44 protein-coding genes, 1 other RNA gene, 1 pseudogene and 1 CRISPR repeat array (1 of these 47 running past the window's edge) are annotated in these 57,671 nt (G+C 58.2%); of the genes and pseudogenes, 21 read left to right on the top strand and 25 right to left on the bottom strand.

The genetic code is table 11. The features are described from left to right. The 3 genes from IT444_12590 to asnB all read right to left on the bottom strand — a co-directional run. Positions 1-389 carry the 5' portion of a GDP-mannose 4,6-dehydratase gene (locus tag IT444_12590; GenBank protein ID MCC7193606.1) on the bottom strand. It extends 574 nt beyond the left edge of the window, so only the first 389 of its 963 coding nucleotides appear in the window; its start codon is at positions 387-389; its stop codon lies off the left edge, out of view. 65 nt (positions 390-454) lie between these two features. Next, entirely contained in the window at positions 455-1,774 is a 1,320-nt protein-coding gene (locus IT444_12585; GenBank protein MCC7193605.1) for a glycosyltransferase family 4 protein, read from the bottom strand. Further along, a complete protein-coding gene (asnB, locus tag IT444_12580) occupies positions 1,740-5,033 on the bottom strand; it encodes an asparagine synthase (glutamine-hydrolyzing) (protein ID MCC7193604.1) in 3,294 nt (1,097 codons plus the stop codon). Before asnB ends, IT444_12585 begins: the two co-directional genes overlap by 35 nt. A gap of 121 nt (positions 5,034-5,154) precedes the next feature. On the opposite strand from asnB, the gene IT444_12575 reads away from it, so the two are divergent. Beyond that, positions 5,155-6,348, top strand: a complete 1,194-nt coding sequence (locus tag IT444_12575; protein MCC7193603.1) for a glycosyltransferase — start codon at positions 5,155-5,157, stop codon at positions 6,346-6,348. Between the two features lie 26 nt (positions 6,349-6,374). Here IT444_12575 and IT444_12570 read toward each other — a convergent pair whose 3' ends face one another. After that, positions 6,375-7,526: a glycosyltransferase gene (locus IT444_12570; protein MCC7193602.1), complete on the bottom strand. Its 1,152-nt coding sequence runs from the start codon at positions 7,524-7,526 to the stop codon at positions 6,375-6,377. A gap of 200 nt (positions 7,527-7,726) precedes the next feature. On the opposite strand from IT444_12570, the gene IT444_12565 reads away from it, so the two are divergent. Together IT444_12565 and IT444_12560 are read left to right on the top strand one after the other, a co-directional pair. Next, positions 7,727-9,412, top strand: a complete 1,686-nt coding sequence (locus IT444_12565; protein MCC7193601.1) for a hypothetical protein — start codon at positions 7,727-7,729, stop codon at positions 9,410-9,412. A gap of 159 nt (positions 9,413-9,571) precedes the next feature. Next, a complete protein-coding gene (locus tag IT444_12560) occupies positions 9,572-10,813 on the top strand; it encodes a hypothetical protein (GenBank protein MCC7193600.1) in 1,242 nt (413 codons plus the stop codon). A 177-nt stretch (positions 10,814-10,990) separates the two neighbouring features. Here the strand turns inward: IT444_12560 and IT444_12555 are convergent, their stop codons facing one another. Together IT444_12555 and IT444_12550 are read right to left on the bottom strand one after the other, a co-directional pair. Further along, entirely contained in the window at positions 10,991-11,851 is an 861-nt protein-coding gene (locus tag IT444_12555) for a PEP-CTERM sorting domain-containing protein (GenBank protein ID MCC7193599.1), read from the bottom strand. A 723-nt stretch (positions 11,852-12,574) separates the two neighbouring features. Further along, a complete protein-coding gene (locus IT444_12550; protein MCC7193598.1) occupies positions 12,575-12,937 on the bottom strand; it encodes a hypothetical protein in 363 nt (120 codons plus the stop codon). Between the two features lie 46 nt (positions 12,938-12,983). Between IT444_12550 and IT444_12545 the strand changes: the two genes are divergently transcribed. From IT444_12545 to IT444_12525, 5 genes are all read left to right on the top strand, one after another. Beyond that, positions 12,984-14,120, top strand: a complete 1,137-nt coding sequence (locus IT444_12545; GenBank protein ID MCC7193597.1) for a PEP-CTERM sorting domain-containing protein — start codon at positions 12,984-12,986, stop codon at positions 14,118-14,120. A 105-nt stretch (positions 14,121-14,225) separates the two neighbouring features. Beyond that, a complete protein-coding gene (locus IT444_12540) occupies positions 14,226-15,989 on the top strand; it encodes a PEP-CTERM sorting domain-containing protein (GenBank protein ID MCC7193596.1) in 1,764 nt (587 codons plus the stop codon). Between the two features lie 118 nt (positions 15,990-16,107). After that, positions 16,108-17,595: a PEP-CTERM sorting domain-containing protein gene (locus IT444_12535; protein MCC7193595.1), complete on the top strand. Its 1,488-nt coding sequence runs from the start codon at positions 16,108-16,110 to the stop codon at positions 17,593-17,595. Between the two features lie 96 nt (positions 17,596-17,691). Beyond that, on the top strand, positions 17,692-18,999 hold the full coding sequence (gene hemL / locus IT444_12530; protein MCC7193594.1) for a glutamate-1-semialdehyde 2,1-aminomutase: 1,308 nt from the start codon (positions 17,692-17,694) through the stop codon (positions 18,997-18,999). A 53-nt stretch (positions 19,000-19,052) separates the two neighbouring features. Beyond that, positions 19,053-20,696 carry a phosphoglycerate dehydrogenase gene (locus tag IT444_12525; GenBank protein ID MCC7193593.1) on the top strand — a complete coding sequence of 548 codons (1,644 nt, stop codon included), beginning with the start codon at positions 19,053-19,055 and terminating at the stop codon, positions 20,694-20,696. A gap of 150 nt (positions 20,697-20,846) precedes the next feature. On the opposite strand, the gene IT444_12520 is transcribed toward IT444_12525, so the two are convergent. Further along, a complete protein-coding gene (locus tag IT444_12520) occupies positions 20,847-21,239 on the bottom strand; it encodes a RidA family protein (GenBank protein ID MCC7193592.1) in 393 nt (130 codons plus the stop codon). 285 nt (positions 21,240-21,524) lie between these two features. On the opposite strand from IT444_12520, the gene IT444_12515 reads away from it, so the two are divergent. Next, a complete protein-coding gene (locus tag IT444_12515) occupies positions 21,525-22,946 on the top strand; it encodes an adenylosuccinate synthase (GenBank protein ID MCC7193591.1) in 1,422 nt (473 codons plus the stop codon). A gap of 168 nt (positions 22,947-23,114) precedes the next feature. Next, the gene (locus IT444_12510) at positions 23,115-23,909 is read left to right on the top strand and encodes an isoprenyl transferase (GenBank protein ID MCC7193590.1); all 795 of its coding nucleotides are present in this window, start codon (positions 23,115-23,117) and stop codon (positions 23,907-23,909) included. A 49-nt stretch (positions 23,910-23,958) separates the two neighbouring features. Here IT444_12510 and IT444_12505 read toward each other — a convergent pair whose 3' ends face one another. From IT444_12505 to IT444_12495, 3 genes are all read right to left on the bottom strand, one after another. Next, a complete protein-coding gene (locus IT444_12505; protein ID MCC7193589.1) occupies positions 23,959-24,798 on the bottom strand; it encodes an FkbM family methyltransferase in 840 nt (279 codons plus the stop codon). Between the two features lie 85 nt (positions 24,799-24,883). Then, the gene (gene fusA, locus IT444_12500; GenBank protein ID MCC7193588.1) at positions 24,884-27,016 is read right to left on the bottom strand and encodes an elongation factor G; all 2,133 of its coding nucleotides are present in this window, start codon (positions 27,014-27,016) and stop codon (positions 24,884-24,886) included. Positions 27,017-27,545: 529 nt separating this feature from the next. Further along, positions 27,546-27,968 (bottom strand): hypothetical protein, encoded by a 423-nt coding sequence (locus tag IT444_12495; GenBank protein MCC7193587.1) that lies wholly within the window; start codon positions 27,966-27,968, stop codon positions 27,546-27,548. Between the two features lie 303 nt (positions 27,969-28,271). Between IT444_12495 and IT444_12490 the strand changes: the two genes are divergently transcribed. From IT444_12490 to IT444_12480, 3 genes are all read left to right on the top strand, one after another. Then, the gene (locus IT444_12490; protein MCC7193586.1) at positions 28,272-28,886 is read left to right on the top strand and encodes a hypothetical protein; all 615 of its coding nucleotides are present in this window, start codon (positions 28,272-28,274) and stop codon (positions 28,884-28,886) included. A 253-nt stretch (positions 28,887-29,139) separates the two neighbouring features. Next, positions 29,140-30,138, top strand: a complete 999-nt coding sequence (locus tag IT444_12485; protein ID MCC7193585.1) for a VanZ family protein — start codon at positions 29,140-29,142, stop codon at positions 30,136-30,138. A gap of 189 nt (positions 30,139-30,327) precedes the next feature. Then, complete coding sequence (locus IT444_12480; GenBank protein MCC7193584.1) at positions 30,328-31,119, top strand: phytanoyl-CoA dioxygenase family protein; 792 nt, start codon at positions 30,328-30,330, stop codon at positions 31,117-31,119. A gap of 122 nt (positions 31,120-31,241) precedes the next feature. Here IT444_12480 and IT444_12475 read toward each other — a convergent pair whose 3' ends face one another. From IT444_12475 to lptB, 3 genes are all read right to left on the bottom strand, one after another. Further along, positions 31,242-32,426 (bottom strand): hypothetical protein, encoded by a 1,185-nt coding sequence (locus tag IT444_12475; protein ID MCC7193583.1) that lies wholly within the window; start codon positions 32,424-32,426, stop codon positions 31,242-31,244. Positions 32,427-32,511: 85 nt separating this feature from the next. Continuing rightward, positions 32,512-33,441, bottom strand: a complete 930-nt coding sequence (locus IT444_12470) for an rRNA pseudouridine synthase (protein ID MCC7193582.1) — start codon at positions 33,439-33,441, stop codon at positions 32,512-32,514. A 129-nt stretch (positions 33,442-33,570) separates the two neighbouring features. Continuing rightward, a complete protein-coding gene (gene lptB, locus IT444_12465; protein ID MCC7193581.1) occupies positions 33,571-34,308 on the bottom strand; it encodes an LPS export ABC transporter ATP-binding protein in 738 nt (245 codons plus the stop codon). Between the two features lie 197 nt (positions 34,309-34,505). On the opposite strand from lptB, the gene IT444_12460 reads away from it, so the two are divergent. Then, the gene (locus IT444_12460) at positions 34,506-36,356 is read left to right on the top strand and encodes an ABC transporter permease subunit (protein ID MCC7193580.1); all 1,851 of its coding nucleotides are present in this window, start codon (positions 34,506-34,508) and stop codon (positions 36,354-36,356) included. A gap of 30 nt (positions 36,357-36,386) precedes the next feature. Here the strand turns inward: IT444_12460 and IT444_12455 are convergent, their stop codons facing one another. Then, entirely contained in the window at positions 36,387-37,586 is a 1,200-nt protein-coding gene (locus IT444_12455) for an RnfABCDGE type electron transport complex subunit D (protein ID MCC7193579.1), read from the bottom strand. A gap of 39 nt (positions 37,587-37,625) precedes the next feature. Next, positions 37,626-39,023 (bottom strand): 4Fe-4S dicluster domain-containing protein, encoded by a 1,398-nt coding sequence (locus tag IT444_12450; GenBank protein ID MCC7193578.1) that lies wholly within the window; start codon positions 39,021-39,023, stop codon positions 37,626-37,628. Between the two features lie 227 nt (positions 39,024-39,250). On the opposite strand from IT444_12450, the gene nadA reads away from it, so the two are divergent. Continuing rightward, positions 39,251-40,456 carry a quinolinate synthase NadA gene (gene nadA, locus IT444_12445; GenBank protein ID MCC7193577.1) on the top strand — a complete coding sequence of 402 codons (1,206 nt, stop codon included), beginning with the start codon at positions 39,251-39,253 and terminating at the stop codon, positions 40,454-40,456. 37 nt (positions 40,457-40,493) lie between these two features. On the opposite strand, the gene IT444_12440 is transcribed toward nadA, so the two are convergent. After that, the gene (locus tag IT444_12440; protein MCC7193576.1) at positions 40,494-41,921 is read right to left on the bottom strand and encodes an MATE family efflux transporter; all 1,428 of its coding nucleotides are present in this window, start codon (positions 41,919-41,921) and stop codon (positions 40,494-40,496) included. 309 nt (positions 41,922-42,230) lie between these two features. Between IT444_12440 and IT444_12435 the strand changes: the two genes are divergently transcribed. The 3 genes from IT444_12435 (at position 42,231) to IT444_12425 (ending at position 46,044) form a co-directional block, all read left to right on the top strand. Continuing rightward, positions 42,231-45,110, top strand: coding sequence for a DUF1854 domain-containing protein (locus IT444_12435; GenBank protein MCC7193575.1), 2,880 nt, complete (start codon positions 42,231-42,233; stop codon positions 45,108-45,110). A gap of 114 nt (positions 45,111-45,224) precedes the next feature. Beyond that, positions 45,225-45,606, top strand: a transfer-messenger RNA (tmRNA) gene (ssrA, locus tag IT444_12430). Between the two features lie 114 nt (positions 45,607-45,720). Then, the gene (locus IT444_12425; protein MCC7193574.1) at positions 45,721-46,044 is read left to right on the top strand and encodes a hypothetical protein; all 324 of its coding nucleotides are present in this window, start codon (positions 45,721-45,723) and stop codon (positions 46,042-46,044) included. A gap of 273 nt (positions 46,045-46,317) precedes the next feature. Here IT444_12425 and IT444_12420 read toward each other — a convergent pair. The 9 genes and pseudogenes from IT444_12420 to IT444_12380 form a co-directional block, all read right to left on the bottom strand. After that, positions 46,318-46,857 (bottom strand): annotated as a pseudogene (locus IT444_12420) (phage integrase SAM-like domain-containing protein). Between the two features lie 25 nt (positions 46,858-46,882). Continuing rightward, a complete protein-coding gene (locus IT444_12415) occupies positions 46,883-47,107 on the bottom strand; it encodes a helix-turn-helix transcriptional regulator (GenBank protein MCC7193573.1) in 225 nt (74 codons plus the stop codon). Positions 47,108-47,171: 64 nt separating this feature from the next. Next, entirely contained in the window at positions 47,172-47,477 is a 306-nt protein-coding gene (locus tag IT444_12410) for a hypothetical protein (protein ID MCC7193572.1), read from the bottom strand. Then, the gene (locus IT444_12405) at positions 47,474-49,897 is read right to left on the bottom strand and encodes a DUF3987 domain-containing protein (GenBank protein MCC7193571.1); all 2,424 of its coding nucleotides are present in this window, start codon (positions 49,895-49,897) and stop codon (positions 47,474-47,476) included. The genes IT444_12410 and IT444_12405 overlap by 4 nt, the downstream gene beginning before the upstream one ends. Further along, entirely contained in the window at positions 49,894-50,115 is a 222-nt protein-coding gene (locus IT444_12400; GenBank protein MCC7193570.1) for a helix-turn-helix domain-containing protein, read from the bottom strand. The genes IT444_12405 and IT444_12400 overlap by 4 nt, the downstream gene beginning before the upstream one ends. Then, positions 50,108-50,311, bottom strand: a complete 204-nt coding sequence (locus IT444_12395; GenBank protein MCC7193569.1) for a hypothetical protein — start codon at positions 50,309-50,311, stop codon at positions 50,108-50,110. Before IT444_12395 ends, IT444_12400 begins: the two co-directional genes overlap by 8 nt. 142 nt (positions 50,312-50,453) lie before the next feature. Then, positions 50,454-51,317 carry a hypothetical protein gene (locus IT444_12390; protein ID MCC7193568.1) on the bottom strand — a complete coding sequence of 288 codons (864 nt, stop codon included), beginning with the start codon at positions 51,315-51,317 and terminating at the stop codon, positions 50,454-50,456. A 118-nt stretch (positions 51,318-51,435) separates the two neighbouring features. Beyond that, positions 51,436-51,642, bottom strand: a complete 207-nt coding sequence (locus IT444_12385) for a hypothetical protein (protein ID MCC7193567.1) — start codon at positions 51,640-51,642, stop codon at positions 51,436-51,438. Between the two features lie 22 nt (positions 51,643-51,664). Beyond that, positions 51,665-51,952: a helix-turn-helix domain-containing protein gene (locus IT444_12380; GenBank protein ID MCC7193566.1), complete on the bottom strand. Its 288-nt coding sequence runs from the start codon at positions 51,950-51,952 to the stop codon at positions 51,665-51,667. A gap of 169 nt (positions 51,953-52,121) precedes the next feature. On the opposite strand from IT444_12380, the gene cas9 reads away from it, so the two are divergent. The 3 genes from cas9 to cas2 all read left to right on the top strand — a co-directional run bounded on the left by cas9 (position 52,122) and on the right by cas2 (position 56,792). Further along, positions 52,122-55,397, top strand: a complete 3,276-nt coding sequence (gene cas9, locus IT444_12375; protein ID MCC7193565.1) for a type II CRISPR RNA-guided endonuclease Cas9 — start codon at positions 52,122-52,124, stop codon at positions 55,395-55,397. 76 nt (positions 55,398-55,473) lie between these two features. Further along, a complete protein-coding gene (gene cas1, locus IT444_12370; protein MCC7193564.1) occupies positions 55,474-56,472 on the top strand; it encodes a type II CRISPR-associated endonuclease Cas1 in 999 nt (332 codons plus the stop codon). Further along, on the top strand, positions 56,463-56,792 hold the full coding sequence (gene cas2 / locus IT444_12365; protein MCC7193563.1) for a CRISPR-associated endonuclease Cas2: 330 nt from the start codon (positions 56,463-56,465) through the stop codon (positions 56,790-56,792). The genes cas1 and cas2 overlap by 10 nt, the downstream gene beginning before the upstream one ends. Positions 56,793-56,842: 50 nt before the next feature. Continuing rightward, positions 56,843-57,669: a CRISPR direct-repeat array (repeat unit 36 nt; unit sequence CATCCATTCAACCTCAGCCCGTGGCCAACCCGCAAC). Positions 57,670-57,671: the final 2 nt, after the last annotated feature.

Raw genomic sequence — 57,671 nt, 5'->3', positions numbered from 1 at the left:
CTCGATGCGAAGACGAAGCGTTGTGTCCCGGAGGCGACGGCGGCATCGAGCAGGCTGACCGTGCCATCGACGTTGACGCTGGTGTAGTAATCCGGCCGTTCGATGCTCGGTCGGACGCCCGCCATTGCGGCCAGATGGACGACAGCCGTCGGCTTGTGACGGGTAAACGCCTCGCCGACCGCGCCGCGGTCGCGGATGTCGGTCTCGACGAGCATGAAATTTTTATGCGTCATCGCGCCTTCGAGATTTTTCCGTTTGATGGATGCGTCGTAGAAGTCGCAGAAGTTATCGAGTCCGATGACTCGCATCCCTTCGCGCAGCAGACGGTCGGTCAGGTGAGAGCCGATGAAGCCTGCTGCGCCGGTGATCAGTGTTGTGGAGTCGGGCATGGCGGAATGATAAATGATCCGAGGTTGTATCGGCGAAATGACACGAGAGATTCACGAGGACGCTGTTACGGGATCAATTTGAAATGGCGCAACGCATGCCTCACTCCGTCAACGGGATCAGCGGCACGACGCCACTGCGCCAGAATGTCGGGTGCTGCGGCACGCATCCGGGCGCATGGCTGGGGTGTGGTGACTTCCAACAGGGCGTCTGTCATGGCCTGGACATTCCTGGCCTGCACGATCAGGCCATTGGTCCGGTGGCGGACCAACTCCACCGCGGCTCCGACCACATCCGTCGTCACCACCGCAAGCCCGGCAGACACCGCTTCATTGATGACCAGTGCCCAAGGCTCAAAGTGACTGGGCAGCACCAGCACTTCACAGGAGTGATAGCAGAGGACGGTCTCATCGAATTGCAGAAAGCCAAGCCACTTGACGCGCGACGACAGGGCCTGCGGCACCCGCGCCTTGAGCGCGTCACGCAGCGCACCGTCGCCGGCAATGACCAGATCCCAGTCAGGACGACGATCAGCGATGCGCACAAACGCATCGATCAACACATCCACGCATTTGACGCTCACGAGCCGCCCGCAGTAGAGCAGCCGGTGCCGCTCTTCCGATAAATCACGCCCGGCACGGAAAGCACGCTCCTTTTCCTCATCACGACGCTGAATCGTCTCGTAATCCGGTTCATAGGGAAAGAGGAACGTGGGCAACTCGTGATCGGCATAGAGGCGATAGAAAGCGCGCCCGGCTGTGCCCATCGGCATCAGGCCCGCGATCGAACGCAGGCTCCATCGCACATAAACACGCTTGACGAGCCGCTTCAGCGGCGACAGACGCCCTTCCGCAAAGACGTTCGAGTCTCCCGTCACCAGCAGCGGTATCCCTGCTTTCCTGGCCCAGCGGATCAACCGCATTCGCGCCAGGTCGTTGTACCCCAGCAGGATGATGATCCGCACACGGTGGCGGATCAGATAATCGCGCATGACGTTAAAGAGCCGCAGCGTTCTGAGCGTCGCATGTTCATTGGGACTCAGCGCGACCTCGTTGAAAAATACCGGATTGATCGCTGGATCGAGCTGCATGTCCCATTGCACCGCGCTCCTGTCGCTGGCGTGGGTAAAAAGGCTGTGCAGTTTCACCTCGCGCAGCTCGCTCGCAATGCGTTTGAGCACGTGGACCCGGTAGGGCGTGGGTACGTCGGAGATGATCGCAAGCTCCACCGGTCCCTGCGACGACATCGCAGCCGGCACATCGACAACGTGCGGTTCGGCGGATGGCGGGACTTGGCGCGGATGGCTTTCCACTGACTTTCCTGTTGCGCTGCGTGCAGGACTCGTGATCCGTTCAGGCTTTCGGCGGCGTTTTGGTCCGTTCGTCAATCATCCATCGTCGCTTGCCGGCACGGTTGGTGGTCAGGTCGTTTACGAATTCCAGTTTTGTTTCCGTCAGATCGGGGTGGACCTGTCTTAGTCGGTGCAGCACGCGATTTTCAAACTCAGCGTCAGGCGTGCTCGACACGACCAGACGCAGGATGGGGCCGGCATCGCGCAGGTAAAGCTGGATGTTGAGCACGATGGGTTCCTGATGAACGCAGTGGAAAACCGCCACCGAATGTACGCTGCGTCCGTCGGACATCAGGATCGCTTCGTTGATTCTTCCGCCGAGGTCCTGAAACTCATAAACGTGATCGTTTGCCAGTCGCATTGGCCCGCGCAGTAGATCACCTTGCTTGTAACGGATCAGCGGCGTGTACCGCAGGTAGAGGGTGGACACCAGGATGCTTTCACCGTCGCCTTCATCCGCCTCCTTCTGAGATTCGACGATATTCAAATCCGGAAAGACGGACCACGGACCTTTTCGCGGTCTCATCGCGACATGCCCGAAGTCAACGCCGCCAAACTCCTCGATCACCGGGCATCCGAACAAATCCTCAAGCATTGAGAACGTGTCTTGTCGAGGGGGCATTTCCGAAGTCGAAAGGATGAACCTGATGCCTGTCGCACGAAATTCCTTGCGGAACTCCTGCGTGTATCGACCCAGTAAATCCAACGCGGAGGCGTAACCGATCATGCCGACGGGTCGAGCCCGAATGATCTGCTTTGCGATTTTGCGGCAATCGCTGGGCCCCATCACATAGGCCCGCGCCCGTCGATAGTTGAGTAACGCATCTTTACCCATGCGTATGGCATGGTTGAGATAGCGCCTCCAGCCCGTGCCGAGTAAATGAGAATGTCCCCAGACCAGAAAAACCGGGTCACCCAGGTGATATCCGTTGATGATCCAGGGGACGAGCTTGGCGACGCGAATGTGGACGTTTTCCTTTTTCCAGACTCCAAGCTTCACCGGCAGGCCTGATGAGCCGGCAGTCTGCATGAACTTGTCGGGCGGGCCGGAGATGCGGATGAACTCAGGCAGGTTCGCGCGGAGGTACTGTTTGGTCAGTACCGGGATTTTTTTGAAGTCGGCCCAGATGGTGATCTCTCTGGGGGCCGCAGCCGACTCGACAAGCTTCCGGTAGTAGGGCACGTCGTTGATCGCATCAGCCCAGATGGCGGCGAGCTTGGCGAGCTGCATGGGGGGAATGTCGTCAGCCTTCCACGCATTCAGCTTCGTGTGATATTCCAACGCGGATTGATAGTCACTCGTCAGCGAACTGGGAGTGGGAAGCCATCGCTTTGGCTGTTTTGATGAAGGTGTGGATCGCAACGTGACTGGCTTCCTTTGGCTGACGATATCTTCAGCTTTATCGCTGAGTTGTGTTAAATATACTCCCGTTACACAGAGCGTCCACGCCCGCGACCAGATCGGGCTTTGGGGATGGCTGCGGAAGCTCTGCCAGATGTCGTCCACGCCATCTTCGGCCACGAGTCCCGACTGCTTGAGGCGATCGAGGCCCGCTTCCGCCATCTCACGCAGAGGCCCGGCGAGCCAGCGGTTGATCGGTAACTGAAACCCGCGCTTGCTCTGCCGCAGTAACTCCGGTCTGAGGTGCTCCGCAAAGGCAACGCGGAGCAGGTGCTTGTTTGCGATTTTTTCAGGCAGTCTGACGTTGCCGGGAATTCCCTGCGCAAAGTCGATCACGCGCCGATCCAGAAAGGGAACCCGCAGTTCCAGGCTGTGAGCCATACTGTTGGCGTCGCTGTCACGCAGCAGGACGTTTTGCTGGTAGATGCGTGATTCGAGTTCCGAGATGCTCCAGACCGGATCGGAGTTATCGATCTCAAGCGAGTCCACCGCATCGTGCGGCTGGTAGTCGCGGCTTAGTCCTAAATCATCCGTGTTGAAGCCCAGGCTCTGAAGCTGACCGTTGGATATCGCCCGTCGTCTGAGGAGATAGAGCGTCCGCAGCGAGCCATCGGAGGTGGAGATGTCCAGCATTTTCTGCTGGACCGCGGGAGAGCGATTCATGGTCAACGTCCGCGCTACGGCCTTCGTGACTCTGCGCGGGAGCCAGCGGAGGATGCGCATCATGTTTCGCAATCTGGGAATGTCGGAGAAACTCGGATACCCGCCGAAAAGCTCGTCGCCTCCCTGACCGGAGAGGATCACTTTGATCTGTGCTTCACGGACAGCCCGGCAGATCATGTAAACATTCAGGCCATCCATTGACGGCTGGTCGAGATTGGTCAGCCACTGACGTACGCGAGGCAGGGCGTCCGATCCCTGGATGTTGAGTGTGGTATGTCGCACGCCCAGCAGCCGCGCCGTTTCCGACGCCATCGGTGCCTCGCTCATGTCCGGCTCATCCGCGAAACCGACGGTGAAGGTGCGGAGGTCAGCCGTGTGTTTGGCGGCAAGGCCGGCGATGATCGTGCTGTCGAGGCCGGAGGAGAGAAAGACTCCGACCGGCACATCGGCGACCAGGTGATCGCGGACCGATGTTTCGAGTAACTCCTTGATGCCGTGAACGGCATCGGCGGACGTGATCGGCTGCGGCTGGGGAAAGTTCCAGTGTTTCTGACGCCGCTGTGAAACAGGGCTGCGCAGATCGTTGACTTCGATCTGTTGCCAATGACCAGCCGGGAACATCCGCACATCTTTGATGATCGTCAGCGGTTCCTGCGGCGCGCCGTACGCCAGAATCGTCGCAATACCCGCGCGATCCACCTCCGGCTTTACCAGCCCTGAAGCGAGCAGCCCGCGAACCTCGCTGGCGAAGACCAGGGAATGGTCGGTCTGGTGGATGTAGAGCGGCTTGATCCCCAGCGGGTCGCGGGCGATCAGCAGCGTCTGGTGTCGCGGATCGTAGTAGGCAAAGGCGTACATCCCCGCCAGACGCTCGAGGGCTTTGGGGCCGTCGCGAGCCAGCAGGTGCAGCAGCACTTCCGTATCGCTGTGACCGCGAAAGGGAACTCCAGCGTCGCTCAGCTCCCGGCGCAGTTGTGCGTAGTTGTAGATTTCACCGTTGAAAACCAGCACCCCGCCGAACTGAGGATGAGTCATCGGCTGGTGCCCCTGCGGCGAGAGGTCGAGGATGGACAGCCGCCGATGCCCCAGCCCGACGCAGGTGCGCGAGGCATCAAAAAACGCGGAACCCGAATCGTCCGGGCCGCGGTGTTGTTGTGCCCGGATCATCGAGCCGACGGCACGTTCAACAATTTGACGTTCTCGCAGGATGACGCCTGCAATGCCGCACATTGTGGCGGGTACTCCCAGAAAGGCGACAACAGCATACCCTTGAACGTGTTGATGGAGGTGTCACCATGCCGCGGGTCGAACGAATGCTTGCCTCAATCCCTTATTGACCGATGATGACAGCGTGACCTCAGGTTCATCGACCAGATTGCAAATCCTGCACTACCTGCCTCGAATCCTGCTGGCCGAGGGCGGATTGGTGCGTGCGGTGTGGGATCTGTCGTCCGCCATGGCCTCGCGTGGCCACGCAGTGACCCTGCTTTCCTATGACGTTCAGGATGCGCCTGACTCATGGATGCGCGGCGAGGCTGGGTTTCCGCGCGTGGTCCGGCTCGACTGGCCTCGACTGCCTCGTCAGATCCTTTCCCGCCGCTCTCTGAACATCGTGTCGGATGAGGTCCGTCGCGCGGACATCGTGCATTGTCACGGCCCGTTCATGATCGGCAGCCTGCAAACGGCAAGGGTCGCGCGTCGCCTCGGCTGCCCCTGTATTTTCACTCTCCACGGAATGTTGGACGACTGGTCCATGTCGAAAGGAGCGTTGCGAAAGAGAGCGTTCCTCGCGCTGGGGGTGCGTCGTTGTCTGGAGCAGGCGTCACGAGTTCACTGCACCGCGCAAGCGGAGCTGGATCAGGCTCGGAAATGGTTTCCGCAAGGTCGCGGCGTGGTGCTGCCATACCTCGTGGATACGCAACCCTACGCGGAGTTACCCGGCCCGGCTGCGGCGCAGGATGCGTTCGTATCGCTGCGAAACGACGAGCCGCGCATCCTGTTTATGGGTCGGCTTCATCCCAAGAAAGGCATCGAGCTTTTGCTGGGTGCGGCAGGGGGGCTTCGTGATGCCGGCCTGCGTGCGCGACTCATCATCGCTGGGCCTGGTGAGGAGACGTACATCAAGGCATTGCGACTTCAGGCGCAGAAGCTGGGAATTGCGGACCGTGTTGATTTTCTCGGATTGGTCACCGGCCGACAGAAACTTTCGCTCTATCAGGCCTGTGACGTGCTGGTGTTGCCGACGAGTCAGGAAAACTTCGGCTTGGTTCTCATCGAAGCGATGGCATGCGGCACACCCGTGGTGACTACGCGGGGTGTTGATATCTGGCGTGAGATCAGCCAAGCAGGCGCCACCATCATCGAGCGGACAGAGGCAGCACTGACGGAGGCATTGCGGATACTGCTGGCCGATCCGCAGGCTTTATCAGCGCGGGGTACTGTCGGGCGGCAGTGGGTTTTGAGTACGTTTGCACCGGCGGAAGCTGTGGGAAAATACGAAGCCCTTTACCGTGAAGTCATCGCGGAACACCAGGCACGCCGGTAGTGACCGGGCTAAGTGCTCGTGATCTTTTACGACTGGGCTGCCAGTCGCGCGTAATGGCTGGCCCATTCCCCGGCGATCTTGTTCCAGTCGAAGCGACTCTGAACAAATGAACGTGCTTTGGACGCAGCCGCTTGTCGCAACGGGTCTTCATCGAGCCATCGCTGCATCTGAGCGGTTAAGGCAACGATGTTCAGCGGAACGGATGCGCCGACGCCCGCCGCTTCGATCTCCTCACGGATGTTGACGTTTTCCGACACGATCACGGGACAGCCGGCCGCCAGTGCTTCGACCACCGCGATGCCGAAGTTTTCCTGATAGCTGGGCAGGACGAACAAGTCCGCCGCCGCGAGAGCTTCGACTCGATCCCGACCGCGCAACATGCCGGTGAAGATGACGCGCTGACTCAAGCCGGCACGATCGACCATGGCGCGAACTTGCGCTTCGTAACCTTCGAGGTCCGGGCCGACGATCGCGAGCATTGCGTCCTGTGTCTGGAGCTTGGCAAAGGCGGGGATGAGCAGGTCGAAGCCCTTTTTGGCGTCGATCCTTCCCAGAATGATGATGAGCTTGCGTCGGCCGATGGCTGGATGCTTGTCACGAAAAAGTTGACGATCCGGCAGGTTGTCGAATTCCGTCAGATCGAGTCCGTTAGGTACGACCAGAGCCGGAGCAGCCAGCTTCAGTGGAGAGGCCAGATCGCGCTCGGCATTGGCGGTGTAATGGATGGCCGCAGCGTGGTTGAGGTCGTTTCTTAGCCGCAGCGTCAGGTACAGCCGCTTTTTTAACGCACCCTGCGAAAGCGACCAGGGGTCGAGCATTCCGCATGGCCGCATGATGTAAGGCAGGCCGCGTTGTCGCGCCTGTTTCGCCGCTGCATGCTGGATGGATTCCCATAACGTGTGGATGTGAACGATGTCGGCGTCGGCGATCAGCGGTCGCAGGGCGGGTTTGATGGCGGGTGACCAGATGAGCGGGCCGCGACCGGGACCGATAAAGTCCGCTTTGATCCCCGAAGCGGCGAAAACGTCCGACAATCCTCGATCCGGCTCGCCGCGATACGTCCCCGCGACGCTGACGGTCAACCCGGCACGAGCCTGCGCCGCAGCCAGACCTACCAAGGCGTTGATCGGCCCGCCGAAGCGCCGGTCGATGTTTGAGATGACGTGGAGCACCCGCATCAGCGGCGATCATAGCAATCGCACGGCCATTGCAGAGGATGGGCGACGCGCCGGCCTGCTGTCCGGGGAATTGCCCATTTCACAAGGCAGGGATAGAGTTAACTCTTTCCCATCGAAGGCATAAGGGTATGGCTCGACTTTGACGATGAACTGAAGCGGCCTCGGCTGGATTTTTCTCATTAGCGGCGAAATCTGACTTTATGATCACCCTGGCGATTCACGACGGTCACGACTCAGGCATCTGTCTCCTCCGCGATGGCAAGATCATCTTCGCCGGTTCCGAGGAGCGGCGACGAAATATCAAGAACTATGCGGGCACCCCCGATCGCTCCATCGCTGAAGCGTTCAAGCGTACGGGGATCGATCCCAAGGATGTGGACCTGATCGCGCTGTCAGGACGCATCCGTAACACGACTCCCACTCTCGGTGCCAAAAAGAAAATCTATTCCGTTCTGACCTTGATGACCTGGCTGGGCCGCACGCACTGGGGAACCAATCTCGGCCGGGCAGTGATGTCCCGCATGCGCAAAACACAGCACCTGCTCGAAGGGCTGGCGCAGTTTGGTCTGGCGGACAAACCCTTGCAGACCTACGACCACCACCTGACGCACGCAGCCTGTGCCTATTACCACCGGCCGTGGACTCAGGACACGATCGTGCTCACGCTCGACGGCGCAGGTGACGGCCTGTGCGCGACTGTGAATGTCGGCAGCGGTCACGACCTCCGCGTCATCGCGCAGACGCCGAAGTTTCACAGCCCCGCCAACTGGATGTTCTCCTCCATCACCCGTCACATGGGCCTCAAGCCCTGGGAGCACGAGTACAAGGTGATGGGCATGGCTCCGTATGGTCAGGCGGAATACGTCGCGCCGATTCTCCGGGGCATGTTTCAGGTTGAGGGTCTGGAGTTCCGTAACCGCACGGGTCGGATCGCCGAACCGCTGCAACGCTATATTTCCAAACGTCTCTACTGTCAGCGCTTTGATAACACTGCGGCTGGTTGTCAGCAGGTGTTCGAGGAGTTGATGATCCAGTGGGTGACCAACGCCCGCAAAGCGACGGGTCTCAACCGCATCGCCTGTGCAGGCGGAGCGTTTCTGAACGTCAAAGCCAACAAGCTCATCCGCGAGATGCCCGGAGTCGAGGCGTTTTACGCCTATCCCGCCAGTGACGATGGCGGCTCGCCGGTCGGTGCGGCGATTCTGGGTTATCTCGATCTGTGCAAACAGCGCAACATCCCGCCGCAATTCGACCTGCCCCGCGACATGTATCTAGGCGTCGAGTTCACTGAGGCGGAGATGGAGCAGGCGGCGCGTGAGTCGGGCCTGCCGTTTGAGCGCATGACTCAGCCCGCCAAACAGGTTGCGCAACTGCTCGCGTCAGGGAAGATCGTGGCGCGTTTCAATGGCCGCGAAGAGCTTGGCCCTCGCGCACTGGGAAATCGCTCCATCCTGGCGGACCCGCGCGATCTGCGGCAGATCCGCAAGCTCAACTTCGCCATCAAATACCGCGACTTCTGGATGCCCTTTGCCACCTCCATGCTTCAGGAGGAGGCGGACAAATACATCAAAAACCTCAAGGGCTGGCCGTATTGGATGATCGAGGCTTTCGACACGCGCAACAATGCGGAGAACGCGTTCATCGCCGGCATGCACCCATTCGATCTGACGGTACGGCCGCAGATCGTCAACGAGCTTAACCCGTCCTATCGCGAAATCATTCAGGAGTTCAAGGCCATCACCGGACTTGGTGCAGTGCTCAACACGAGCTTCAACCTGCACGGGTTCCCCATCGTGGGCACGCCGCAGATCGCGATTGACACACTGGTCAAAAGCGATCTTGACGCGCTGGCGCTTGGGCCGTTCCTCGTCACCAAACCCGCCTGAGGTTCGCGTCTGCGTGCGGATTTTGATCAATCTCCGGACACACGTCCCGCAAGCAAATAATTATTAAAAAACCCAACTAAAACGGTTGGATTTTGTGGTGTTTGGGCTTAAACTTGGTGAGCCATGCTTTGCCATATTCATGGGAAGGGAAGGAAAAAGATGAAGGCAGAGACCCGATCGAGTCACCTCCGCGGCTTGGTGCCGTTACTGGCTGCCGCGGCGATGGCGGCAGTTCCGTCTGTGGTCAGTGCCGCCCCGGTTTACAACTATGGTGACAGCGGCGTGTTCGGCCACCCTGAGACCTGGGACTCCTATTCACCCGCGGTGGCGATCAACTCGCTCGACGACGCCTACTCCGCACGCTTTACTGCTCTGGAGAGCTTCACCGCCGACAACGCCTACCTCTATTACAGCGGCTTGGTCGGAACCCCCACCGCCCGTATCGGCATCCAGACCGATGCGTCAGGCGTCCCCAGCGGCACCTGGCTCAATACTCCCGGCGTTTTTAACCCGACAGCTGGACGCCCCAGTGCCTCGTTCACTGCCGTCAGCCTCACCGCCAACACGGTCTATCACCTCGTCGTCGAGCCGGTGGACCTCGGCGGGCCTTCCTCCTTTGCGATCTACGGCAGCAGTACCAACAACGCCATCCGCCCCTACGACCGCGCCGGCGACACCAGCCTCAACAGTCTGGCGAAGGTCAACGGCGGCGCGTGGACCACAGGCAAGGATCCCTTCTTCGTCCTGGCTGACGGCTCGAACATCATCGTCGGCCCCGGTCAACCCTACACCAGTTGGGGGGCGCCAGCTAACGGTTTCCTCAGCAGCACGGCCACGAGTTTCAACGGCGAACAGTTTGTGATCACGGACAAGGAAGTTCCTGCAGGCGCCAAGGTGGAAATTACGGAGGTGACGTTCGCCGCCGCCCTCAGTGCAACACCGCCTACGAACAACCTTCTCCTCCGCCTGCGGGATTCGGTCGGTACCGTCCTGGCGACGGCGACCATGACTCCCGCCGATGCCGATGGCGCCGTTCATACCTTTTCGTTTGACCAGACAGCCACGCTGACGCAGGGCCAGACCTATCTCTTTACTACCGAGTTCAGCGGCACGGGCAGTCAGGCTTACAAGTTCAGGGCTGACCGCTCGGATGGCGTAGCCGGAGCGTCGGTCACCAACTGGGGCGGGACGACAGTTTCATTTCCCATCGTGAGTACCGCTGCCAATAACTGGTCGGTCTGGTCGCCGCGGGGTGATCGCTCGGCATTCGACCTGGTCTTCGGCCTCTATGGTTCGGTGGTTGTGCCTGAGCCGGCATCCGTGGCGCTCCTGGCACTGGGCACCCTTGTGCTGGTCTGCCCAGCCGCTACTCGACGCACTGGCCGGAAAGAATCGCGATAAACCGTCTGCGTCCTCTCCTCCGAACGCGATGCGGCAATGCCCTCCGCGCTGTCGCAGGAATGCGGCGGTCCGCGCGGTCGTGATCTGCGCGGCGAATCAGCAGATTCACACCATGAAAAAAGCCGACCCGTTGCGGGGTCGGCTTTGGAGGAATCGTGTTGCTCGTAACCTGCTGACTCAGGCGCGACGGCGACGGAGCATGAGCAGGCCGCCTGCAGCCAGGAGCGAGAGGCTCGCCGGCTCAGGGATGAAGAGCGTGACATCATCTACGTAGCCGACGCCAACCGGGGCACCGCTGCCGACGGAGAACGTGACGCCATAGACGTACCTGTCAACGCTGACCGTTGGCCAGGTCGGGTTGAGGAAGCGAACGCTCGTCGGATCGGTGACGGGCGCGAGCCACTGCGCCAGGGTGAAGCCGCTGGAGTCACCGTAATTCTGCCTTGGAGACGCACCAGCTCCATCCGGATCAGCTCGCAGATAAAACCGACCTGCGGAGGAGCCGTTCGTAACACCCTGATCGACGATATCGTAATTGTTGACCCAGGTGTCGTCGGCAGCGGTGAACTCGTAGGACTCGTTGTAGGCGTTTTCCCAGATCAGCTCGCCGGTCGGGCTGGCGGGGCTGTCAATGCCGACATAAATACGAATAGCCGCAGAGTACCAGGCGTTTGTCTTGGGGATGGAATCCGGGCTTTCACGGTACCAGTCGTAAGTCAGGGCTTTCAGATCACCAATGAAGCCGATCGGTACTGGTGCAGCGGGATTGTAGGAAGCGCTTTGGTAAAAGAACGGCCCGACTTTGGAGGTTCCCAAGCCACCCGTGGTGACTTCCATTTTGGTGGAGAGCGTCTGATCAAAGTCGTTTACAAAGGCTACTTCGGAGGTCGCGCCGTCTGCACGGGTGTCGCCCGGGTAAAGGGTGTTGTCCGTGGTGTGGTTGGTCAGTTCGATGGGGACGGTGGCGGGGAACACGACGGAAGGACTAACCCCCGCCAGCAGAAGTGTTGCGAAACCGCCTAGAAGCTTGAGTGACATACGCATACTGATGATTCTCCTTTCCCTTGGCCCTACGCAGGGCTGTATTGTTGGTGCGATAACTCCAACTAGCTTGATCCGTATTGATGGCGGTGTCAAGAGGAATTTCGAAAAAATGTATTATTTTGATACTGAATTAAGTGCAAGTGACTTGTGACAATTTGCGGCAATCTCACCGACAGACGGCTGCCGTCGAGGCGTGGCCGACCCAAGCTGAGCAAAACATATCAAAGGTAGTCCGATATTTTCAAGTGGTGTTCCGGACTGGTTGCCTTTGGGCATCAACTTTGCATTAAAGCCATTTCAAGCTGCGCTTGAAGGCGCATCCCGCTAAGAGCTGCAGCACCTTGTCGGTGCTGCCTGGTTTGCGTGAAGCGTTAGCTGCCGGCAGCGAGCTGGCAGCGGATCGACAGGCTGGATTTCCAGCTTCTGAACCAGATTTCAATGAAAGAAAGGAGTTTTGATGGCCTGAACCAATTATTTGATTAAACAACACTTAGAGTCGTTTCGGTCTTTCGTTGAACTGGTCCGAGGTCGTTTTGCCGACCTGAGCGTGTGTCGTTTAGCTCGTTGATTGAGCGGGCGATGCAGCTTCGTTTGAAGCGAATAACTTTGGAAATCAGTTCCATCCCGGCCAGCCAGGAATCGTTCGCCAAGCGACGTTTCTGGTGCTGGTTTGAGGTTTCGGAACACGACGCCTGTATCGAAACGACACGACTCTCTTCAAAGCTCTATGAGCGTTGAAGATATATTGTTTGCAAACAAAATAAGTGTTATTATGATACATTTTTCGGATTTATGAGGTAATATTCCGTTGGTCTGATTGGCGGGGAGATTGAGCCAAATGCTAAGAGACGTTTCTCTCGAATTAGTCGAAAAAATCGTTTTAAGTCCAAGCTGCGTGGTCAGCTCCGAAAAATTCGCTTCGGATGCTGGCTGTGGCATGGCGTTCGTATTACCTGATCCCGTCAGGATGCGTGTTGCACCCTGAGTCAGATCGGCCGGCAACCAATAAGCACGGTTGATCTGATCCGGAATAAAACATGGCTGCCGCACTCGTGGTGTGGTCAGCAGTTGAAAAAGCATTCAGGTCTGGAGCACCTCGAAACCCTTAACGGATGGAGAACTCATCATGCGTCGCACTGGAAAACTCATTGTCGCCTCACTCGCACTGGCCGCTTCCACATCACTTGCAGGAGCTGGAATCACGATTGATCTCAACGGTTACCCAGCCCACGCAGGCTTACAGATCGGCGACGGGGTAAACCCGTTGGTCTATCAAAGCTTCAGCAGCCCCGGCGCATCGATCAACCTAGGTACGTTGCTGCCCAACACGACCTATGGCATGGACTGGTATCACAACAGCGGTGCAGGGAGCAGCGATAGCTACTTCATCACCGGTGCCACGGGCGATGAAGTCGTCTTTGTCTCGAATAACCAGTACAACACCGGCCCGGCTTCGATGGCCACCGGTTTTACTCCGGGTGATTCCACGATCTACATGAACACCCAGACGGTCACCTACAACGCCAATAACGTAGCGAACGTGAGCGGTCAGACGGGGGTGTATTACATCTACGGTTCCTTCCCTCCCTATTCCATCGGTGCGAATGCAGGGCCGCAGATAATCAAGGCACTGCCTGGCTACGTCTCGGTGGACAATCTTTACAACCCCGGACAGAGCACTGAGGACTATGCGTTCTTCGTAGGCGATGGCACGACATCAGCGATGCCCGGATATGAGCAGTACGCGGGTTTCTCCGGCCTGTCGGTTTCGCCCAAGAGCATCATTGCCCACTTCAAGGTCGAGTCCGATCATTCCTTGGGTGCGATTTATGTCTCCTACCAGCAGCCGGTGTTCAACGCCGTAACGGTACAGAGCGGGCCGACCACCTGGGAATACACGTTCGACATCGTCCTGACGCCGGGCAACGCGGGACAACTCCTGGCGGATTTTGAAAACCTCCAGAATCAGACCTTTGGTGCGACCGGCGATGCGGTCAAGGGTGACGGATCTCCCTGGGCTGGATCCGTGGTTGTCGGCGACGTGAACTGGGCGCCGAAGCTGGCGCAGGCGGGCGACCTGTACTGGTTCGTCACCACCGGCGGGCCGAGCAACTCAACCTTCAGCACGATTTCAGGAACACTCGACGGCGGTGGCGATCCGGTCAATCTGACGATCACCGCGACCCTGATCCCTGAGCCGGCGAGCCTTGCTCTGCTGGCGGCAGGCGGCCTGCTCATGCTCCGCCGTCGCTCGGTCCGGTGACTTAAACAATGCTCCATCCGCACCTCCTGCGGGAAACCGCGGGAGGTGTTTTGCAGAGAACTCATGTAACAGTAGTTGACTGATACCAAACAAGGGAGAACCAGCATGTCTCGCAAGATTCACCTCTCGACTCGAACGTTGCTCGCCAGCCTCATGACAGCTGCCGCGGTCGGAACGCCGGCCCTGGCACTCGATCACAACTGGCTCGCCAATCCGTCGCTCAATGGCACGGTCAACAGCCTCACCAACTGGGATAGCGACGGCAACTCTATTCCCGGCGAGGGGACTGACAGCGTGCCCGGCTCGACCGACTTCATTCTTTTCAATAACAACGCCGGCTCTCCGTACACCGTCGGTCTGACCGGAGATATCAATACCAGTTGGTATCGCATCGGTTCGGACAAGATTATTTTTGATCTGTCGGGATATAGCCTCATCGCCCGTGACGCGATTACGACCTACAACTTCGGCGATGGTGCCCGCATCGGGACGCTCGCCGGGGAAACCGCGGAGGTCACCGTCTCCAGCTCCGTGGCGGGTACCAACTCGATGCGCAACTTCCTCAACTCCGGGGACGCGCCTTACGTTGCGCTGCTGATCAGTCAGGGCACCGGTGCGCCCCCGATCTCCACGGTCACACTTAACATCGACGACTCACTGGGTTTTGCGGCCAAGCTGGAACATTCCGGCAACGTCTTCATCGCCAACGGTTACAACGGATCAACCGCCACCGTGAACATTGATGGTGCCGGCTCGGAGTTCAACACCTACCAGGCTGGCGGCGGACAATTCACGCAGGTCAACGGCGGGGCGACGATCAATGTCACCAACGGTGGCAAATTCCACGCGCACACGCTCAATACGGCACAAACTCCGGGCGTTGCCTACTTCAACGTGCAGTCGGGCGGCATCGTCGAAGCCAACGACGGGACTTATAGCTACTTCAATCCGTCGGAAACGGTCATCGATACCGGCGGCAGCTGGACCGCACGCGATGTGCAGATGGGCTATTACCGCTTCTATTCCGGCGACTCGACTTTTGCCAGGGTCACCGTGGACGGCGCGACCTCTTCTCTTAACTTCCGTAACCTGACGATGGGCGTCACCAACGGCAACGACGGCAACGGCTCGATCACCGTGAAGAACGGCGCGCTGATGACCGTCGCCCAGACGATGACCATCAACGCCAAGCGGCTGGCTGCATCCGCGACCATCGATCAGAGCACCGTGACGCTCGATACCGGCACGCTCCGGGTCGGCTCGTCGGGTCAGGCGGGTGTGGTCAATGTTGGCGGTATCCTCCGAGGAAACGGTTCGATCACCAGAGCGGTCGGAGCTTTGAGCCTCGATGTCAACGTCGGCCTCCTCAACAACGCTGGTACAGCCGGTGACACTTCGGATGACACCACCTATGGCCGCATCCGTCCGGGTGATCTGACCGCCAGTGCCGCCTACGGTGATCTGACTATCAGCGACGGGAACCTCACTGTTAATCTAGGTGGGGGTATCGACATGGAGTTCGGCCTCAACGGCGCACCTCTGGACAACGACACAATCACCGTAACGAATGGCGTGGTAACCATTAACGGAGATTTGTTCTACTCCGTCCTCGGCGGTTATACGCCTCATGCGACGGGCCCGGTTGAATATTTTGACCTTGTCACTGCCCCATCCATCGTGTATGCTGCTGCATCGGACAACATGAATTCGCTGATGGCGGGATTTGGCTTGGGAGCGGGAGATTATTTCTACGGCATCCGTTCAATCGGTGGCAACGACGTGTTGCGGCTGGAAATCCCTGAGCCGGCGAGCCTTGCTCTGCTGGCGGCGGGTGGTCTGCTCTTGCTCCGCCGTCGCACAAATCGGTAATTCACTTGTCCGCTCTTATTCTTCCGGGGTTTCCGCAGCCGGTGATGATACGCCGGCAACGGAATGCGGTAGGTCGAACTCGTGCCCTGTGGTCAGCATCAACTGAAGGAGAAGGATCATGGCTCGTTCCCGCGCTGCGTCGAAGTGTGCCCGTGTTCTACTTCCTGTCGGCCTCGCACTGTTGACTGGTACGCTCCCAGCCCACGCCCTGGTTAACCCCGTCACATTCAATTTTTCAGGTGGGACGGCGGGCAATTATGACTGGTACGACGGCAGCAACTGGACCTACACCGATTCGACAGTGCCCACTCCGCTCACGGGAACGGGTGTGATCCCCGGACAGATCGGCCAATACTACCCGGCGGGCGATAAGGTCATCATCGGCGAGACGACCGGCGACCGTACCATCACTACGCCGACTGTTACCAGCAACGTGTTTGAGTTCACCATGACGCAGACACCCACCAGCTCGGGGGTCAATACCCTGAAGCTTGGCGGGAATCTTTATCAGTATGGATACCCCTGGACGTTCACGGTGAACAACACCACGGGTGATGCTTCTAAGATGGTGATCGACCTGAACGGTTACACCCTCGGTGCGTACATCGGTACCTACGACTATGTGACGTTCAAGAACTCCGTGCCGGGCGGCAGCATTGTCGATTCATACGGGCCGGGGATTTACCACTCGATCATCGAATCGGGCGTGACCATTAAAGCCTCGGGTTGGATGTGGTCCGGCGGTAACACCAACAACTGGATGCCCGGCAGCCGCCTCGTATTGACCAACTCGGTGATGATGTACACCTATGGCGATCAACAGGCCTACCAGATGGATATCGGTGAAAGTGGAAACCCGACCCAGGGAGCCATGAGCCTGGTCAATAATTGGGCGCAGAGTGTCAAGTCCGACGTGGTGATCTACGCACCTACCAGCGGCAACCCGCTTTCTCTGGGTAATTCGACTTTTTCGGTCGGTGGAAACTTTACCGATTACGGTGCTGACAGCGCGGACAGCTACACCGACGGCACGATCATCTTCAACGGCAGCCCGGCGACCGCCCGGAATATCTCCATTGACCGTCATCTCAACTCGACCGTTGATATCCGCGTCGGTAACTCGTCAGCCGACAAGGGAAACATCAAGCTCGCCCAGAACCTCGACATGGCGGGTGATTTCTACGTCACCAACGGTTCAGCGATCGATCTGGGCGACCCGATGCTGACCGTGGGCAGCTTTACGCAGTTGGCGGACCCGCTCGCTACCGCCACTTCGATCGATATCGGCATCGATTTGACCGGCGTGCCGGGCACGGTGCAGGTCAACGGCGACCTGACGCTCAATGATTTCACGCTGCACATCTACGGTCATACGGACCTGACGCAGGATCTGGTGATCTTCACCTACACGGGTAGTCTCATCGGCACACCGAATCTCGTGGGTATTGATGTGGATACCTCGACGGGGCGGCTCTACTACGACGCTCTGGTCGCCAGCGGCGGCCAGGTGAAGCTGACCAACCTGTTTATCCCTGAGCCGGCGAGCCTCGCACTGCTGGCGGCAGGCGGCCTGCTCATGCTCCGACGCCATCGCTCCGAGCGGTGATTGATTCGCCGAGCAGACCTTAAATCACGGATTTCACACGACGTGGCTCGCAGCGGCGGGCCACGTCTTTTTTTACTCTGATAAACTCCCGTTCTTATGCCAAAAACTCAGGCTCCGCGATACGCAAAATCCTCGCGTGCCTTCGTCCGAGCAAAAAAGCTCCTGCCCGGCGGCGTCAATTCCCCCGTACGCGCATACCGATCCGTCGGCCGTGATCCTATCTTCATCACCCGAGGACGCGGTGCGTTTGTCACCGATCTCGACGGGCGGCGATATGTCGATTACGTCGGCAGCTATGGCCCGCTGATCCTGGGGCACGCGCCCTCGACGGTGATCAAAGCCGTCGCACAGGCTGCCAGACGCGGCACCAGCTTTGGCATGCCCACGCAAGCGGAAAGCGAGCTGGCGGAAATGGTCATCGACGCGCTGCCGTCGATCGAGAAAGTGCGTTTTGTGAACAGCGGCACGGAAGCAACGATGAGCGCAATCCGGCTGGCGCGAGCGGTGACGGGCAGGAGCAGGATCGTCAAATGCACGGGCGGATATCACGGTCACGCTGACGCGCTGCTTGCCGAAGCTGGCAGTGGGGCAGCCACCTGCGGCGTACCCGGATCGGCGGGCGTGCCGACGACAGCGATCGCGGACACGCTGCTGGTTCCCTTCAACGATCTGGCTGCGATGACGAAACTTTTTGCTCAGCAGGGAGAAAAAATCGCCTGCATCGCGATTGAGCCTGTCGCGGGCAATATGGGTTGTGTGCCGCCGGCTCCGGGATATTTGCAGGGTCTGCGACGGCTGGCGACTCGGCATGGGGCGTTGTTGCTGTTCGATGAAGTGATGACCGGCTTTCGCGTGGCCTACGGAGGCGCCCAGACGCTCTATGGCGTCAAGCCGGATATCACCTGTCTGGGCAAAGTGATCGGCGGCGGGCTTCCCTGTGCCGCCTATGGTGCCAGCCGTGAAATCATGTCTTCCGTTGCGCCGGACGGCCCGATGTATCAGGCGGGTACGCTCAGCGGCAATCCGCTGGCGATGGCGGCCGGCCTTGCGACGCTCCGGGTGCTGCGCGACGGCAAGGCGTATCGGCGACTCGAACGCGCCTCGGCACGGCTGGCTCGCGGACTCGATGCTGCTGCTCGCAGCGCGGGTGTTCCCGTTCATCTCTCGCGTGTCGGCTCTATGATTTGTCCGTTTTTCCATGCCGGCCCGGTGCGGAATTACGAGGACGCCCGTCAGAGTGACACGAACGCGTTTACGAAGTTTTTCGGCGCGATGATCGACGCGGGGATCGTGCTTCCGCCGAGTCAATATGAGACGTGGTTTGTGAGTACCGCTCACGAGGACCGTGTGATTGATCGGACGATTGATGCCGCAGCGAGGGCGTTTGAGGCCGTCAGAGACTAAAGTAGTCTTCGCGCAAGTTCCGCGCTGGAGTCTTGCTGCAATGTGAGTTGAATATGCCGGACAAGTTCAAAATTCTCGCCGCCGATAAACTCGCCGATGAAGGCCTCGATTACCTGCGTTCCCAGCCTGATGTGGAGCTGGTGAATAAGCCGGGATTGAAAGAGCCTGAGCTGGCCGCGATAGCCGGTGAGCACGACGCGATGATCGTGCGCAGCGGCGTGACGGTGACGGCGAAGGTGCTGGAAAATCCCGGCCGCCTGCGGATCATCGCGCGGGCAGGAGTGGGTGTGGACAATATCGACCTGGAAGCGGCCACCTCACGCGGTATTCTCGTCGTCAACTCCGCCGAGGCCAGCACCATCACGACAGCCGAACATGCGTTTGCCCTGCTGATGGCCTTAGCACGGAACATCGGCCCGGCTTACAAGACGATGGCTGAGGGCGGTTGGGACCGAAACAGGTTTAACGGCAGGCAGCTTTCGGGCAAGGTGCTGGGCGTCGTCGGTTTCGGACGCATCGGTCGAACCGTCGCCGAGAGGGCGCTGGCGTTCGGCATGCAGGTCGTCGCTTACGATCCTTTTTACGCTCAGCCGACCGCGATGGACGGCAAAGTGAAGATGTTTCCATCCTTCATCGACTTGGCGCCTCATGCGGACATATTGACGTTTCACGTGCCACTGACGGATCAGACGCGTGGGCTGCTCAACCGGGAAAGTTTCTGCAAGTGCCGCAAAGGCGTGCTGGTGGTCAACGCATCGCGAGGCGGTGTGGTGGATGAGTCATCGCTGATCCCGGCCATTGAAGCTGGCCAGTGCGGTGGGGCGGCTTTGGATGTGTTTGAATCCGAGCCGCCGACTGCTGACAACCCGTTGCGTAAACACGCGAAAATACTGCTCACGCCGCACCTGGGTGCCAGCACCGTTGAGGCACAGCAGGCGGTGAGTGTGGACGCAGCGGCGTCGTGCTTGTCATTTCTGCGCGGCGAGAGTATTCACGGTGCGGTGAACGCGGGAGGTCTGCGGCTCGATCTCGATCCGTTACAGATGCGCTTTGTCGATCTGGCACAGCGCATGGCCAAGCTCATCAGTCCGATGATTACACGCGGCATCGCAAGCGTGACATTCGAGCTGGCCGGCGCGGAGCTGTCACCCGCGGCTGGCACAATCGAGCGGATGAGTCTCGTGGGCTTGCTTCAGGGTCACCTGGATGTGCCGCTGAACATCGTCAACGTCAAGCATGTGGCTGAGCAGCGCGGCATCAAGCTGGCGACGGTGAAGGTGGAAGACCCCAGCGGCGCGTCAAAAGCCGGCCCGCATCTGGCGATCATCATCAAGGGGCCAGCCGGCGCGGTGGACGCGACCACACCGCACGGCGATCAGACGCGGCGCATCGTCGGCCGTGTGTATCAGGACATGCGGCCGCGTGTCGTCGAGATCAACGGCTACTTCATGGATATCGTCCCCGCCGGCTCGATGGTGTTGATCCAGAATCAGGACGTACCCGGCCAGATCGGCATGGTGGGCACGGAGTTCGGCAAGGCAGGCGTGAATATCGCGGACATGGCGATCAGTCGTCGGGGTGACACAGCCCTGATGGTGCTGAAGGTTGACGGCGACCCGCCGACGAACCTGATCGACGGCCTGAAGGCGAAGCATGGAATTCTGAAGGTCGCGGTGGTGAAGCTGGCAGGAGAGTGAACCTTTCCATACTCACCGCCGCATTGGGTGGTGCAGAAATCAACCTCAGCAGGTTGAGCTTTGATGATGGGCGCCCGCTTAGCTGGATGAACTGAAAATCGGGTTCCGTGGCTGAGCGTAAGCAGTTTTTTATTTGTCAGACGAGCGGCATTACCCGTCCAGCACAGCGACGGCTTCGATTTCGATCAGATAATCCGGCTGCGCCAGACCACTGATAAACACCAGTGTGTTTGGTGGAAAAGGGTCTTTCAAAGTCTGATTTCGCACGATGCGAAAGCCCGCGAGATGGGCACGGTCGGTCAGGTAGGTGGTGAGCTTGGCGATGTTCTGCAACCCGCCGCCGAACTCTTCGAGGATCGCGAGGAGGTTGGTATAAACTTGGCGGGCCTGAGCTTCGATATCACCTTTGCCGACGAGCACACCGTTTTTATCCAGCGCGACTTGGCCTGCGATATAGAGGGTGTTGCCTGTTCGTGCTACGTGAGAGTAGCCGACGCCGGCGGTGCTGTGAACGCTGCGGGGTTGGATGATCTGTGGAGGCATGGGTGTGATCGGTGGAGTTAATGATGGTGAAGCAATAGTCAGAACCGGAGACTGCGTTTCCGGCTCAGATTCTCCGCGACTGCGATCGGATACACAGTATCCGATTCGATCAATCTAACGAAAAACCCATCCAATGGCACAGCTTTACTGTGACCGAACATGCAGCATCAGGCACCGAGCTGGGGAGATTTATTTCGCCGCCGTCGCAACCACCCCTCGGACGATCTGAGCCGTGATTCTGCTACAATCGCTTGGTTCGCGACCCGCCTATTGCTGGGATTTACCATGACCAAACGATCCGATGCTTCATCCGCTGTCGCAACGCCTACTCCGCCTCGTGAGCGAGGTAACCCGACTCCCGCCGGTGATAACGGTCTCCAGATCGACGGGCACAGTGCCGTTGTCGGCTGCCAGTTTGGTGATGAGGGCAAAGGGCAGATCGTTGACATGCTCGCGCGGCGGTTTGACTACATCGTCCGCTACAACGGCGGTGCCAATGCCGGCCACTCTGTCACCATCGTTTCACCCGGCGGTAAGGAAGAAAAGTTCGCGCTGCATCTGCTGCCATCGGGCATCCTCTATTCTGACAAAACCAACGTCGTCGGTAACGGCGTCGTGCTCGATCCGGCGAAAATCCTTGAGGAGATCGACGGTCTGCGTCAGCGCGGCGTGACGGTGGGCGACAACCTCCGTATCTCGACCCGCACGCACGTCGTCTTTCCATACCACAAAACGCAGGATCAACTCATGGACCGTGCGCTGGGAATGGCTCGCGGAGATGATGCGAAAATCGGCACCACCGGTCGGGGTATCGGCCCTTGCTACGCTGACAAAGCACTTCGGTCCACCGCGATCCGGGTGGTCGATCTGCTCGATGCGGCACATCTCCATTCCCGGTTGGCACATATTGTCAAAGTGAAAAATCCCATGCTCGCTGCGCTTGCCGCACAGTGTGGTGAACCCTTCACACCGTTTGATGCAGAGAAGCTCGCGGATGAATATCTCGGATACACTGAGCGGCTCCGCCCGCACATCACCGACACAACCCGGCTCCTGCATGACGCGGTGGCGGCAGGTAAAAAAATTCTCTTTGAGGGTGCGAACGCGACATTGCTGGATGTCGATCACGGAACGTATCCGTTTGTGACCAGTTCATCGTGTTCATCATCCGGTGTTTTCACGGGTACGGGGCTGCCCGGATCGACACTGAAAAATGTCGTAGGCATAGTCAAGCTCTACACGAGTCGAGTCGGTGGCGGGCCCTTCCCGACGGAATTGTCCGGTGAAACGGCGGACCGGATTCGCAAGACCGGCAACGAATTCGGCACGACAACCGGCCGGCCGCGCCGCATCGGATGGCTCGACCTGGTGGCGACGCGATACACCACTGCGATCAGCGGCGTGACGGCGATCGCTTCGACCGGGCTTGCGGTGCTTGCCGGCCTGCCACGGATCAAGGCTTGTGTCGGTTATCGCCATCAGGGCCGGATGCTCGACGCATTCCCCGCCGATGCGGAGGTACTCGCGCAGGTTGAGCCGGTTTATGAGGAGTTTGAAGGGTTCGAGCAGAGCATCAGTGCCTGCACGAGCTTCGCAGACCTGCCCGCTCAGGCCCGGCGGTATGTGGAGTGTGTTGAGGATTTCGTCCGTGTGCCGATCAAACTGGTATGCGTCGGTCGTCGGCGTGATCAGATTCTGACCCATTGAGGTGATGAGTGCCGCAGAGCGACCTGCACGTTGGGTCGCAGCATCGCGAAAACTGGGGTCATGACGAGCTTTTGATGTGTTACATTCGAGTGACTTGTTTTTCCGGGTTTGAGCTTTTGTGCATGGATCACTGAACTATCCGCTCCACAGGCCGTAAGATTCAGACAAATGCCTTCCGCGCACACGCAAACTCCGCCCACCCGCCCGTTGACACGCGCCGAGCAGACAGCCGCATCTTATGCGCGGCTCGGGTTGCCTCGTGAAGCGTTACCCCGACATATCGCCATCATCATGGACGGTAACGGCCGGTGGGCGCAGAGCCGGGGTAAACCTCGGATGCTCGGCCACCAGGAAGGCGCGAAGACCGTCCGCGGCATCGTGACCGAATGTGCCCGTCTCGAACTCGACGTGCTCACGCTTTATTCGTTCTCCATGGAAAACTGGAAGCGACCTGCTGATGAGGTCAATTTTCTGATGGACCTCTACGTCGAGTATCTCATCGCCGAGCGGGCGGAGTTGATGGAGAACAACGTCAAGTTCGCCCAGATCGGTCGCAGGGATGGGCTTCCATCGCGGGTGCTCGACGAACTCGACCGCACGCTGGAGGAGACCGGCCGCAACACCGGCATGACGCTGGTGCTGGCAATCAACTACGGCTCGCGTGCGGAGATCACCGACGCGGTGCGCGACATCGCCACCCAGGTGAAAAGCGGCGAACTTTCACCCGAAGCGATCACCGAGGAGACGATTTCCCGCCACCTCTACACATCACCCTGGCCTGATCCCGACCTATTGGTGCGCACCGCGGGCGAAATGCGCATCAGCAATTATCTGCTCTGGCAGATCAGCTATGCGGAACTTTACGTCGCTGATGTGTGCTGGCCGGATTTCAACGTCGGAGAGTTGCACAAGGCCTTGCGAAGCTACGCGGCACGAAAGCGCAAGTTCGGCGCGGTTCTTTAATCAGCCGTAATCAACAGTCCGCTGATACTGTGCGACTTGCACCTGTCCGTCATCGTTCTTTGATGGCGACAAGATTTTCCGTGATGCGATAGTCGTCTTTCATCGGCGCGGGCGTGAGTTTGATCGTTTCCGGATCGAAGTTAAAGAGCTGATAACCCAGCGATTCGATTTCCTGGCGCAACCCGGCAGTCGTGATGTGACCGGGCGTCGGATCGAGATCAAGGAACTCAATCACCATCATTCGCTTACCGGGCTTGCCGAGTATTTCCCGCCCGCCACGGATCACTTCGCGCTCGGGACCGTTGACATCGATTTTGACCAGGTCCACGTGTTCCACCTGATTTTGTCGGCAGTAATCGTCGAGGGTGATCGCCTGCACTTCTTCAGTTCCGACGACTTGATCCTCCGGTCGCAGAGGTTTGCTTACCGAGTTGAACTCACCCTTGCCGCGGATACACACGTTAAGCCTGACCACGCAGGGATGGTCGAACAGCGCGGTGTGATTGGCTTTGACCCAGGTGAACCCGTTAAGCGCGATGCTTTGCGCCAGCAGATCGTAAGTGTCTGAGGTGGCTTCGAAGGCGTGGACGTGACCACTGGGGCCGACACGTTGCGCAGCCATCAACGTGAACTGCCCCAGGTGCGCCCCCACGTCCACGTAGGTCATGCCGGGCTTGAGGAAATGGTTGAGCAGGGTCGCATGTTCGCGGTCGCTGTAACCATTGAGATAGACCGAGCGCCCCAGCCGGTCGATCGGCCGCGCTACCAGCTTCAGATTTCCATCAAACGGCAAAACCATCGGCCGCAGCGGGCGGATGCGTTGCCAGATCGACCACCGAAGGTTGCGACACCGCCGCTTCAAGCCGGTGTGTACGGGACTCAGTGCCATCGAGTGCCAGTCTAGTAGCTGAGTATGAGATTTCAATCCGCGTCGGATTGTTTGCGGATGCAGAGTCAATCAACACGATGTTGATTTACTTCTTCTTCGACCCCGCGTCTTTGCCTGCGCCTTCGAGCACGATCTTGGCGATGTTCGGCGGGACCGGGCGGTACGCCAGCGGCTCCATGACCGAGCTGGCGCGACCCTGGCTCATGCCTCGCAGGGAGGTTACGTAGCCGAACATTTCCGACAGCGGAACTTCCGCCGTCACAATGCGCGTGTTGGCGCGTTGCACGGTGTCCATGATGATTCCGCGGCGGCGGTTCAGGTCACCCGTGACCGGACCGAGGAATTCGTCAGGGGTGGTCACCGAAACTTTCATGATCGGTTCGAGGAGTTGCAGCCCCGCTTTTCGGGTGGCTTCCTGGAATGCCAGTCGGCCCGCCAGCTCGAAGGCGATCTGCGATGAGTCCACGTCGTGATACGAGCCGTCGATGAGCGTGACCTTTACGCCGAGAATCGGGAAGCCCGCGAGCACGCCTGCCTTGGCGGTATCGCGGCAGCCGGCCTCGACGCTGGGGATGTATTCCTTCGGGATCGCGCCGCCGATGATTTTGTTCTCAAAGGCCAACTGATCGGAGAAATCGAGTTCCGCAGCTTCGGCTTCCTCTTTGGTGAACGGCTCGACGGTGATGATGCAGTCGCCGAATTGTCCACGTCCGCCAGTCTGCTTTTTGTGCAGGCCGCGTGCCTCGGCTTTACCAGCGATTGCCTCTTTGTACGCCACGCGCGGCTTGCCGACGTTCACGCCGACCTTCATGTCGCGAGTGAGCTTGGTGCGGATGATGTCCAGATGCAGCTCACCCATACCTTCGATGATGGTCTGGCCGGTTTCCTCATCGAAGTGGCTGCGGAAGCTGGGGTCTTCGCGGCGGATTGTGGTCAGCGCGTTGCCGAGCTTTTCCTTGTCCTCCGATGTTGACGGCTCGATGGACATGGAGATAACCGGTTCGGGGAAGGTCATGCGTTCGAGCACGATCGGATTGTCAGGATCGCAGAGCGTGTCGCCTGTGATGCTCTCTTTGAGGCCGACCAGCGCGACGATATCGCCGGCATAGCATTCCTCGCGAGGGATGCGGTTGTTGGCGTGCATTTCAAAGATGCGGCTGACGATTTCGCGTCGGTTCTTGTTGGAGTTGAGGACGCGCATGCCTTTCTTGAGCGTGCCGGAATACACACGGGTGTAGGTGAGGTCGCCGTGCTGATCGGAGACGACTTTGAACACCAGCCCGGAGAACGGAGCCTTGGCGTCGTGCGGCCGGACGATCTTCTGGTTCCGGTCCTTCATCTCCGTACCCTGTACCTCCGCGACTTCAGCGGGATTGGGCAGGTAGTCGATTACGCCGTCGAGCAGCTTTTGCACGCCGATGTTCTGGAGCGCAGCTCCGCAGAACACGGGGAAAATCGTCTGGGCGATCGTGCCCTTGCGCAGAGCAGCACGAATCTCGTCCGCGGTGATCTCCTCCTCTGCCAGATATTTGTCCGCCAGTTTGTCATCGCACTCGGCTGCTTTTTCCGCCAGCTTGTGCCGCCACTCTTTCGCCTGATCGAGCAGCTCCGCGGGGATTTCTCGCTCCTCGACCTTTTTGCCCAGGTTTTCGGCAACGAAGTAGTAGGCTTTGAGTGTCAGCAGATCGATGACGCCCTCGAACGTGTTACCGCTGCCGATAGGTAGCTGCACTGCGACGGCGTTGGCACCAAGCCGTTCGTGAATGGAGTTGAAGGAGAAGAAGAAGTCTCCGCCGAGCTTGTCCATCTTGTTGATGAAGCAGAGTCGCGGGACGTTGTAACGGTCAGCCTGGCGCCAGACGGTTTCGCTCTGGGCTTCGACGCCTTCCTTGCCGTCGAAGACTGCTACCGCGCCGTCGAGGACGCGCAGTGAGCGTTCGACCTCGATGGTAAAGTCCACGTGACCGGGTGTGTCGATGAGGTTGAGCGTGTAGTCAACGCCGTTGCGGGGCCACATGCAGGTCGTCGCCGCCGACTGGATGGTGATCCCGCGTTCCTGTTCATCCTGGAGGAAGTCCATGGTCGCGGTGCCTTCGTGTACCTCACCGAGCTTGTAGGTTTTGCCGGTGTAATACAGGATGCGTTCGGAGACGGTGGTTTTACCGGCGTCGATGTGGGCACAGATGCCGAAGTTACGTGTTTTTTCCAGAACGGCCATTTCAGACTCCTCGTTTTTACGATGCTCGTCACCGGCGGCACAAGAGGCCGGGTTCCGGGTGCGGCGGGGTGCGGGTGAAACTGTCGCGTGTGGGTTGAATCGGGGAAGCGGGTCGTACCGTTTGCCAGGCGGGTGCGTCCGGTAGGTCAGACGCGCTGAGCTTCAACGATGTCATCATCTTCTTCATTCATGGCAAACGCTCGAACGGCCTCCGGCAAAGCGTTCACGGACAGGCTGGAAACCCGTCAACGCGACCGCCGCAGAAGGGACCAAAAGTCTATCGACCTCTCCCATGTCGTCAAGTAACGCCGCTCCATTCCAAGCGGTTACGGACGTTTACGCAGCATTCCCTTACCTCTGGCTGACACGGGTAAGCAATGGGACTACCGCACGCGGACGCATGCTCCGTCCCCTCAAGTTGGGGAAACAGCGGGTTAACTGATGGATATATCGCTGGTTACCGTTGAAGCTAGCGCGGGCGTACACACGGCCTGATACTCGTCCGCGCTTCCGCCTGCTGAGCGGTGAATTACTCGCGGGGGACTCGTGTGCCTTGTGCGATGAGGTACTCCATCGTTTGCCCGGTCTGATTTTTGATCAGTTGGTTCAACTCATCAGGCTTCAATTGAATCGTGCGGCCATCCGCAAAAACGCAGGTCATGGTTTGGTTGTTGCACGTCGCGGGGTCTTGAAAGAGACGCAGGGTTTGCGAGTCGTAGCTGCTCGCAGTATTGGGTACGGAGATGTAACGGATCGCGAGGTGTTGGCGCAGGCCGACGGGTGTCACCGTGCCCTGCACTTGATTAGGAGTGAATTGCCGAAGCATTGCGGGAATAAGCCACATGCTCATCCCGACCAGTGCGACCAATGCGACGAAGGTCCAGGCGGTTGCTTTAACGAAGGCCGCTCGTCCGGCTTTCGGATGAGGGTTCACATTGCTGGCGGTTGCCATCTTGTTTCAATCCCGAATGCGGAATCTATCGAACAAACAGCAATACGCAGCGGAACAGCGTTAACGTGGCAACAGTCAACGGTCTTGACTGCTCACAAACGGGCGGATCATCCAGTCAGCTTGAACACTCGCTCGATCGACATTGAGCATGGAAATCAATAAGTATCGTCCCCATTTTCGCTGTCGAGGGCAAGCGAAAGGCATACAAAACATAGGTAATGGCGCAGGATCAGCTTGCGGACGGTTTTATGGCGAGGAAGCAGATTCTCGTACCCGTTATGCTGGTCATCCCAGGAGCCAGCCATGACTACGCCTTATCAGAAGTCCAAAATTGACCGGTACTATCAGCATCTGGACACGATGACCACGCAGAAGCTTTCGGAGCTGGTATCCGACTTGTGGCTGGCTGAGGGTCAGGATCGTGCCAAAATGTGGGATGTGGTCGCCAAGGCTTTGCCGAAGACTCAGGCTGATCCTGCGCGAGTAGCGCGGATCGTGGCGGGTAAAGATTTGCAGGAGTTGGCGAAACTGGTGGGGGAGCTATCGCTCGCCAAGCCTGTCGTCGCAAAATCGGGAACCGGTACGCCGACGGCAACCGTACCCGCGGCAGCGACGCCGTCGGTCCCGGTTGCCGCAGCCGAAGAAGGCAAGCTCGATCCCAAAGCAGTCGGTCCCGACGGCAAGCCCGCGCCCGAAGTGCTCAAAGTCGCACTCAAGGCGTTTCGCAAGCGATTGAAACTCACACGGCTGGACGAAGAATCGAAGCTTGGCCGAAGTCCGCTTTCAGCGGGCAAGCGATCGCAAGTGGTGGCCATTGTTCCGCCGAATCAATTTCCTCACGCGGTGTGGGAGGAACTGGTCGCACAAGGAAAACTGAAAACCTCAGGCCGAGGTTTTTATGAGCTGGTAGGCGAGTAAGTCAGATGTCCGGTCATTAGTAACGTCGCCAGCGGTGCGATGCGCATACGCTCTGGAGCAGGGATATCCATACGGAAATCCGTCCGATAACCCCTAATTTTGCTGGTTATCGCATTTTTTGTTTCCCTCGGTGACGCGCAAATTTCATACTTCAAGCTGTATGACAGCTTCGACCGCACATCCAGGGATATCCGCTGATACTGCGCGAAGGCCACGCTCTAGCTATGCCTGGCTGAGCTTCGCATGGATTGCGATGCTTGCTTACGGCACGCTGACGCCCTTTGCGATCAACCCCGAAGCACGCAATGGGAAGTGGCTTTTCAACATGGTGCTCTCCTGGATTATCGAACCGCGTTGGGACTACCGGCTGCATGGCGATTATTCCTCGCTGGGATTCAACAACGCGCTTAACGACATCATGATTAACCTAGCGCTCTATGCGCCTCTCGGATTACTGATCCGTCTGACGCTGATAAAACGCAAGTGGTCGGCGGGCGCGCATATTCTCGGGGCAACACTCGCAGCCGGTCTGGTGAGCTGGCTACTCGAAGGCTGTCAAAACCTGACGCTCGACCGCATCGCATCGTTGAAGGATGTCGTGACCAACACGGCGGGCGGGTTCGTAGGCGCACTGCTGGCCGTCTGGCTGCGCAGTGTGGGTATCGCAACCGTGTTTTTCTTTTACCGGAAGCTCGCTTTTCCTCTGTACCACACACGGGAATGGCTGGCGAGACGTCGCAGGCATCCCGCCATGGCGGCGACGGTGGTGATGGCGAATATCGCAATCCTTGTGTGGGCCTCCATGCAATGGATGAACGCTGCACCGGCCCGCGCCCATGCGGCGATCTCGTCACAGGGCGACGCGATGATTCAGTGGATGCCGTTTGCGCAGCAATTTTCCCGTTCCTATGACGTGGCTGCGGTGCAACTTGGCCGCTGGCTTGTGATCTACGTGCTCGTCGGAGCTTTGCTCTCGCTGGGATGCGTCTCTGTCGCCAACCGTCGCGGCATGGGTTGGCTGGTTTTCGCCACGGCACTCGTTGCTGCACTCAACGAGGCTGCCCGTCTGATCTTCGCTCGTACAGCGGCTGATGTGACCGGTCCCGCACTGGCAATCATTGGTGCTCTCGCGGTGGCGACGACGGCTTTTCTTCTGGCGGATGCCGTTTCGCTCGCTTGCCGCCGTCGTGTGCAGGTGCCTGTGGCCGTCGAACGCCGGCGCATTCCTCATCAATACAAACAGCCAGCCTGATCACACCTGCCAGAGACGCATCTTCGCCATCTAATACAAAAGAGATAACGAGCCGCGAAGTCTGCCATTCTTGATTTATCATCTGGTAGTCCGCTCGATGGGTGTTTCTCGACATCTCGACGCGGAACCCGCCAGCGTTGCGTAAGATGCTGCGACCTTAACGATGACTCAGAGATGAGGAGGCCAGCCGTGCCAACTGCCGCTGCTGCTCGACCGATGCGTCTCAGTACCGACCAGCTTGAGCAATACCACCGCGACGGCTACATCGTCGTTGAAGACCTGCTGACAGCCGGAGAAGTCGAGGCACTGCGCAATCGTGTGCGTGAATACACGCATGGCGATCGTCCGCGCGATCAAATCGTCATCCAGACCGAGCCGCGGGTGCAGCGAGGAGAGTTAAAGGTGGATCATCCCGGCGACGCTATTCGGAAAATCGACGGCCTCGTCCAGAGCGATGACCTTTTCCAGAAACTAGGACTGCACGACAACATCGTCGGCATCATTGAACAGATTCTCGGCCCGGACCTGAAGATGTTTCGCAATTCGATGCTGCTCAAGCCGCCGGGTGTCGGTTCCGCCAAGGGCATGCATCAGGATTCGCCCTATTGGCCGATTGAGCCGATGGACCTGTGCTCCTGCTGGTTTGCTCTCGACGATGCGACGATCGAAAACGGCTGTATGGGTGTGATACCTGCGGGGCAGACCCAAGGGCCGCTACCTCATAATCACGTCACCGATGACTATGTGATCGAAGAATCAGCCTACGACATCAGCAAGATGGTTCTTGCGCCCATCCGTGCGGGCGGAGGGCTTTTTTTCCACTCGCTTATTCCGCATTACACCGCGCCCAATCGCAGCACCAAATGGCGTCGTGCGATCGCTCTCTCCTATATGCGGAGTACCAGCAGGTACACAGCAGAGGGTGACGGGCCGGTGTATTTCCCGGTCAAAGGCAAAACGTATCCGGGCTGTGTGCGGTGAGGAACCCTGTCAGCGTGACGACGGATTGAGAAACTGCAAATCCTCGCTGATCCGAAAAGTAATCCGCGTTCAGCTACACCTTTTGGGCATCACTCGACACACGCCGGCAGCGGAAGACTCGGTTAGCTGAGGCTTTCGAGAAATCCGTCGGGTACTTTTGCGCGATAGACCTGCGGGGCACCGACGGCTCCCGGTGCGCCGTTGTAGATCACAGCGCGGGTATCCGCGGTGAAGTAGGCGTGAGGATGTGTAAATTGCGCACCGCCGCAGGGAGCTTTGCAGTCCTGGATCAGCGTTGCGTGGCGTCCGGTCTTGAAGTTGCCGATCACCAACGGGATCGGCCCGGGGATACCCAGGTGGTACGAGTCGCACACCCAGAAGTTTCCGCAGCGTGATACGCAGATATGGTTGAAGCGATGCTCAGGGGTCGGGATGACTTCGGGTTTTTTATCTCCCGGAGCTGCATGAAAGAGATTGCCCTGTGGCCAGCGTTTGTCGAGAGAACTATTTTCCAGATGCCACGCGGTGGTGAAAGCGACTCGCCCGGTGTCACCCATGAAACACTCGTGGCCCGTTGCACCCAGTGTGACCGGCTCGCCGACCGGGAGAGGTCGCTGGTTTTTCCCGTCCACATCGATCGTGAAAAGGGTTGTGCCGATCGGATCAATAAATTTGGTGATCGTGCCGTCAGCATCCATGCGTGAGCCGCGATTGTGCTGCACGAGGATGTCCCGGCCATGCACGGGGTTGAACTGGAGATGCGGATTGACGATTTCCTCGTGCTGGAAAATGATCTTCCAGTTCTTCTGTTGAAGGTCGATGCGGACGATGGAGCAGGTTGGCTTGCCGCCGTCTTTGGTAATGGCCATGTAGATCACATATCGCTGATCGGGCGAGACGCTGTAAACACCGCGATGCGGGGGAAGCAGTGGGGCGGTTTTGCCGTCGTCCACGTAAACGACTTCCTTCTCCAGCGTCATCAGGGAGATGCGGGTCAATTTTGCGTCGGTGGTCCAGTAATAGAGATAACCGCTCCATGCAGCGTTACCAAGGCTTCGAGGAATGGCTCGCTCAACCATGGTGAACTTGATGCGGTCGAGGTCCACCACCAGCAGCGTGTAAGTCTCATCGAGGCTGAAGTCCAGCGCACGGATAACCGCAATCCTCTTGCTGTCGGGAGACGTATAAGGTTGCTCGCAGTAGATGTTGTTATTGACGACCGGCGCGCTGGTCAACTGCGTGATTGCTGCGCCGCTGACGGGATCGGGCTTGAGGTCGATCGCTTCGGGGAGCCAGTTGATACCCATGTTGTTTCTCGTTGAGGAAGAAGCAATATATTAGAGGAGTTGATCCGTTCTGGCGATGCGCTGAGAGGGCGATGAACAGGATGCGCTATTTCAAGCCCGCTGCTCGCTTGAGCCGGTTGATCTCGATACCGCTGAGCAACCGCCACGCACCGGGAGCGAGTCCCTTGAGCTGGATGGGGCCGATGGCGACGCGCTGAAGTCGGCGGACGTTATAGCCTAATCGTGCGATGAGGCGTCGGATTTCTCTGTTCTGACCTTCGCGGAGCGTGATGCGCAGTTGCGTGCGGTCGCCGCGCTGTTCATCACGATCGTGACCGAGAAATCGGACTTCAGACATCGCGGCCTTTTTTACCTTCACCCCCGGCAGATCGTCGTTCTCGCCCTTACCTCCGGGTTTCGTACTTCGGTTTTTCTTCACCGGATGGGCAAGAAAGATTCCGCGCTTGAGCTTCTCCACATCCTCCGGGGTCAGATGCCCTCGGATGGAAACCACATATTCCTTGCTGATTTCATAGCGCGGGTGGGTGAGCCGATTCGCCAACTCGCCGTCATTAGTCAGCAGGATCAGTCCGGTCGAGTCCGCGTCGAGTCGTCCGACGGGAAAAATACGCCGTGCCATGTTGTCAGGCAGATCAACAAGGTCCACCACGCTTGCGCGACCGATATCGTCTCGACTGGTGGAAATCACCCGGCGAGGTTTATTGAGGATGACGTAAATATGATTGTGCTTTGCGCTGCTTTGATCGCCACCGGAACGCACGGGTCTGGGGATCGGCACGCCGCGCACTTCAATGCGATCCTTGAATGGATCAACCCATGCGGGCAGCGCGCTGACCACCTTGCCGTTGACGGTCACCCTGCCCTGGGCGATCAAGGCTTCCGCATCACGGCGTGAAGCGACACCCGAATCGGCGATGACTCGCTGGAGCCGCACGCCTCGCTGGGCGTCGGTCAGCTCGGCGGGGATATGCCCGCGCGACATGCGTTTACTCGCGGGGCTGCGCTTGAAACTCATGGTTGACTCGGTTTGCTCGGCTTATTGCTGTGGATCAGACGGCAATCAGAAGTCATACGCATGCCTTGGCGTCTCAGGCTATCTGAGCGGTTGGAAAAGGTTTCGTCGCTCCGAATCACCCTGACACACTCAATCAAACTCATCACCCTTGAAGGTGCTTCCCAGATAGAGTTTTCGCACCATGTCATTGTTGATGATTTCCTTGGGTGTTCCTTCCGCCCGTACGGTGCCGTCGAAAATCACGTAAACACGATCGCACACAGCGAGGATGTGATGCACGTTATGGTCGGTCACGAGCATCGCAATTTTCTGTGTGTCGCGCAGCGTGCGGATTTCTTTCTGGAGATCTTCGACCGCGATGGGATCGACGCCTGAGAACGGCTCATCCAGCAGAATCAGCGAAGGCTCGGTGATGAGAGAGCGGGCGATTTCAAGTTTTCGACGTTCTCCGCCGGAAAGCGTGCGTGCATCCTGAGTGCGCAGCTTTGTGAGGCCGAACTGTGCCATAAGCTCTTCGGCACGTTGCTTGCGTTGCGCTCGGTTGAGCGGCCGAAACTCCAGGATCGCCATCAGGTTTTCTTCGACGGTAAGCCGCTGAAAAATGCTTGGTTCCTGTGACAGGTATCCCATCCCACGCTGCGCCCGCTGATACATCGGCAGCTTGGAAACATCCTGACCGTTAAAGATCACCTGGCCGGCTTCGGGAGTGATCATGCCGATCGTCATGCGGAAGCTCGTGGTTTTCCCAGCGCCGTTGCGCCCGAGCAGGCCGACAATCTCACCTTCGGAAACATCGAACGAGACACGGTCCACGACTGTGCGCCCGCTGTATTTCTTGACTAGATTTTGTGCCTTGAGAATGAACATCAGGCCAGATGATAACGGAAGCGCGTAAGGACGTGACAAGTAGAGCGGGAGGCCCAAAGCCGCGTCCCGTCGGCGGCAGCGTTAAATGAGGACGGGGACATCCTCACGGACCACGATCAGATCGAACCCTGATATTCAGAAAAGCTCTGTAGATTCCAATCTGTCGCATTAAGCCTTTCCTCAGGTACCATCCTGTCATGTCGGCGTTCTATGAGTGGCTCTACTATCTGGTCCCCGCCAATCCGCTGCTCGTGCGGATTGTGCAAGGCGCATCACGGCGAAGGGGGCACCTGTTCGTGCGGATGGGGTATCTGGGAACCCTCATCGCGGTGGTGTTGTTTGGGTTGCTTACCGCGGGCAGCCTCAGCGGTACTCAGAGTCTCACCGCGCTTGCGAAGGCAGGGGGGCAGATATTCAGCATCATCAGCTACGCGCAGATTCTGCTGATCTGTCTGATCGCGCCGGTCTTCATGGCTGGTGCAATCGCAGCCGAGCAGTCCGGCAAAACGTACAACATTCTGCTGACCACACCGCTGTCGAATCTCCAGATCGTGCTCGGCTCGCTGCTGGGGAGGCTTTATTTCGTTCTGGCACTGCTCGCCAGCGGATTACCGCTCTTTGCCGTTTTACTCATCTTCGGCGGCGTACCGATCCGAGCGGTGTTTGTGAGTTTCGGCATTGCCGGATTTTCGGCACTGATGGTCGGATCAGTTGCGATCACGCTGGCGGTACTTCGAGCCGGAGGGCGCAAGGCTGTTTTCCTCTTTGTCATCTCGATTATTGGTTATCTGTTGGTCTGCTATGCGATTGATGCCTATATCCTCCGCGGCCGCTGGACAGTGGGTGTGGATGGCATCACGGTGTTGACCCCGCTGCATCCGATGTTGGTGCTTGAAGCCACGCTAGGTGCTGCGCGTTATCGCGTACCGCCGCCGGAACTGATTGCGCACCACTCCGCATGGATTCGCTTTTATCTGGGCTACCCGTTCGCTGCCTTTGCGTGCCTGACATCATTGGCCAGTTTCGTACTTGTGTTGTGGAGCGCATTGCGCATTCGTCAGCTTGGTCAAGGTGAGCCGGGCTGGTTTCGGCGGAGCGTCATGGGCCGATGGCTGCGTCTGGAAACCGGCGGAGAACGACGCCGTAAACCTCGCGACGTGTGGGCGAATCCCATCGCATGGCGAGAGGCGAGCACTCGCGGTAATCGCGCGGCTGCACTGCTGGGGCGATGGGGCTTTATCGTCATCGGGCTCGGTGCCGCAGCCGGAGCCATCATCCTGCGACACAAAGGCATGCTGACCGATTATGACTTCCGTACCACGATCCTGACGCTGCTCCTGACTGAGCTGGTGGTGATTCTGCTGATCGCGATCTACATGAGTGCCGGCAGCGTGAGTCGAGAACGGGAGGATGGAACGCTTGATCTCCTGCTCACTACGCCGATCACACCACGGCTTTACCTCTGGGGGAAACTACGCGGCCTCATCAGTTTTCTGGCGATGCTGCTCTCTGTCCCCGTCCTTACCGTGACGATGCTTGCGATCTATACCTTCATTGGTCAGCGACTCCACTGGCAGCAGGTCGAAGTGACTCGCTATCGCAACACGATCCAGGTACGCGGATCGCTTATGTTTCCCGAAGCGCCGCTCCTGCTGGCGATGGTGATTGTGCCCGCCATCGCCACCTGCGTGGTTTGGGGTATGAGATGCAGCATCACATCGAAGGGCGTGCTCGGCGCGGTAACCAAGAGCGTTGGGCTGATTGGAGCTTTGATGGCTGTCGGCGGGTTCTGCGGCTGGACCGCAGCGGATTCGATTCCTGTTGTAGGTGCGTTGATGAACGCTCTGAGTCCGACCACCGGCTTGGTAATGGTGGTCGATCCGTGGAGCCTGGCGTCGTTTATCGATAACCCGGGTGTAGGCAGGATCAGTCTGCTTTTTGCGGGACTGATCGCCGTCGCCGTACACAGCATCGTGGTTTACTCGCTGCTGACGACGATGGTGGGAACTTTTGACAAGAGCGTGCGCGAGTTGGCGGGTGCCGCTTGAACACGTCGCTTCGTGACGAAAGCATTTCGACTATGACTTTGTGAAAGGGCTGTGCTTCATCACGTCCAGCGGACGGCTCAGCAGGCTTGCGGCGACGAGGCTCAAGTACGCTGCCTGCGGTGAGGCCAACGCCCAAAGCAGAGCGATGGTAAAGGTTCCAATCATCAGGCCGTAAAGTGCCCGTCCGGTTCCGCACATCGGCGCAGCCATCGGTGCCAGCAGAAACATAATCAGCGGCAGCGGTGACGCGAGGATGAAATACGACACGTAAGTAATGGCGACACGCGGCGGCAGCGCAAAGAGCCGCTCAGCGACGATGGTTACCCGCGCGGCTTCAGGCCCCCCTGTAGTCAGCGGCATGATGAGCAGAGCCGCGATAGCCGAAAGCAGAGCGATGAGCGGTATCTGCCACGTACCCATTCGCCGGTACATCAGATAAACACCCAATAGGATGATCAGCACCCGGCTTGATCCGCCGATCGATCCGGGCACCGATCCGAGCAGGACTTCTTCGAGTCGGCAGAGTTCTCCGGCTTGAAGCATATTGACCATGAGCGTATCGACCTGAAGCATCCGCTTGCGTTCTTTGAGCATCTGGACGCCGGGATCGTTGCGGCTTACGGCGTCAGGTAGATCGGCGTTGGTGATATTCCACCAAGGCTCAGCCATCGTATTGTTGCTTTCGACATAGTTGCGCAGGTCGCCGATAAAGATGCGATCTGGCCGTAGCACCGCTTCGATGGATCCCTGGGGAGCTCCTTCAAGCGAGTGCAGGTCGTGATCGGCAACGAATGTGGGGAGCAGCCACGCGAACACCAGTGCCAGTGCGACCGGATGCAGTCGCAGCCGTCGCGCACGACCGACAAACGGAATGACCGCTCCGAGCAGCACTGCGGACAATATTCCCACCGTCAAATCCGTCATGGGTGGAAGGATGACGCCCAGCAACAGGCTCAACGCGATGGCGTGAAGGATGGAATCGCTGGTGTGCTTGGCCCAGAGAAGATGTAGCACCATCGTGATGAGCAGAAAGGTCAGGAATGAAACCAGTGCCACGACGCAGACTTCCACCAATCCGCGCCAACCGAAGAAAATCATTCCCGATCCGACCATGACTAGTGCGACCGCCATCCAGTGAATGTCGATCTGTGTACGGTGCAGGATCGGTCCAAGCCACGGCGGGCCGTTCGTTGGCGGTTTACTGTCATGGGTTGGAGCCGACAGAAACATTTTTGATCTCATTCAGAGAGGCGACTGTGGCGAATATCGTCAGCTTTGCGGACTGGACGCCGCGGCACGCAACGTCTGCGCCAGCGGCAGCGAAACCGGACACACATGCGAACACAGCCCGCAATCGATACACCAACTGAGTTGATCGACGAGACGATGATCGTTACGGCCGCGCAGTGCCATTTCCATCAAATGAATCGGCCGGAGGCGTGTCGGACAGACATCAGCACACCAGCCGCAGGAGATGCACGGCTCAGCAGCACGCAGATTGATCTTCGGCAATACCGTGATGAGCAGTTCATCCTCCGGCACGACGGGTTCATATTGGAGCATTGCTTTGGCTGGTCCAGTTTGATCCTGCGCATTTACACCTGGTGTGGTCGCTGGTTTTCCCGTTTGTTCAGAGACCGACGTAGCCGTGCCCGCTGTCAGCACGTCATTTTCGAGAGGCAGCACCAAGTCACGTCCGGTCATCGGGTTGCCGATGACGACGGGTTGTCGTTTATCCGTTAACACTTGGGCGAGTCGCGGTTCGAGTGAAGCAAGCGGTTGGCCGACCAAAGCGTAAGAGGGCGTCATCGGAATATCAGGCTCCGGCCAGGCGATCATCATTGGTCGAGCCAGATCGAGTTTGCCTTGAGTGAACCATCGTCCGATTCGGACAGCGGACCAAGGCGTCATCATCAACAAGCCGCAGGAAACGGGGTTGCCGCCTCGTGGGAGCTTACGGTGTTTGGGCGCGTGGGACCATGCGACGAGTGTGGGGTCGGCGCTTGGGTAGAGATCGCTGGCACCGCGAAGCTGGACTTTATATTTCGCGCAACTGCTGCGCAATCGTCCGAGCACAGAGGCTGTTCTGGCAGCAAGCATCATGACATTCGATGCTCCGACAAGTTCCGCGATGATCAAGGTGCCCAGCACCGCCTCATCGGGAAAACTGATCAGAATGCTGCTGCGAACCGGGTAGGGGGGGAAGGCATCGAGGCCGACACAGATTACAGTGTCGGGTTTGTTGGTACGAGCTGCATCCAGTTGCGCCATGAGCCCGACGCCGCCATCGGGTGTGCTCCACGGACCGATCTGCTTCATCACTGAGAGCCACGTATCGAGCTTGCGTTCGTCCGGGGGCTTGACGGAAAGTTGGGCGGGCACGCTGGTGAGTGACGGTTCGATGGTGACCTCGAAAGCCGGCCCTCTGAAAGTGTTGATTGAGCGCACCTGGCGAACCGTTCCCGTCACCGGACTGACGTGGCAGGCTGAATCGACATGCGACGGTGCCAGGAGCACCTGACATTGCCTCACGACCTGACCCGCGATGACTTCAGGACGCTCGTGGCATATCAAGCGGATGACGTGCGCCGGAATTGTCTCCGGAGGCGCGGGTACGCGAATCGTGCGTCCCGGGGGGAACTCCATGCCGCCTTGAAAGGTGGGCATATGCAACAAGGATAACACCAGCTCGTTCAAAGAACCTGCTGGCTGAGCAGAGCAAATCTGGAATTCTGAAAAACTGCGGATCGATTTTGCAATCCGATTGTCTGTTCAGGGTGATCGAGCAGAGAGTTTGAGCAGTACTTGGAGCGTGAGAAAACTAAAGGGACAAGCTGGGGTTTGATTTTCTTCGCGGGCATTGTCCCAGCACTTGGCGCTACTATAATTTTTGCATGATTTGGCAACCGCCTCTACCTCAGCGTTACACGAAAATGAGTCCCGAAGAGCTCGCTGCCGCCATTGGTGCGCGCAAAAAGATGCTCGCGGACAAGGTCGTAATCCTCGGCCATCATTACCAGCAGGACGAAGTCATCCAATTTGCTGATTTCACGGGTGATTCGTTCAAGCTCAGCCAGCTCGCCGCTGAGCGTGTCAAACAGGTTGGCGCGAAATATGTTGTTTTCCTCGGTGTTCACTTCATGGCCGAGAGCGCGGACATTCTGGCTCCCGATGATGTTCAGGTGATTCTGCCTGATATGGGCGCCGGCTGTTCGATGGCTGACATGGCCGATTACGACGAAGTGGTGGATGCGTGGGAGCAGATTCGCTCTGCGCTGGAAGGCACTAATACCCGCGTGATTCCGATTTGCTACATGAATTCATCCGCCGCGATTAAGAGTTTCTGCGGTCAGAACGGCGGCGCAGTCTGCACCAGCTCGAATTGCGACAAGGTTTTCCGCTGGGCGATGCAGGGCGGCGAGACACCGCTCAAGCCGAATGAAGTCGTCAAGATTCTTTTCATTCCCGACCAACATCTGGGTCGAAATACCGCTGCTGCGATGGGCTTTGACGTTGACCGCGATATGGTGGTCTGGAACCCCAAAGCTCCCGAAGGGCTTGGCGGCAATGACGAGGAAGCAATTCGTCGTGTCACGTTTTATCTATGGAAGGGGCATTGCAGCGTTCACAAGCTCTTTCGTCCTGAACACGTTGATGCGAGTCGTGCCGAGTGGCCGGACGTGAAGGTGATCGTCCATCCCGAGTGTCAGCACGATGTGGTGGAGCGTGCGGACCTTTCCGGCTCGACCGAAGGCATCATCAAGGCGATCGAATCCTCACCGCCGGGCAGCAGGTGGGCCGTCGGAACGGAAGTGCATCTGGTTCTTCGTCTCGCCAACGCCGCCGCCAAGCGAGGGGTTCATGTGAAGATGCTCAGCGGCTGTCAGTGTCTCTGCACCACGATGTACCGCATTGATATGCCGCATCTGCTGTGGGTTCTGGACAATCTGGCGGAGGGGCGCGTGGTGAATCAGGTCAAGGTCCATCCGCAAGTCAAGCACTGGTCGCTGGTGGCGTTGGGACGGATGCTCAAAATCACCGCCGACGCCAACCGTGCAGTGATCAACCCGGTCCACGCGCCGCAGCCGGGAGCGGTCTGAAGTTTCACGGGTGGCGTCTCGCCGGATCGGCTGCGCTTTACCCGTGGTCGGCTTCTTCCTGCATCTTCGTTTGTGATGTTTCCAATTCCGCGGGCATGTGCTCGATGACGCGCATGGTTTTCCATTTCCCGCTGCGGAACCGGAAGAGCCAGACCGTCGCGTAGGTGAAAACGAAGGCCGACACAAACCCCCACATGCCCATGACGCCTGTATGAAAATGGTCGAGTACGACCAGGCCGGCCAGAAAACCTATATGCATGACGGTTGAGGCTGCAAGCGTCCAGCGTGTGTCGCCGGCCCCTTGCAGTGATCCGAGAAGAATGATGTTGAATGCGTCAAACACGCAGTAGAGGGCGACGAAGCGAAGAATGGTGACTCCCGCCCGTAGCACTTCCTCAAAGGATGCTGCTCCATCGCCGTGTTCATGGAACACATCGACCAGAGTGTGCGGGATGGCGAGGAATACCGCGACGCAGAGCAGCATCCATACTTCGGCTACCGCCAGACCGCGCCACACGCACCGTTCCGCCAGATCTGACCGGTTAGCGCCCTGCGCCTGGCCGACCATCGCAGAGATGGCGATTCCGATACCGATCGTGGGAAAGAAGGCGATGCCGTTGAGTCCTTGCGCGATGTTTGTTGCGGCGAGTTCCGCTTCGCCGACCCGTCCCATGAAGATGAGGAACAACAACCAGACGATCAATTCGAGAAAAAATCGTGTACCTGCGGGAAGTCCGTATTTCAGCAGACGGCTTAACAGAGACAGGTCGATCGGCCAATCGGCGAGCGTGCCGAATTTTTCACGGTTTGCTCGGCTGAAATACACAACGGCAAGCACCAGTACGATCACGCCCTGGCTGATGACCGTTGCCATCGCCGCGCCAGTCACTCCCAGTCGCGGCATACCCCAATGACCAAAAATAAGGACGTAAGCGAAGAGCGCATTGGCGATCAGGCCGAGGATTTGCGCTGCAGCAATAACCACGTTGTCATGTCGTCCGCTGAAGAACCCCGCAAGGGTGGCGGACAAGAGAAAAAGCGGTGCTCCCCAGCACATGATCGAAAAGAAGGTTATCTCCATTTCCACAATCGCCGAGGCGTGACCGATGTGTCGAAACACAGGCCCGGAAGCAAGCGAGACCAGTGCGAGCAGGATTCCTCCGGCCAGTGCCAGATAAATCCCTTGCCAGACGGCAGCCCCGACCCGCCTGAACCGTCCCGCACCGACATACTGTGCGACGAAGGTTGTCGTATAGCCAGCCATGCCGAGAAATACGGCGGCAAGTGCATAAAAAAGCATGCTGGCCGGCCCGATCGCTGCGATGGCGTCGGTCGAATACCAGGATACGAGCAGGCGATCGGTCAGATGCATCAACATCAAACCCGACTGTGACAGCACCAGCGGGGCAGATGCGATGAATATCCGTCGATACGAGCCGAAATCAGAAGCAAGGGTTACAGCCATAGGGGCAGGCAATATAGACGAGATTGGCTCAGAATAGAGGGACGGCGACGTTTTTGCTTTAATCCTTGTCATCCGGACCTCGCCGGGTGGCAGGAACCGCCGGGGGATTAAGCCGTCGAGTTGCGAGTGGTCATTTGCCCCTGACCTCGCTCTTGGAGATAATCCCGCGCGTAAGAGTCTCGGAGCATGCCTCGAGATGAGCATTGCGAGGTTGTCACACGGAGGCTCAATTCAGCGGAGTGCGAGAGGCGTCTCGTCAAGTACATCCCTACAGCCGGACCCTCTGCCGGCTGAGACCCCAAGTTCATCATGAAACTTCAAACACCACCGCCGCCGGCGATTGTCGCCAGCTTGCGTCAAACCGGCGCTGATGTCGATCGTATCCAAATTTCGATCCAGACCGATATCAACCTTATCGGCGAGTACGACCCCCAATGGGTGATCGGCACGCAAAGCGGCGTGTGGGTCGTGGATGCCGCCAAGCCTGAGGAAATCGTCACCAGCGTGCAGTACGGCGAAGTCCTCGAGTTCCGTACCCAGGCCGTCGTCGGATCGGGCATTCTTCAGGCGAAGGTTGGTGAACAGTGGCTCGATCTGGCGCGATACAGCAATCGGCTTAAGTACAGCTTCAGCCGTGTCGCCAAGCGGCTGGACCAGTTGCGTCTGAAGGAGCCGTTCAAGATCGAGGTCGAGGATGAACAGGATCCGCGACGCTGCCGGACCTGCGGTCTGATGCTCGAGTTTTCCGGTGAGGCGTGTCCTCGCTGCATCAACCGAGGTGCGGCGGTTCGCCGGGTATTTCAACTGATGCGGCCTTACTGGGGCGGGGCCGCGATCATGATGGTTCTGCTGTTGACCGGCATCGCGATCACGATGATCGGTCCGCAACTGACACGTTACCTTGTTAATCACGTGCTCGATGTGAAGGAAGGCTCTGAGCAGCCGTTTAAATTTCTTAACTTTTATACGCCGCGTGAACGGTTGCTGATGGTCGTGGCCGGTCTTGCCTTGACTCAGATCTGTTCGGCGATCGTGAACATCCTTAATGGTCGACTCGCCAGTCGAGTTGCCACATCGATCACCTTTGATATGCGCGGCCGGCTGATCAGCCACCTCGAACAACTCAGCCTCAGCTATTACGACAAACATTCAACCGGCTCTCTCGTCGTGCGCGTCTCGTCCGACACCGAGGCTGTTCAGGGTTTCATGAGTCAACTCACCAGCGGATTTCTCATGCAGATTCTGATGGTGACGATATCAGCGTTTTTCATGTTTACGATTTCCGCGCACCTGGCGGTCTGGGCACTGCTTCTGACGCCGGTCGTGGTGATGATGACCATCATTTACTACCGCGTGGTTTATCCGCGCTATGAGCGGTTCTGGGATCGGCAAAGCAAACAAGCAGGGATGATTAACGGCTTGCTCACGGGTATCCGAGTGGTCAAGGCGTTCAATCAGGAAGATCGTGAATTTCAACGCTTCCAGAAATCTTCCAGCACACTTCGGGAGGCGCGTCGGAGCGTCGATACTTCGTCGGCGACTTACTATCCGATCTTCAGCCTCATCTTCACCGCTGGCGGATGGATGGTCTGGTACATCGGCGGCAAACGTGTGCTCACCGGCGATGATCTTCAGCTCGGTGACCTCATGGCGTTTTTCGGTTATCTGGGCCTCTTCTACGCACCGCTGCAGAGCCTCACGCAGTTGACCACATGGCTTACGCAGTTCAGCACACAGATGCAGCGAATCTTTGAGGTACTCGACACGCCGATTGCAGTGTCCGAAGCCTCCAAGCCCATCCCGCTGCCTGTCATGCGAGGCGATATCGAGTTTCAGAATGTCGTCTTCGGATATAGCCGCCAGACCCCGGTCCTCAAAAACGTATCGTTCAAAATCGACGAAGGGCAGATGATCGGCGTCGTGGGGCGGTCGGGCTCCGGCAAGACCACCATCATTAATCTCATCTCACGCTTCTACGATGTTGATGAGGGCAGGATTTTAATCGACGGCCACAATATCCGAGAGATCGGCCGCGACGATCTGCGTCGTCAGATCGGCGTGGTGCTTCAGGAGCCGTTCCTCTTTCGTGGAACGCTCTGGCAGAACCTCACATACGGGCGCACGGACGCGACAGTGGAGGCGAGCATCGCCGCCAGCCGCGCGGGGAACAGCCACGACTTCATCATGCGGCAGCTTCACGGCTACGACACGTGGGTAGGTGAGCGAGGTGCAGGTCTCTCAGGCGGTGAGCGTCAGCGTCTCTCCATCGCCAGGGCGCTTCTCTGTGAACCACGAATCCTGATCCTCGACGAGGCAACCAGCAGCGTTGACTCCGAAAGTGAGTTGGCGATCCAGAGCGCGCTGTCGGAACTGGTCAAAGGGCGGACGAGCATCATCATCGCGCACCGTCTCAGTACGCTGCGCAACTGTGACCGGATCATGGTCATCGAAGAGGGCAAGCTCGTCGAGCAGGGGACCCACCCCGAGCTGATGCGGCTCGATGGCAAGTACGCCAAGCTGGTGAAAATCCAGACTTCGGTAACCAAATCCGACAGCATCGACACCATTGTGGCCCACGAAGAAGCGCAGAAAAAGGCCGCGGGTTCCGTTGTCGCGTCCGCGGCGGAAGAGCCTGCGGAATTGGTGATGGACAAGGAGACCAAGCTCACACCCATCAGCGGTCATCGTCCTCGGTGGTTGCGTCCACGTTTCGCACGGATACACATGGGGAATCGTCGTGCGCTGCATGTGACGGTTCAAAATGAGCGGATTTACGCTGGTGTCTTTGCCCTGCGCTGTATGCCCGTGCGTTATCCCAATCAATATTTGAGTCTGCGCTGGTTCAACGCAGAGAACCGCGAGCAGGAGATCGGTCTGATCCGCGACCTCAGCGAATGGCCGGCCGATACACAAAAGCTCATCAACGAGTCTCTGGTTCGACGTTACTTTGTTCACACCATCCTGAGAATCAATACGATCGAACGACTTCAGAACTACCTGAATTTCAAGGTGGAAACTGATCTGGGGCCGATGGAATTTTTCATGCGATGGAGTTACGACACCGCACACGATTACAGCGACCGAGGCAAGGTGCTGCTGGATGTAGAAGAAAATCGCTACGTGGTGCCTGATGTGGCACTCCTGCCGCATGCGGATCGCAAACTGTTCGAGCGTTGGATTTACTGGTGATGTGCGATGGATGCGGCGGCTCCGGCAAATTTTCATTCAATCCTTCACCAAAGAGTGGATTTTGCCGGTTTCTGACGTATCATTTTGATTGGAATTACTGCTCATTGAAAACTTGGGGCCGACCGGTATCGACCGGACAGGCCAGGTTGATCGTCGCACGCCCTGGAGCATGCTGGCCAGGTAAAAAGCATGCAAAAAACAAATGCCAACAACACTGTTGCTGGTCGAATCGGCTTCGCGCCGGCTCGTCTCGCTGCCTAATAAATACGGCAGCATGATCTGAGTGGACCCACCCGTAAGAAGCCCAGATCAACGATTCATCGGGATCGTCCCCGTGTAATGCCTTAGTGCGCGGGGATTAAAAAACTCTCAGGCTGGATGCGTCAAACGCTGCCTTTGACGGTTGATGCATCGACTATAAAACAAAGTGCTACGCGTGTAGAAGCGGTCCTCCGACTGTCACGGGACGGGGGTTCGATTCCCCCCGGCTCCATTTCGTTATCTGGTAACGATTTATAGAAATATCTCGCAAATCTTTGCAAGTACCGGAAATAAGGTCGTCAGTGCTATCGGCGGTCTTTTTCTGTTTCCAGCTATTTCGGCTTGCATCTTGCAACTTCCGCTGCGCATGGCGCTGCGCGCTACTGGGTGTATTCGCGGCCTTGGCGAACAGCTCATCAGGAACATCGTTGGCATAGTGCCGGCCGCTGATGGTGATGCTGTGGCCGATCCACTTGCTAACCGCATACTGCGGGAAGGTCATCGCCCATTCTTTTTCGCAGGACTGGCGAAGGGTTTGCCACAGGCGTTTCCACGGCTCCACGCCGGCTCGCTTCCAGATGGCCCTAACTTGTCGAATGACTGCCCCCTTGCCGTTGATCGTGACAAGATGCTGCTGGTATTCCTCGGCTTGGGCGAAGCGGTCTTGCAGTAGCTTCAGCAGCTTTGGCGTGATGGGGATGATGCGTTGTTCATGGCCTGCGTGGTGTTCGGTCTTTGGGCTGCGAACCGTCAGTCGGGCGCGCTCGAAGTCCACGTCCGCCCAGGTCAGCAGATGCGATTCGCTGGGGATACGCAAGCCGGCGTAACGGGCCAGTCCGAACAGCAGTCGCCATTCCGCATTCGGGCAGATGTCGATAATGCGGTCGATTTCATCAGGCGTGATGTAGCGTGAATACTTACTGGGCGTAGGGCCGGACTTAAGTAAGGCGAAGGGGTTGTCCAGGATCAGCTTTCGGCGGACGGCCTCGGCAAATATTGTCTTCGCGTTGCCGCTGTGGGTCTTTACCGCCGCTTCGCTCAGCTTCAAGCCCTTGAGAAACTGTCGCCAGTCGGTCGCGTCCTGCAATGTCAGCTTTCGCAGTTCTTCGTCATTATCGAAGAAAAACAGTAGCTTTGTCTTGGTCTGTTGCAGTTTACGCAGGCTTTCAGGCTTCAAGTCGCCTGCACGCTCGGTAATGTACTGCTCCAGCCAGCCTTTGACAGTCACCTTGACGCGAGGTTGCACCAAACCCACGCGGGCCAGCTTGTCATATAGACGATCCTCGATGCTGGCCATCCATCGAGTAGTATCGTCGTGTTGGGCGTGGTGGTTCGCTACCGCTGATGCTAGGTCTTCCACCTTTACCTTGATCGTTTCCGCGTACCGCTTTGCAATCTTGCCCAGCGTAATCGTCTGCGATTGGCCGTTGCCATCGGTGAAGGTGATGAAGCGGCTGCCGTTCTGTCGCGTGGTCAAACTTGCCATTGGTCAGTGTCCCTTCTTGTCGATGTTAACGTTTGCCCCGATTGTTATTCTTGGGGTTAGTGATAATTTCCAGACCCAGACAATCGGCCAGTCTCTCAAGTGCTTCCACGGACAAGCCCTTGGTTCCGGCCATGAATTGGCACAGGTGGGGTTCACTGATGCCGGTTTCTTTTGCCATGCGGTAGCGGCTCTTGTTGCTGGCTGCGATGGCTTTGCGGATATGGTCATAGACGGGTGGCATGAGTCGCATATTACCTTGCCTTTCCTTTTAGTAAAGTATTGTTTTTAGTTATCGCTTCGGTTTTTCGTGGTGGTCACAACAGCCCCAGCCGGGCCAGTTCCGCCCGGTAGCATGGGTGTACCCATCCGCGCCGCCCGTCGGTCATGGTGTAGGGGACAAGCTGGGTCAGTTGGTCGGCAAGCCGCCTAATCAGTTCCGCACGTTTGGGGGCCAGTGCCGCCAGTTCGGCCTTATGGGTCTTCATCCGGCCGGCCAGTTCCGCCGTCATCTTTTCGCGGGGCCGGTAGCGCAGGTGTTCCCCGTCGGCCTCAAGCTCGATGCCCAGGGCGTCCAGCTCGGCCAGTAGTTCCGCCACACTTTCGGGGGCTGGGGTACTCATACTTCCCCCCAATCTCCGCTGTCGGGTTTGTCGGTGTCTACAGCGCCAACGTCTACACAACTCGTTTTCGGCCCCGTAATCGGGGGTTTCGTTGGCGCTGGGGGGTCGGATTCGGGGGGTTGTGTAGACAGCTCTGGGGCGGCCAGGCGGAAGAATCGCATAGGTCTGCCGCCCCGATCGCCGGGGTCTTGCTGTTCCCATCGGCCCATCCCGTCTTTGGCCAGAGCATCCAAAGCGTTTTCGATTTCGTCGGCCGTGCGAAACAGCCGGCTTGTCTGTTGAAGCTCCCGAACCGTCACGGTTCCGCCCTTGCGCTGGATCAGTTCCACCAGCCGCCGCTGGTCCCGATCTTCATCGCTTTCGGACAGGATCGCGTAGACGCGCCGGGCTTCGTTGCCGAACCATCGGGAGAGTTTCACACCGGCCGCGATGCTGTCAGCGTCCACTTCGTCGGCATTGACCAGCGTCGAATCCACGCCCGCCCACCGGATGAAATGCACCACCAGCGCCAGCCGGGCCGCGCAAGCTTCTAGCTTGCTCCACGCAGCCGACAAATCGCCGGATAGCTCGGCTTGCTCTTGACCGTGGGCGTTGTAGAAGTCCACCCACGCCGCCTTTCCACTCTGCGATAAGCGCACAATTACGGGCTGGGCTTCGCCGTGATCGTCGGTGGCGGGTTGCAGATCATACAAGCGGGCGAAGATCGCCTCGATGCTGCGCTCCAGGTCCGGGGAAATGTCGGCTTCCGTCCATTGCTTCGGCTTTCGTGGCGGGCACGCCAGCAGTATCCGGGATATCAATCCGTTTTCACGATGCTCTGTTCCCAGTGCCCGCGCGAGGATGCCGGGCTGGATTCCACCCGCAATACTCACCGAGGCGAATGGGACGCGGATTCTCGTCGGGTTGCCGGTCTTGCGATCAATCATCACTTCTTCGGCGTTAAACATCGACAGCCAGTGGGCGGCGTCGGCCTTGACCTTGCTGGCATTGGCGTAGCGGTCAAAGGTACCGAGCCAGCCGGCCAGTTCATCACGGGCCAGCAATACACCACGCGGATTGTCCATAAGGATGGGCATCAAGGCTTCGATGGTTGTGTCCGACACGACATATCGCCGGGCAATGGGTCGATTGGGTGCCTGTGGCGGGTCGCCGGCTGTGTCCCTGCGGTTGGCAGCCTTGCGTTTCCAGCCGGTGAGTTCTGCTTCGTAGCGTTTGTTCTCGACTTCCCAGGCCGAGAATGCGAGATCGTACTCCCTGAAGGCCACTGCCTGCACCTTGCGGACGGGCTTCATCGCTACCTTGAATGCCGGGGTCTTAAGCGTCCCCGAATCGCCCACTACTGCCGTCCACACAATCGCTGGCTCGGTCCAGCCGCGTTTCAGTTGCACGCGCCGGGTATTACCAATCGCCGACCCCAGCGCCGACAACAGCGGCAGCGCAATGAAACTTTCATCACAGCCGATGGCGCGGGCGCACATTCGCACGAAAGATCGGACCGGTTCGGGCAGGGCGTTCGTTGGGAAAGGCTTAAACGGCTCCACCACCGGCACGGGTTGGGGTTGGGCTTGCGGTTCGGTCTTGCTCACCAGCGCGGCCAACTTTGTCTTGATCGTGTCGGCGTCTTCCCCGGTTTCTACAATGTTTGCCAAATCTCCGCCGTCGCCCAGGGTCGGCCAGGCGTTGCTCAACTTCACCATCCGCACCTTCGCCGGCAGCTTCGCCAGGATGCCCGCCACGTCGCCGGCGTACTTTGTGCCTGCTGCGTCTTCGTCGGGAATGATGACCACTTCGCGGCCGCCAAGGGGCGTCCAGTCGGCCTTGCCGGCTGCGTTGGCACCACCGGCGGAAGTTGTCGCCAGCAGCCCCAGCCCCGCCACCGCGTCGGCTGCCTTTTCGCCCTCGACGACGAACACCGTCTCGCCTGTACGCTTCAGCAGGTCCGGCAGTTGATACAGCGGGCGCGGACTGGGCATCGCGCCGATGGTCCAGCCCGTTGTCGTCTTGCTCACCGGACGGATGGTCTTTTTGCCGTCGGCCAGGTTCCATCGCACCGCCACGCCCACCGGCTCGCCGCTGGCGTTGCGATAGGTCCATATCGCAGACCGTGGGCCGAGTTCGCGCTCCAGTTCCGCCACCGCATCGGCTGCTGTGGTGTAGGTCTTCGGCGTCGGCTTGGGCATCGGTCGGGCCGTGACCGACTTTGCGGGCATCAGGTCCACCAGCTCCAAGCCCAGGGCCGTCGTGATTTCTTCCGGCGTGCATCCGGCGTGACAATGCACCAGCGCTCGGCCGCCTGCGCCTTCGGAAATGCTCAAGCTGGGGCGCTGGTCGTCGTGGGCCGGGCAGCAGGCCTTCCAGCCTTCGCCGCTGCGTTTTACGTTGGAGAGTCTGTCGAGCAGCTTTTCAACGGCAGGGGTCATGGCTTCACCCCCTTTGAAGTCGTCTTGCAACGGTCGATGTAGGTCCTCAGGTCGGCCGGGTCGATACGGACCGATCGGCCAAACTTCACCGAGGGTATTTCACCGCCGGCTACTAAGGTCCAGATGGTTCGTGGCGTCACCCCAAGTAGCTCACCAGCCTGCTTGTAGGTCAACAGCTTTTCAACGCAGGGCGCGGGTGTAGCGGTGGCGTTAATCATGCCCCACCCCCTTTCGCCGGCGGGGGAAACGCACCAGCACGCCCAGCTGCTCAAGCTCGCGGTGGGCATTGGCGGCCCTCAGATAATCGCCCTTGCTTCGGGCGTGAACCAGTGCCACCAGAAGCGCGACAACCAACGCATCGCTTGGGGGAACAGGCTCAGGGGGTTGAGGAGACGGGTCAGTTACGTCAATCATCGGGATTCCTTTCCGGGCATATGGCCCTGATAAAATCCCGACTGCCTTGTGTAGGCGTTGTGCTGAAAAATACTGAAATGGGCTGTTTTCCAGCCTCTGACTCGTCCTATCGTTGCACGCAACGTTGTGGTTGTGCGATTATTTATTCTTCGCAACGCTCACACGTCGGCCGTTGTCCCACTTGGTTCTTCGGTACCTTCATCTGTTCATCGCAATAAGCACAGTATTCCCGGTAGTATCGTGAGCCGGGTATGCGTTCGCCTCGGTCGGGATGGTCAACGGCTTGGCGCGTTGGCGGGGCCACCGCCGCCACGTCCGTCGTTTTGCTAACCTCGTCCACCGTCTTGTAACCCTTGGGTAGGTCGATTCCGCCGCTGCGAGCAAGTGCCGCTCCCTTTTTATATTGCTTGCTCCGAGACAACGTAGCGGGATTCTTCCCCACGTGTCGGGCAATCTTCGCGTCAGACCATTCGGGATGGTCCTGAACCAGCATCATTGCCTTGATCTCCCATTGAACTCGACGCTCGCGCGCGCTCATGGGCGCAGACGTTACCGGTTTTTTTGCAGCCGTTGGCTCGTCGGCACTGGACGGCGCTTCGCGGGACAATACCTTCACCCCGACTATCAACCGCCTCAGTTTCTTGCCGCATAGTTTCCACGCTTTCCGCGTAACGTCCCGGATGTTTTTAATGGCAACTTGTTCCTGTCCATGTTGAAACTCCCACTCAGCCGACGAAACAGCCCCGATGAAGGTATTGCTTGCCATCATCAGTTCCGTTTTAACTTCGCGTATCAAGTCGCTGGTGGGTATGGCGTCGGCAAGTTCTTGCGCCTTAGCGATGAAGTCTTCGATAATTTTCAAGTTGCTGATGGCACGCGCCGCCCCAACCTGTGGTTCTTTCAGGTCGTGCCAATCGAGGAACGTATCCACGTCATCGTAATTTTCCAGGCGGATTGCTAGGCAGAATAAATTATCCGACAGGCTTTTCAGGTACGCATCCGACATATTTCACCGTCCTTACCGGGGCCGATCCGCGAACCGGGCAAGCGGACGGTGAAGGATGCCGGCCCGGTTCGCGGGATCGTTCATCGGGTAGCAACTCCCGATGCCCAGTTCGAGAATATCATCCCAGCATCTGTCGCAGCACCTCGAATACGCCGCCGGACAGCAGTGCCGCCGCCACGATGCAGCAGCCCATACCTCGGCCCACCGCTCGTTGTCGCCCGGATCGCGTCAAGGGCACTCCCAGCCGCCGCGAGATTCGACCTTTGTACCCCGATATTCCAAAGGCTCGCCGGGCGCTCCATGAGAATCCGAATTTGCGCCCCACGACTAAACTCCTTTGGTGCGGCTTATTTTTTCTCGCGGTTCTTCACAAGTGATTGTATCCGAGGCCGTCGAGCCAGCCTGCCGGGCGATGGCTCCACTGCCGGGCGATGGGGCGACCGATCCCGATCCATCACATGCAGCAGCCACGCTTGGTTTTGTGCCTTAGGCAGCCCGGCATACGCGCCGCAGTGGTGTAATTCTCCGTCCAGCCAGCGGGCCAGCGCCGCCGTCGGATACAGGATCGTCTTACCGCGTCGCACGTGGGGGATGGTCCCTTGCCGGGTCCACGTCCACAGCGTTCGGTCACTCACGCCAAAAAAAAGTGGCCGCCCTTTGCGAGGCGGCCGGTCGGACCGTGGTCCGTGGCCTGCGAATGTTTCTTCTTGTTACGAGAAGTCCGCGGGCCGAGGTTGAATGGATCGTCGTTATCTTCTTAATATACTCAGGCTTTGTCAAGTCGTTTCTGTGAGGTTTTGTCTTATGAGTACTACGCTTGGTCTGGACCTAGGTCCTAACTCAATTGGCTGGGCTCTTATCGATAACACACAGCATCGCATCGTCAATCTCGGCGTGCGCGTCTTCCCGGAGGGAGTGGACAACTTTGATACGTCCAAAGAAAAGTCGCGCAACGAAGATCGCCGCACAGCTCGCGGCATGAGGCGTCAAATTGCACGACGGGCGCGGCGGAAGAAGCGATTGCGATCGGCACTGATCGAAGCTGGCCTCTGGCCTGATGATCCGACCGAGCAAGCTGTACTGGAGGCTTACGATCCATACGAGCTGCGAGCACGAGCGATTGATGAGAAGTCACCAAAGCTTACGCCACACGAGTTAGGCCGCGTTATCCTCCATCTCAACCAGCGCCGCGGTTTCCTCTCGAATCGGCGGGCAGACAAAGCCAAGGCAAAAGAAATCTCAGACATGAAAGCTGAGATGGGCGAGCTTGAGAAGCGATTAGGCAAGGACACGCTCGGCCAATATCTTTATGAGAAATCAAAGATCGACGCTACGGAACGGACGCGGATGAGCGACGACCGGGTTCGCCGATGGCATACGAAGCGCGAGATGCTGGAGACCGAGTTGCTGCGGATCGCTGCGTGGCATCAACATATTTTGACTGATGATCTGATGTTTGGCCATGCGGGTCGGCAACCGCTGGCGGGGATGAAGCCGCGTCTCATCGCCAAGGAGATGTCGCAACTGCAAGCATTTGGCATCCATGGGATTATTTTTTTCCAGCGAAACATATACTGGCCCAAATCGATGATTGGATTGTGCGAGCTCGAACCCAAGCAGCCGCGCTGTCCACGGGCTGATCGCGCAGCACAGCGGTTTCGGCTACTTCAAGAGGTCAACAACCTCCGCTACGTGGACCCCGACACGCATGTGGAATCGCCACTGACCTCGGAGCAGCGTGCATTACTCCTCGAAAAACTCGGCAGAAAAGAAAAACTCGAGTTTAACGGGAAATCAGGAATCAAAGGCGTTTTGGGCTTCATGGACACCGTGAAGTTCAATCTGGAGCGCGGCGAGCGTCCGAGCATCAAAGGCCATGTTACGGACGTGTTGATGGCTAAGACACTGGGCAAAAGTTGGCATGAACGCCCTGATCCAGAGAAAGACGCCATCGTTCGGTTGCTTGTAGATCCTGATCGAAGCGAGGACGCAGCTAAGGAGCAACTGCAATCTCAGTTTGGTCTGACTGCGGAAGACGCCGAGGCGGCGCTGTCGGCCGATCTGCCTGCGGGTTACGTGCATGTGAGTCTTAAGGCGATCGAACGGCTTTTGCCTCACATGGAGCGCGGACTGGTTTACCAGATGACCAACCCCGAGAACTCGGCGATCCATGCCGCAGGTTATTTGCGCGCAGATCAGCTTCGGCGGCGCATCTTTGACAAACTGCCCGACCCTGAGCGAACGCCCGATGCTCCGATCGGTGATATCCCCAACCCCGTCGTCCGCCGTGCGCTAGTCGAGCTGCGCAAGCTGGTTAATGCCATCATTCGTGAACATGGCAAACCCGATTCGATTCATATCGAGATGATCCGCGACGTGAAGCAAGGAGAGAAAGCCAGACGGGCCTACAACCTTTCAATGCGCGATCGCGAAAAGAACCGCGATGCTGCCGCGGAGAAGCTGCGCGAGAACGGTGTGAAAGTTACACGTGAAGCGATTAACCGTTACCTGCTCTGGGAGGAGCAGGGTCACATCTGTATCTACAGCGGTGACCCGATCAGTTTTAAACAGCTCTATAGTGGCGAGATCGATACCGACCACATCCTGCCTTATTCGCGCTGCCTCGATGACTCTCTGATGAACAAGGTCGTGTGCTTTAGACGGTCCAACGATCAAAAAGGACAGCGCTCTCCCTATGAATGGGTCGGAGCGACGGGAGAAAAGTCTTACGACGGGATATGCCAGCGCGCGAGGAAGCTGCCCTACCCCAAGTACCGCAGGTTCCTGCTTAAAGAATTGAAGCTCGATGATTTCATTGCGCGGCAGCTCGTTGATACGTCGTATATTGCCCGAGCGACGGCTGAGTATTTGCAATGCATCGTGGCTCGGCCTCAAGACGTGCTGGGGATCAAAGGCCAGCTTACGGCCGATATGCGAATCCATTGGGGCCTTAATGATCTTCTCGACGCTGGCGGTGGCATGACAAAGAGCCGCGACGACCACCGTCACCACGCGATCGACGCCTTGGTTGTGGCCCTGACCGATCGATCGAGGCTGCAATCTCTCACACGGATCCGTAAGTCTGGCGGCGTGCTGCAGACCGGCGAGACGCTCGACCCGCCTTGGAATGGGTTTCGCGATGAAGCGGTTGCACGGATCAAGGCGGTTCATGTGTCCCACCGCGCGGAACGAAAGGTTGCCGGTGCGCTTCACGAGGACACGCTCTACGGGGTACACAAGAACGACGCGGGTAAAGTCGTTGCTGGTGAGTTCGTGGTGCGCAAGCCATTGGAATCACTCTCCCCGAACGAGGTGGAAATGATCCGCGATCCAATGGTGAAGGAGGCGATCAAGAAGCGGCTGGCAGAGCATGGAGTTGATGTTGGCAGAGACAAGAATGTCTCGCCTGACGTTTGGAAACGGGCCCTCTGTTCTCCGGACAACCCGGTGCGGTTGGTAGGCAAGAAGTCCCGCGGCCTGGGCCCACCGATCCTCAAAGTTCGTGTGATCCGAAAAGAGCAGACGATTCAAAAGGTGCGGAACCATGCTGGCACAGCCTACGTAAAACCCGGATCTACACATCATCTTTCCATCTTCGAGTTCAAGGAAAAGGGCAAGACCAAGCGTGAGGGTGTCTGGACCACAATGCTTGAAGCTGCGGAACGACTGAAAAAGCAGAATCAACTGTTGCAGAATGCGCGACAGCGGATGGAAAAGGAGTTGGGATATCGGCTCAAACCGGTGGATCCAAGGCTGGGAAAAGAGATGCAAAAGATTGCACTAGAAGTACCGATCATCACACGCAAGCATCCGTATCGACCCGAAGCGAAGTTTTGTTTTTCATTGCGCCGCGGTGAAGCGGTGCTAGCCAAGGTTGACGGCGAGGAAAAATTGCTGATTTACAACACTTCGGCATCTACACAGGGGCAGATCTATTTATATCACCACGCCGACGCCCGTCCGAAATCATCGAATAGAGAGGGCCATAAACGGAAGATAGTCTCCTTCACCGCCAACACGCTTAATGCTCGTAAGGTGACCGTGGACTACCTCGGGCGCATCCGCTGGGCTAACGACTGACCAAGACCTGATTCAGTGAGTTCGCGATCAAGCCGATACCCCTAATTGGCTATCACTCTGCCGAGGGGTTTCGAGGATGATTAAGCGCACCATCGAAATATCCCGCCAACCAGCACATTTATCGGTTCGCAACGATCAATTGGTTATCCAGCCGCTCGACCAGCCCAAGAGTGTGGCCACAACCATTCCATGCGAAGACATCGGGGTTGTCCTCGTTGATCAACCCCAAGTGAACTATTCGCATCCAGCACTGGCAACACTCATGCGCTACGGCGCTGCAGTAGTGATCTGCGGCCACGATCATCTCCCTGCTGGTTTGTTGCTGCCGCTTTCCGATCACACGGAAGTCGTCTGGCGGGTACATGACCAGATTAACGCGAGCGAACCTACCAAGAAGAGGCTATGGCAGCAGATCATTACAGCCAAGATCCTCCGTCAAGCGGGTAATCTTCCGCAAGGATCGCCGGCGAGAGGGTTTCTTGAAAATCTTGCACGTGATGTCAAATCGGGTGACACGACAAATGCAGAGGCCCATGCCGCGCGTATCTACTGGTCGGCTTGGTTAGATCCAGAGGGCATAAGTAACTTGGTCTCGAGCGTGACGGCGCAAAGCGGACCGATTGCCTTGGATCCTGACGCATTTCGCCGTGATCCTGATGGACTCGATCCCGTAAACGTCATGCTTAACTACGGCTACGCAGTATTGCGTGCCGCGGTAGCCCGAGCACTGGTCGCAGCCGGTCTGTTTCCAGCACTAGGACTGCACCATTGCAACCGTGCGAATGCCTTTGTACTAGCGGATGACCTGGTTGAACCTTTGCGGCCGCTGGTCGATGCACGTGTGCGCGATTTGTTTCTGGCTGGGCGGGGGATTCAAGACGGTTTAGATCAGTCCACCAAAGCAGCATTGCTGTCGCTCTTGACGCATACGGTCATCCTGGCCCCAGGTGATGGCAGCGCTAGTCCGCTAATGGTTGCGTTGCATCGAGTCACGGCGTCGCTGGTGCGGTGTCTGCGCGGTGAGGAGAACCGGCTGGCACTGCCGGCTTGGGATCAGTCAAAGTTATGGACCTAAGTGGATATCGATGTATGTGGGTGCTGGCAATGTTCGATCTTCCGGTAGATACGAAAGATGCACGGCGAGCATACGCACTTTTTCGTAAGAGTTTGCTCAAAGATGGATTCACGAAAATGCAGTTCAGCGTCTATGTGAGGCACTGTGCCAGCGAAGAGAACGCCGACGTACACCTGCAACGCGTCGAGCGGATGGTGCCAGCCGACGGCGAAGTGAGGGTGATCTCCATTACGGACAAGCAGTTCGAGCGAATGCGGGTGTATTGGGGAAAAAAGCGGCGGAAGCCGGAGCCTCCGCCGCTTCAGATGGAGCTTTTTTGATGTACTGAAAGGCCGCAAAACCTTTCAGTACATCAGGGTAGGTGAGGTGACATCCATTCAACCTCAGCCCGTGGCCAACCCGCAACGATTTTGCGTTCGGCGCGGATAGCGTCGTCCATCCATTCAACCTCAGCCCGTGGCCAACCCGCAACAGGGCGGAGGATTCATGGTGGTATAATTCGCATCCATTCAACCTCAGCCCGTGGCCAACCCGCAACACCGAACGGTATGGGTAAAACTGTCCTGCCATCCATTCAACCTCAGCCCGTGGCCAACCCGCAACCGGATTGACGGGTAGTGTATTTGCTGAATGCATCCATTCAACCTCAGCCCGTGGCCAACCCGCAACTATGCTCCCTTGGTACCCTTTCTTGATAGTCATCCATTCAACCTCAGCCCGTGGCCAACCCGCAACATCGTCTGGTGCCTCTGCTCGGCGTTGATTCATCCATTCAACCTCAGCCCGTGGCCAACCCGCAACCGGCTTGCGTCTACGCCAATAATCGACTGCCATCCATTCAACCTCAGCCCGTGGCCAACCCGCAACTTATCGCCGACAATCGCCCCGCCGAGGAAACATCCATTCAACCTCAGCCCGTGGCCAACCCGCAACTCCGTATCTGAGGCCGCCCGAAGGTTGGGCCATCCATTCAACCTCAGCCCGTGGCCAACCCGCAACTACTTCGTCGACATAGCCGTAGCTTGGGGCCATCCATTCAACCTCAGCCCGTGGCCAACCCGCAACCTGGTTGCATAGGGCAATGCACCGGTTTCGCATCCATTCAACCTCAGCCCGTGGCCAACCCGCAACTGTCATTCACTCTCATGACGACGTAGCTGTCATCCATTCAACCTCAGCCCGTGGCCAACCCGCCACTG

The organism is Phycisphaeraceae bacterium (assembly GCA_020851465.1).
Taxonomy (GTDB): Bacteria; Planctomycetota; Phycisphaerae; order Phycisphaerales; family Phycisphaeraceae; genus JADZCR01.
The sequence above is the reverse complement of the archived record's forward strand: the minus strand, read 5'-3'. Positions and strand labels throughout refer to the sequence as shown.

What these genes read in the sequence shown, in the direction of transcription:
- asnB (MCC7193604.1), bottom strand. Translation starts at nt 5,033, where the DNA reads ATGTGCGGCATTGCAGGCGTCATCCTGCGAGAACGTCAAATTGTTGAA.
- IT444_12570 (MCC7193602.1), bottom strand. Translation starts at nt 7,526, where the DNA reads ATGCGGGTGCTCCACGTCATCTCAAACATCGACCGGCGCTTCGGCGGG.
- IT444_12565 (MCC7193601.1), top strand. Translation starts at nt 7,727, where the DNA reads ATGATCACCCTGGCGATTCACGACGGTCACGACTCAGGCATCTGTCTC.
- IT444_12560 (MCC7193600.1), top strand. Translation starts at nt 9,572, where the DNA reads ATGAAGGCAGAGACCCGATCGAGTCACCTCCGCGGCTTGGTGCCGTTA.
- IT444_12555 (MCC7193599.1), bottom strand. Translation starts at nt 11,851, where the DNA reads ATGTCACTCAAGCTTCTAGGCGGTTTCGCAACACTTCTGCTGGCGGGG.
- IT444_12550 (MCC7193598.1), bottom strand. Translation starts at nt 12,937, where the DNA reads ATGCTTTTTCAACTGCTGACCACACCACGAGTGCGGCAGCCATGTTTT.
- IT444_12545 (MCC7193597.1), top strand. Translation starts at nt 12,984, where the DNA reads ATGCGTCGCACTGGAAAACTCATTGTCGCCTCACTCGCACTGGCCGCT.
- IT444_12540 (MCC7193596.1), top strand. Translation starts at nt 14,226, where the DNA reads ATGTCTCGCAAGATTCACCTCTCGACTCGAACGTTGCTCGCCAGCCTC.
- IT444_12535 (MCC7193595.1), top strand. Translation starts at nt 16,108, where the DNA reads ATGGCTCGTTCCCGCGCTGCGTCGAAGTGTGCCCGTGTTCTACTTCCT.
- hemL (MCC7193594.1), top strand. Translation starts at nt 17,692, where the DNA reads ATGCCAAAAACTCAGGCTCCGCGATACGCAAAATCCTCGCGTGCCTTC.
- IT444_12525 (MCC7193593.1), top strand. Translation starts at nt 19,053, where the DNA reads ATGCCGGACAAGTTCAAAATTCTCGCCGCCGATAAACTCGCCGATGAA.
- IT444_12520 (MCC7193592.1), bottom strand. Translation starts at nt 21,239, where the DNA reads ATGCCTCCACAGATCATCCAACCCCGCAGCGTTCACAGCACCGCCGGC.
- IT444_12515 (MCC7193591.1), top strand. Translation starts at nt 21,525, where the DNA reads ATGACCAAACGATCCGATGCTTCATCCGCTGTCGCAACGCCTACTCCG.
- IT444_12510 (MCC7193590.1), top strand. Translation starts at nt 23,115, where the DNA reads ATGCCTTCCGCGCACACGCAAACTCCGCCCACCCGCCCGTTGACACGC.
- IT444_12505 (MCC7193589.1), bottom strand. Translation starts at nt 24,798, where the DNA reads ATGGCACTGAGTCCCGTACACACCGGCTTGAAGCGGCGGTGTCGCAAC.
- fusA (MCC7193588.1), bottom strand. Translation starts at nt 27,016, where the DNA reads ATGGCCGTTCTGGAAAAAACACGTAACTTCGGCATCTGTGCCCACATC.
- IT444_12495 (MCC7193587.1), bottom strand. Translation starts at nt 27,968, where the DNA reads ATGGCAACCGCCAGCAATGTGAACCCTCATCCGAAAGCCGGACGAGCG.
- IT444_12490 (MCC7193586.1), top strand. Translation starts at nt 28,272, where the DNA reads ATGACTACGCCTTATCAGAAGTCCAAAATTGACCGGTACTATCAGCAT.
- IT444_12485 (MCC7193585.1), top strand. Translation starts at nt 29,140, where the DNA reads ATGCTTGCTTACGGCACGCTGACGCCCTTTGCGATCAACCCCGAAGCA.
- IT444_12475 (MCC7193583.1), bottom strand. Translation starts at nt 32,426, where the DNA reads ATGGGTATCAACTGGCTCCCCGAAGCGATCGACCTCAAGCCCGATCCC.
- IT444_12470 (MCC7193582.1), bottom strand. Translation starts at nt 33,441, where the DNA reads ATGAGTTTCAAGCGCAGCCCCGCGAGTAAACGCATGTCGCGCGGGCAT.
- lptB (MCC7193581.1), bottom strand. Translation starts at nt 34,308, where the DNA reads ATGTTCATTCTCAAGGCACAAAATCTAGTCAAGAAATACAGCGGGCGC.
- IT444_12460 (MCC7193580.1), top strand. Translation starts at nt 34,506, where the DNA reads ATGTCGGCGTTCTATGAGTGGCTCTACTATCTGGTCCCCGCCAATCCG.
- IT444_12455 (MCC7193579.1), bottom strand. Translation starts at nt 37,586, where the DNA reads ATGTTTCTGTCGGCTCCAACCCATGACAGTAAACCGCCAACGAACGGC.
- IT444_12450 (MCC7193578.1), bottom strand. Translation starts at nt 39,023, where the DNA reads ATGCCCACCTTTCAAGGCGGCATGGAGTTCCCCCCGGGACGCACGATT.
- nadA (MCC7193577.1), top strand. Translation starts at nt 39,251, where the DNA reads ATGATTTGGCAACCGCCTCTACCTCAGCGTTACACGAAAATGAGTCCC.
- IT444_12440 (MCC7193576.1), bottom strand. Translation starts at nt 41,921, where the DNA reads ATGGCTGTAACCCTTGCTTCTGATTTCGGCTCGTATCGACGGATATTC.
- IT444_12435 (MCC7193575.1), top strand. Translation starts at nt 42,231, where the DNA reads ATGAAACTTCAAACACCACCGCCGCCGGCGATTGTCGCCAGCTTGCGT.
- IT444_12415 (MCC7193573.1), bottom strand. Translation starts at nt 47,107, where the DNA reads ATGCGACTCATGCCACCCGTCTATGACCATATCCGCAAAGCCATCGCA.
- IT444_12410 (MCC7193572.1), bottom strand. Translation starts at nt 47,477, where the DNA reads ATGAGTACCCCAGCCCCCGAAAGTGTGGCGGAACTACTGGCCGAGCTG.
- IT444_12405 (MCC7193571.1), bottom strand. Translation starts at nt 49,897, where the DNA reads ATGACCCCTGCCGTTGAAAAGCTGCTCGACAGACTCTCCAACGTAAAA.
- IT444_12400 (MCC7193570.1), bottom strand. Translation starts at nt 50,115, where the DNA reads ATGATTAACGCCACCGCTACACCCGCGCCCTGCGTTGAAAAGCTGTTG.
- IT444_12395 (MCC7193569.1), bottom strand. Translation starts at nt 50,311, where the DNA reads ATGATTGACGTAACTGACCCGTCTCCTCAACCCCCTGAGCCTGTTCCC.
- IT444_12390 (MCC7193568.1), bottom strand. Translation starts at nt 51,317, where the DNA reads ATGTCGGATGCGTACCTGAAAAGCCTGTCGGATAATTTATTCTGCCTA.
- cas9 (MCC7193565.1), top strand. Translation starts at nt 52,122, where the DNA reads ATGAGTACTACGCTTGGTCTGGACCTAGGTCCTAACTCAATTGGCTGG.
- cas1 (MCC7193564.1), top strand. Translation starts at nt 55,474, where the DNA reads ATGATTAAGCGCACCATCGAAATATCCCGCCAACCAGCACATTTATCG.
- cas2 (MCC7193563.1), top strand. Translation starts at nt 56,463, where the DNA reads ATGGACCTAAGTGGATATCGATGTATGTGGGTGCTGGCAATGTTCGAT.